Source organism: Streptomyces sp. NPDC052236, from assembly GCF_044548015.1.
GTDB lineage: Bacteria > Actinomycetota > Actinomycetes > Streptomycetales > Streptomycetaceae > Streptomyces.
In genome coordinates this window covers 1-57,233 of the sequence record NZ_JBIUBL010000041.1, presented here as the reverse complement: position 1 = coordinate 57,233, position 57,233 = coordinate 1, and the positions used below count along the sequence as shown (strand labels likewise).

Annotated in this window: 48 protein-coding genes and 3 pseudogenes (1 of these 51 running past the window's edge); 41 read left to right on the top strand and 10 right to left on the bottom strand. The window is 70.6% G+C overall.

What is annotated here, in order from left to right:
• Both ACIHCQ_RS40925 and ACIHCQ_RS40920 read left to right on the top strand, forming a co-directional pair.
• Positions 1-962: the 3' portion of a FecCD family ABC transporter permease gene (locus ACIHCQ_RS40925; RefSeq protein WP_399674076.1), read on the top strand. 115 nt of this gene lie to the left of the window's left edge; only the last 962 of its 1,077 coding nucleotides appear in the window; the start codon falls outside the window, past its left edge; it ends in the stop codon at positions 960-962.
• A gap of 59 nt (positions 963-1,021) precedes the next feature.
• A complete protein-coding gene (locus ACIHCQ_RS40920) occupies positions 1,022-1,870 on the top strand; it encodes an ABC transporter ATP-binding protein (protein ID WP_399674088.1) in 849 nt (282 codons plus the stop codon).
• On the opposite strand, the gene ACIHCQ_RS40915 is transcribed toward ACIHCQ_RS40920, so the two are convergent.
• On the bottom strand, positions 1,854-2,201 hold the full coding sequence (locus ACIHCQ_RS40915) for an SCP2 sterol-binding domain-containing protein (protein WP_399674075.1): 348 nt from the start codon (positions 2,199-2,201) through the stop codon (positions 1,854-1,856). The genes ACIHCQ_RS40920 and ACIHCQ_RS40915 overlap by 17 nt on opposite strands.
• A gap of 42 nt (positions 2,202-2,243) precedes the next feature.
• On the opposite strand from ACIHCQ_RS40915, the gene ACIHCQ_RS40910 reads away from it, so the two are divergent.
• The 5 genes from ACIHCQ_RS40910 (at position 2,244) to ACIHCQ_RS40890 (ending at position 7,444) form a co-directional block, all read left to right on the top strand.
• Entirely contained in the window at positions 2,244-2,573 is a 330-nt protein-coding gene (locus ACIHCQ_RS40910) for a hypothetical protein (protein WP_399674074.1), read from the top strand.
• A 7-nt stretch (positions 2,574-2,580) separates the two neighbouring features.
• Positions 2,581-3,396, top strand: coding sequence for a TlyA family RNA methyltransferase (locus tag ACIHCQ_RS40905; RefSeq protein ID WP_399674073.1), 816 nt, complete (start codon positions 2,581-2,583; stop codon positions 3,394-3,396).
• Entirely contained in the window at positions 3,393-4,310 is a 918-nt protein-coding gene (locus ACIHCQ_RS40900) for an NAD kinase (RefSeq protein WP_399674072.1), read from the top strand. The genes ACIHCQ_RS40905 and ACIHCQ_RS40900 overlap by 4 nt, the downstream gene beginning before the upstream one ends.
• Positions 4,311-4,426: 116 nt before the next feature.
• On the top strand, positions 4,427-6,169 hold the full coding sequence (gene recN / locus ACIHCQ_RS40895) for a DNA repair protein RecN (RefSeq protein ID WP_399674071.1): 1,743 nt from the start codon (positions 4,427-4,429) through the stop codon (positions 6,167-6,169).
• A 153-nt stretch (positions 6,170-6,322) separates the two neighbouring features.
• Positions 6,323-7,444 carry a glycosyltransferase family 4 protein gene (locus tag ACIHCQ_RS40890; protein ID WP_399674070.1) on the top strand — a complete coding sequence of 374 codons (1,122 nt, stop codon included), beginning with the start codon at positions 6,323-6,325 and terminating at the stop codon, positions 7,442-7,444.
• 1,049 nt (positions 7,445-8,493) lie between these two features.
• Here the strand turns inward: ACIHCQ_RS40890 and ACIHCQ_RS40885 are convergent.
• Entirely contained in the window at positions 8,494-10,296 is a 1,803-nt protein-coding gene (locus tag ACIHCQ_RS40885; protein ID WP_399674087.1) for a glycoside hydrolase family 15 protein, read from the bottom strand.
• Positions 10,297-10,826: 530 nt separating this feature from the next.
• Here ACIHCQ_RS40885 and ACIHCQ_RS40880 point away from each other — a divergent pair.
• From ACIHCQ_RS40880 to ACIHCQ_RS40815, 14 genes and pseudogenes are all read left to right on the top strand, one after another.
• A complete protein-coding gene (locus tag ACIHCQ_RS40880; protein ID WP_399674069.1) occupies positions 10,827-12,521 on the top strand; it encodes a CTP synthase in 1,695 nt (564 codons plus the stop codon).
• Between the two features lie 10 nt (positions 12,522-12,531).
• Entirely contained in the window at positions 12,532-13,182 is a 651-nt protein-coding gene (locus ACIHCQ_RS40875; protein ID WP_399674068.1) for an NUDIX domain-containing protein, read from the top strand.
• 375 nt (positions 13,183-13,557) lie between these two features.
• A complete protein-coding gene (locus ACIHCQ_RS40870) occupies positions 13,558-15,615 on the top strand; it encodes a tetratricopeptide repeat protein (protein ID WP_399674067.1) in 2,058 nt (685 codons plus the stop codon).
• A 162-nt stretch (positions 15,616-15,777) separates the two neighbouring features.
• On the top strand, positions 15,778-16,893 hold the full coding sequence (gene ald / locus ACIHCQ_RS40865) for an alanine dehydrogenase (RefSeq protein WP_399674086.1): 1,116 nt from the start codon (positions 15,778-15,780) through the stop codon (positions 16,891-16,893).
• Between the two features lie 381 nt (positions 16,894-17,274).
• A complete protein-coding gene (locus tag ACIHCQ_RS40860; protein ID WP_399674085.1) occupies positions 17,275-18,420 on the top strand; it encodes a ParA family protein in 1,146 nt (381 codons plus the stop codon).
• Complete coding sequence (locus ACIHCQ_RS40855) at positions 18,417-18,995, top strand: hypothetical protein (RefSeq protein WP_399674084.1); 579 nt, start codon at positions 18,417-18,419, stop codon at positions 18,993-18,995. Before ACIHCQ_RS40860 ends, ACIHCQ_RS40855 begins: the two co-directional genes overlap by 4 nt.
• 662 nt (positions 18,996-19,657) lie before the next feature.
• Complete coding sequence (locus ACIHCQ_RS40850) at positions 19,658-20,737, top strand: segregation and condensation protein A (protein WP_399674083.1); 1,080 nt, start codon at positions 19,658-19,660, stop codon at positions 20,735-20,737.
• Positions 20,738-20,769: 32 nt separating this feature from the next.
• A complete protein-coding gene (gene scpB / locus ACIHCQ_RS40845) occupies positions 20,770-21,345 on the top strand; it encodes an SMC-Scp complex subunit ScpB (RefSeq protein WP_399674082.1) in 576 nt (191 codons plus the stop codon).
• Positions 21,345-22,499 (top strand): pseudouridine synthase, encoded by a 1,155-nt coding sequence (locus tag ACIHCQ_RS40840; protein ID WP_399674066.1) that lies wholly within the window; start codon positions 21,345-21,347, stop codon positions 22,497-22,499. The genes scpB and ACIHCQ_RS40840 overlap by 1 nt, the downstream gene beginning before the upstream one ends.
• A 121-nt stretch (positions 22,500-22,620) precedes the next feature.
• Positions 22,621-22,993: pseudogene (locus tag ACIHCQ_RS40835) on the top strand (nicotinamide mononucleotide transporter); the annotation flags it as partial.
• 70 nt (positions 22,994-23,063) lie between these two features.
• A pseudogene (locus ACIHCQ_RS40830) lies at positions 23,064-23,339 on the top strand (transcriptional regulator); the annotation flags it as partial.
• Between the two features lie 131 nt (positions 23,340-23,470).
• Positions 23,471-24,220 carry an NUDIX hydrolase gene (locus tag ACIHCQ_RS40825; RefSeq protein ID WP_399674065.1) on the top strand — a complete coding sequence of 250 codons (750 nt, stop codon included), beginning with the start codon at positions 23,471-23,473 and terminating at the stop codon, positions 24,218-24,220.
• The gene (locus ACIHCQ_RS40820) at positions 24,217-25,266 is read left to right on the top strand and encodes an ADP-ribosylglycohydrolase family protein (protein ID WP_399674064.1); all 1,050 of its coding nucleotides are present in this window, start codon (positions 24,217-24,219) and stop codon (positions 25,264-25,266) included. The genes ACIHCQ_RS40825 and ACIHCQ_RS40820 overlap by 4 nt, the downstream gene beginning before the upstream one ends.
• A gap of 3 nt (positions 25,267-25,269) precedes the next feature.
• Complete coding sequence (locus tag ACIHCQ_RS40815; protein WP_399674063.1) at positions 25,270-26,055, top strand: DNA polymerase beta superfamily protein; 786 nt, start codon at positions 25,270-25,272, stop codon at positions 26,053-26,055.
• On the opposite strand, the gene ACIHCQ_RS40810 is transcribed toward ACIHCQ_RS40815, so the two are convergent.
• Entirely contained in the window at positions 25,981-26,742 is a 762-nt protein-coding gene (locus ACIHCQ_RS40810; RefSeq protein ID WP_399674062.1) for a DNA polymerase beta superfamily protein, read from the bottom strand. The genes ACIHCQ_RS40815 and ACIHCQ_RS40810 overlap by 75 nt on opposite strands.
• A 96-nt stretch (positions 26,743-26,838) precedes the next feature.
• Between ACIHCQ_RS40810 and aroH the strand changes: the two genes are divergently transcribed.
• From aroH to der, 5 genes are all read left to right on the top strand, one after another.
• Positions 26,839-27,201: a chorismate mutase gene (aroH, locus tag ACIHCQ_RS40805; protein WP_399674061.1), complete on the top strand. Its 363-nt coding sequence runs from the start codon at positions 26,839-26,841 to the stop codon at positions 27,199-27,201.
• The gene (locus tag ACIHCQ_RS40800) at positions 27,198-28,283 is read left to right on the top strand and encodes a prephenate dehydrogenase (RefSeq protein WP_399674060.1); all 1,086 of its coding nucleotides are present in this window, start codon (positions 27,198-27,200) and stop codon (positions 28,281-28,283) included. The genes aroH and ACIHCQ_RS40800 overlap by 4 nt, the downstream gene beginning before the upstream one ends.
• Before the next feature lie 148 nt (positions 28,284-28,431).
• Positions 28,432-29,115: a (d)CMP kinase gene (gene cmk / locus ACIHCQ_RS40795; RefSeq protein ID WP_399674059.1), complete on the top strand. Its 684-nt coding sequence runs from the start codon at positions 28,432-28,434 to the stop codon at positions 29,113-29,115.
• Complete coding sequence (locus ACIHCQ_RS40790) at positions 29,073-29,792, top strand: lysophospholipid acyltransferase family protein (protein WP_399674057.1); 720 nt, start codon at positions 29,073-29,075, stop codon at positions 29,790-29,792. The genes cmk and ACIHCQ_RS40790 overlap by 43 nt, the downstream gene beginning before the upstream one ends.
• 106 nt (positions 29,793-29,898) lie before the next feature.
• A complete protein-coding gene (der, locus tag ACIHCQ_RS40785) occupies positions 29,899-31,359 on the top strand; it encodes a ribosome biogenesis GTPase Der (protein ID WP_399674055.1) in 1,461 nt (486 codons plus the stop codon).
• Positions 31,360-31,386: 27 nt separating this feature from the next.
• Here the strand turns inward: der and ACIHCQ_RS40780 are convergent, their stop codons facing one another.
• Both ACIHCQ_RS40780 and ACIHCQ_RS40775 read right to left on the bottom strand, forming a co-directional pair.
• Complete coding sequence (locus ACIHCQ_RS40780; protein ID WP_399674053.1) at positions 31,387-31,689, bottom strand: hypothetical protein; 303 nt, start codon at positions 31,687-31,689, stop codon at positions 31,387-31,389.
• Positions 31,690-31,811: 122 nt separating this feature from the next.
• On the bottom strand, positions 31,812-32,627 hold the full coding sequence (locus ACIHCQ_RS40775) for a hypothetical protein (RefSeq protein WP_399674051.1): 816 nt from the start codon (positions 32,625-32,627) through the stop codon (positions 31,812-31,814).
• A 353-nt stretch (positions 32,628-32,980) separates the two neighbouring features.
• Between ACIHCQ_RS40775 and ACIHCQ_RS40770 the strand changes: the two genes are divergently transcribed.
• Positions 32,981-33,598, top strand: coding sequence for a transglycosylase family protein (locus tag ACIHCQ_RS40770; RefSeq protein ID WP_399674049.1), 618 nt, complete (start codon positions 32,981-32,983; stop codon positions 33,596-33,598).
• Positions 33,599-33,672: 74 nt separating this feature from the next.
• Here the strand turns inward: ACIHCQ_RS40770 and ACIHCQ_RS40765 are convergent.
• Positions 33,673-33,860: pseudogene (locus ACIHCQ_RS40765) on the bottom strand (ATP-binding cassette domain-containing protein); the annotation flags it as partial.
• Positions 33,861-33,982: 122 nt separating this feature from the next.
• Between ACIHCQ_RS40765 and ACIHCQ_RS40760 the strand changes: the two are divergent.
• The 3 genes from ACIHCQ_RS40760 to ACIHCQ_RS40750 are packed head-to-tail and all read left to right on the top strand — an operon-like array spanning position 33,983 to position 37,125.
• Positions 33,983-35,281, top strand: a complete 1,299-nt coding sequence (locus tag ACIHCQ_RS40760; protein ID WP_399674047.1) for a glycosyltransferase family 4 protein — start codon at positions 33,983-33,985, stop codon at positions 35,279-35,281.
• A complete protein-coding gene (locus ACIHCQ_RS40755; protein ID WP_399674045.1) occupies positions 35,278-36,102 on the top strand; it encodes a hypothetical protein in 825 nt (274 codons plus the stop codon). The genes ACIHCQ_RS40760 and ACIHCQ_RS40755 overlap by 4 nt, the downstream gene beginning before the upstream one ends.
• Before the next feature lie 48 nt (positions 36,103-36,150).
• A complete protein-coding gene (locus tag ACIHCQ_RS40750; RefSeq protein WP_399674043.1) occupies positions 36,151-37,125 on the top strand; it encodes a helix-turn-helix transcriptional regulator in 975 nt (324 codons plus the stop codon).
• On the opposite strand, the gene ctaD is transcribed toward ACIHCQ_RS40750, so the two are convergent.
• Positions 37,070-38,794, bottom strand: coding sequence for a cytochrome c oxidase subunit I (gene ctaD, locus ACIHCQ_RS40745; RefSeq protein WP_399674040.1), 1,725 nt, complete (start codon positions 38,792-38,794; stop codon positions 37,070-37,072). The two genes, ACIHCQ_RS40750 and ctaD, sit on opposite strands and share 56 nt — an antisense overlap.
• Before the next feature lie 439 nt (positions 38,795-39,233).
• Between ctaD and ACIHCQ_RS40740 the strand changes: the two genes are divergently transcribed.
• The gene (locus tag ACIHCQ_RS40740) at positions 39,234-39,449 is read left to right on the top strand and encodes an I78 family peptidase inhibitor (protein WP_399674038.1); all 216 of its coding nucleotides are present in this window, start codon (positions 39,234-39,236) and stop codon (positions 39,447-39,449) included.
• Between the two features lie 88 nt (positions 39,450-39,537).
• Here ACIHCQ_RS40740 and ACIHCQ_RS40735 read toward each other — a convergent pair whose 3' ends face one another.
• Positions 39,538-40,554: a phosphatase PAP2 family protein gene (locus ACIHCQ_RS40735; protein ID WP_399674036.1), complete on the bottom strand. Its 1,017-nt coding sequence runs from the start codon at positions 40,552-40,554 to the stop codon at positions 39,538-39,540.
• Between the two features lie 413 nt (positions 40,555-40,967).
• Here ACIHCQ_RS40735 and ACIHCQ_RS40730 point away from each other — a divergent pair, with 413 nt between their 5' ends.
• Together ACIHCQ_RS40730 and ACIHCQ_RS40725 are read left to right on the top strand one after the other, a co-directional pair.
• Positions 40,968-42,677, top strand: coding sequence for an MFS transporter (locus tag ACIHCQ_RS40730; protein ID WP_399674034.1), 1,710 nt, complete (start codon positions 40,968-40,970; stop codon positions 42,675-42,677).
• 70 nt (positions 42,678-42,747) lie between these two features.
• On the top strand, positions 42,748-43,944 hold the full coding sequence (locus ACIHCQ_RS40725; RefSeq protein WP_399674032.1) for an acyl-CoA dehydrogenase family protein: 1,197 nt from the start codon (positions 42,748-42,750) through the stop codon (positions 43,942-43,944).
• A 35-nt stretch (positions 43,945-43,979) separates the two neighbouring features.
• Here ACIHCQ_RS40725 and ACIHCQ_RS40720 read toward each other — a convergent pair whose 3' ends face one another.
• Complete coding sequence (locus ACIHCQ_RS40720) at positions 43,980-44,417, bottom strand: cell division protein SepF (RefSeq protein WP_399674030.1); 438 nt, start codon at positions 44,415-44,417, stop codon at positions 43,980-43,982.
• 370 nt (positions 44,418-44,787) lie between these two features.
• Between ACIHCQ_RS40720 and ACIHCQ_RS40715 the strand changes: the two genes are divergently transcribed.
• The 3 genes from ACIHCQ_RS40715 (at position 44,788) to ACIHCQ_RS40705 (ending at position 47,477) form a co-directional block, all read left to right on the top strand.
• Positions 44,788-45,657, top strand: coding sequence for a DUF1684 domain-containing protein (locus ACIHCQ_RS40715; RefSeq protein WP_399674028.1), 870 nt, complete (start codon positions 44,788-44,790; stop codon positions 45,655-45,657).
• Positions 45,658-45,902: 245 nt separating this feature from the next.
• Positions 45,903-46,805 carry a S1 family peptidase gene (locus ACIHCQ_RS40710; protein ID WP_399674026.1) on the top strand — a complete coding sequence of 301 codons (903 nt, stop codon included), beginning with the start codon at positions 45,903-45,905 and terminating at the stop codon, positions 46,803-46,805.
• Positions 46,806-46,994: 189 nt separating this feature from the next.
• Positions 46,995-47,477, top strand: a complete 483-nt coding sequence (locus tag ACIHCQ_RS40705; RefSeq protein ID WP_399674024.1) for a hypothetical protein — start codon at positions 46,995-46,997, stop codon at positions 47,475-47,477.
• 21 nt (positions 47,478-47,498) lie between these two features.
• Here ACIHCQ_RS40705 and ACIHCQ_RS40700 read toward each other — a convergent pair whose 3' ends face one another.
• Positions 47,499-48,401, bottom strand: coding sequence for a DUF4231 domain-containing protein (locus tag ACIHCQ_RS40700; RefSeq protein ID WP_399674081.1), 903 nt, complete (start codon positions 48,399-48,401; stop codon positions 47,499-47,501).
• A gap of 244 nt (positions 48,402-48,645) precedes the next feature.
• Between ACIHCQ_RS40700 and fxsA the strand changes: the two genes are divergently transcribed.
• The 5 genes from fxsA to ACIHCQ_RS40675 all read left to right on the top strand — a co-directional run.
• A complete protein-coding gene (gene fxsA / locus ACIHCQ_RS40695) occupies positions 48,646-48,810 on the top strand; it encodes an FxSxx-COOH cyclophane-containing RiPP peptide (protein WP_399674022.1) in 165 nt (54 codons plus the stop codon).
• A gap of 20 nt (positions 48,811-48,830) precedes the next feature.
• Complete coding sequence (gene fxsBH / locus ACIHCQ_RS40690) at positions 48,831-51,107, top strand: radical SAM/SPASM protein FxsBH, inactivated beta-hydroxylase extension form (protein WP_399674020.1); 2,277 nt, start codon at positions 48,831-48,833, stop codon at positions 51,105-51,107.
• A gap of 209 nt (positions 51,108-51,316) precedes the next feature.
• Positions 51,317-52,681, top strand: coding sequence for a TIR-like protein FxsC (locus ACIHCQ_RS40685; protein WP_399674018.1), 1,365 nt, complete (start codon positions 51,317-51,319; stop codon positions 52,679-52,681).
• On the top strand, positions 52,665-56,609 hold the full coding sequence (fxsT, locus tag ACIHCQ_RS40680) for an FxSxx-COOH system tetratricopeptide repeat protein (RefSeq protein WP_399674016.1): 3,945 nt from the start codon (positions 52,665-52,667) through the stop codon (positions 56,607-56,609). Before ACIHCQ_RS40685 ends, fxsT begins: the two co-directional genes overlap by 17 nt.
• A gap of 310 nt (positions 56,610-56,919) precedes the next feature.
• A partial coding sequence (locus ACIHCQ_RS40675; RefSeq protein WP_399674014.1) for a transposase occupies positions 56,920-57,233 on the top strand: 314 nt, incomplete at its 3' end.

The following is a 57,233-nucleotide window of genomic DNA, read 5'->3' as shown; positions in this document are numbered from 1 at the left end:
TGCTGCTCACCGCCGTCACCCTGGCCGCCGGAGTCGTACTGATCGGCAGCGGCGACTTCCCGATCCCGCCCGGCGAAGTGATCGCCACGCTCCTCGGGAACGGCACCCCGGCACAGGAGTTCATCGTCCAGGACCTGCGGCTGCCGCGGGTGCTGGTGGGACTGCTCGTCGGCTCCGCGCTCGCCCTCAGCGGCGCGATCTTCCAGTCCATCTCCCGCAATCCCCTGGGCAGTCCGGACGTCATCGGCTTCGGCCAAGGGGCCACCGTCGGCGCCCTCTGTGTGATCGTGCTCTTCCACGGCGGGTCGTTCGCGGTGTCGGGCGGCGGGATCGTCGGCGGACTGGTGACCGGCATCGCGGTCTATCTGCTCGCCTGGAAGCGCGGCGTCCACGGCTACCGGCTGGTCCTCATCGGCATCGGCATCGCCGCCATGCTCACCGCCGCCAACCACTACCTGATCACCAAGGCCAGCCTGATCGACGCCACCCGCGCCACGCTGTGGATGACCGGCTCGCTCGAAGGCCGCGACTGGGCGCAGGTCCGGCCGCTGTTCGCCGTGTGCGCCGTCCTCTTCCCGCTGGTGCTGGGGTACGGACGGCCGCTGCGGATGCTGGAGATGGGCGACGACGCGGCGTACGCGCTGGGGGTCCGCGTCGAGCGCACCCGCAGCGTGCTGATGGGCTCCGGCATCCTGCTCATCTCGGTCGCCACCGCGGCGGCGGGCCCGATCGCCTTCGTCGCGCTGAGCGCGCCCCAGCTCGCCCGCAGGCTGACCCGCTCGCCCGGACCGAACCTCGCCGCCTCCGCCGTGATGGGCGCGGCCCTGCTGCTGATCGCCGACTGGCTCGCCACCAACGCCTTCGGTGAGCGGCAGTTGCCGGTGGGCGTGGTGACGGGGGTGCTCGGCGGCTGCTATCTGCTGTGGCTGCTGGTCACCGAACGCAAGGCGGGACGCATATGAGCGCATCTGACGCAGACGAATCATCGGAAAGATCCAGGAGCACGACCACCATGCAGCGTATGCAGCGCCTCACCGCGGAGTCGGTCACCCTTGGCTACGACCAGCGCGTCATCGCCGAGAACCTCTCGGTGGAGATACCCGACCACTCCTTCACGGTGATCGTCGGCCCGAACGCCTGCGGCAAGTCGACACTGCTGCGCGCCCTGTCCCGGATGCTGAAGCCGTCCCAGGGCCGCGTCCTGCTGGACGGGCAGGTCATCCACTCACTGCCCGCGAAGAAGGTCGCCAAGACACTGGGCCTGCTGCCCCAGTCCTCAATCGCGCCGGACGGCATCACGGTCGCCGACCTCGTCGCGCGGGGCCGCTACCCGCACCAGGGGCTGCTGCGCCAGTGGTCGCCCGAGGACGAGCGGATTGTCGAGGAGTCGATGGCAGCGACCCGCGTCGGCGAACTCGCGGAGCGCTATGTCGACGAATTGTCCGGCGGGCAGCGGCAGCGTGTCTGGATCGCGATGGCGCTGGCCCAGCAGACCCCGCTGCTGCTGCTCGACGAGCCCACGACGTTCCTCGACATCCAGCACCAGCTCGATGTCCTCGACCTGTGCGCGGAGCTGCACGAGACGCAGGGGCGGACGCTCGTCGCCGTACTGCACGACCTCAACCACGCCGCCCGTTACGCCACCCACCTCATCGCGCTGCGCGACGGGAAGGTCGTCGCCGAGGGCGCGCCCTCGGACGTCGTCACCGCCGAGCTGGTCGAGCATGTCTTCGGGGTGAAGAGCCAGATCATCGAGGACCCGGAGTCCGGGACGCCGCTGGTGGTCCCGGCGGCCCGCAGGCGCGGCGCCGTATCCAAAGCGTCCGCGACAGAGACAGAGACAGCGACAGCCTCTACAACAGCGACCTGAGGCGCAGCAGATCGCGGAAGCCCGCTTCGAGCTTGATCCGGCCCGAGGACCAGGCCCGCGCGAAGTTCAGTTCGCCGTTCACCATCGCCACCAGATCGTCACCGGTCATCGCCAGGCGGATCTGTGCCTTTTCGCGCGGCGGACCCGGATGGGTGTCCGCCACCCGAATCCGGCCCTCCGCGAGACGGCCGGTGAAGGTGATGTCCAGGTCCTTGATGTGGCAGCTGAGGGAACGGTCGAGCGCGGCCGCGCTGCGCACATCGCCGTCCGCCTGTGCCAGGTTGTCCGAGAGTCTGCCGAGCGCGCTGCGGCACTGTTCCGTCGTTGCCATCGTGATCGACGGTACCGCAGGGCTACGCGGTAGCGTCTTGGCATGAGCGACTTGATTCCGGGCCCGGTTCCCCCGGTACCAGAGGCAGGCCCAGAAGCAGGCCCCGAGGCGGCCGGCGTTCTTCAGGCGTACGACCCCGCCGCGCCCGCGCCGCTCGGCGTACAGCGCGTGGAAACCGGCAACGCGGACATCGATGCCCAGCTGGAGCGGCTGGCTGACGCCGACCACCTCCCGGCGGACGGGCACCGTGAGGTGTACGAGGATGTACACAGCGGGCTGCGCGACACGCTCACCGCGCTCGACGCCCGCCCCGCACCCGTCCCCGCACCGCACGGCAACTCGTACCCCCCTTCGTACAACAACAGGAGCTGAACCCACCGTGGCAGGAGTGGCCCGCCAACGTCTGGACGCCGAACTCGTACGCCGCAGTCTCGCCCGCTCGCGCGAGCACGCGAGCCAGCTGATCGCCGCGGGGCGGGTGACTGTCGGCGGCACCACCGCGACCAAACCCGCCACCCAGGTCGAGACCAGCGCCGCCGTCGTCGTCACCGCCGACGTCACAGACCCCGGCTATGTCTCGCGCGGCGGACACAAGCTCGCCGGAGCGCTGGCCGCCTTCATGCCGAACGGGCTGAAGGTCGAGGGCCGGCGGGCGCTGGACGCGGGCGCGTCGACCGGCGGGTTCACGGACGTACTGCTACGGGCCGGCGCCGCGCACGTCGTGGCCGTCGACGTCGGATACGGACAGCTCGCCTGGTCTCTTCAGAGTGATGAACGCGTGACCGTCAAGGACCGTACCAATGTCCGCGAGCTGACACTGGAGACGATCAACGGCGAGGCGGTGGACCTGGTGGTGGGGGACCTTTCCTTCATTCCGCTCGGGCTCGTCCTGCCCGCGCTCGTCCGGTGCGCGGCTCCCGAAGGCGACCTGGTGCTGATGGTCAAACCACAGTTCGAGGTGGGCAAGGAGCGTCTCGGCAGCGGTGGGGTCGTACGCAGCACAGAGCTGCGCGCGGAAGCCGTACGGAACGTGGCACGCAGGGCGGGGGAACTCGGGCTGGGTGTACTGGGCGTCACCGCCAGTCCACTGCCCGGACCCTCTGGAAATGTCGAGTACTTTCTGTGGCTCCGGGCCGGAGCTCCCGAGCTCGATCCCGCGGAAGTCGACCGTGCAGTGGCGGAGGGACCTCGTTGACAACAAGATCAGAAGCGACGGCGGAGCGCACCGTTTTTCTGCTCGCGCACACGGGCAGGCCGGCGGCCATCCGGAGTGCCGAACTCGTCGTACAGGGGCTGGTGCGCAGCGGCCTGGGCGTACGCGTACTGGAGTCCGAGGCGGCGGACCTGCCGCTGCCCGAGTGCGTCGAGACGGTCCCCGAGGCGACTCCCGGCGTACTCGACGGCTGTGAGCTGCTGATCGTGCTCGGCGGGGACGGGACGCTGCTGCGCGGCGCCGAGTTCTCCCGCGCCTCCGGCGTGCCGATGCTCGGCGTCAACCTGGGGCGGGTGGGTTTCCTCGCGGAGGCCGAGCGCGACGACCTCGACAAGGTGGTCGACCGGGTGGTCACGCGCGCGTACGAGGTCGAGGAGCGGATGACCATCGATGTCGTCGTACGCAGCAACGGCGACATAGTGCACCGTAACTGGGCGCTGAATGAGGCGGCCGTGCAGAAGGTCTCGCCGGAGCGGATGCTGGAGGTCGTCCTGGAGATCGACGGCCGGCCGGTGACCGGGTTCGGCTGTGACGGCATCGTCTGCGCGACGCCGACCGGCTCGACGGCGTACGCCTTCTCGGCGGGCGGTCCGGTGGTGTGGCCGGAGGTGGAGGCGCTGCTGATGGTGCCGATCGGCGCGCACGCGCTGTTCGCCAAGCCACTGGTGACCTCGCCGACGTCGGTGCTGGCGGTGGAGGTGCAGGCGCACACGCCGCAGGGGGTGCTGTGGTGCGACGGCCGCAGGACCATAGAACTGCCGCGGGGGGCACGGGTGGAGGTACGGCGCGGGGCCGTTCCGGTACGGCTGGCGCGGCTGCACCACGCGTCGTTCACGGACCGGCTGGTGGCCAAGTTCGCGCTGCCGGTTTCGGGTTGGCGGGGGGCGCCGCACTAGGCGGAGTGCCGTACGAGCGCCGTATGAGCGCTGTATGAGCGCCGTGAGGATGCCTTACGGACGCCTTACGGATGCCTCAAGGGGGCCGATGTCGCGTCGGACGGGAGAAACCTCGTATGGTCGGGTCCGTGCTGGAGGAGATGCGGATACGGTCGCTGGGTGTCATCGACGACGCGGTCGTGGAGTTGTCGCCCGGTTTTACCGCGGTGACGGGCGAGACGGGCGCGGGCAAGACCATGGTCGTCACCAGCCTTGGGCTGCTGCTCGGCGGGCGGGCCGACGCCGCGCTGGTGCGGATCGGCGCCAAGGCGGCGGTGGTGGAGGGGCGGATCAGCGTGTCCGCCGGAGCCCCCGCCGCCGTACGGGCCGAGGAGGCGGGCGCCGAGCTTGAGGACGGCACGCTGCTGATCAGCCGTACCGTTTCCGCCGAGGGGCGCTCACGCGCCCACATCGGCGGGCGGTCCGTGCCGGTGGGTGTGCTGGCCGAGCTGGCCGATGAGCTGGTCGCCGTGCACGGCCAGACCGACCAGCAGGGGCTACTGCGGCCCGCGCGGCAGCGGGCGGCGCTCGACCGGTACGCGGGCGGCGCGGTCACCGGGCCGCACGCCAAGTACGCGGCGGCCTACCGGCGGCTGCGGGCCGTGTCCACAGAGCTCGACACCCTGATCACGCGCGCCCGTGAGCGTGCCCAGGAAGCGGATCTGCTGCGTTTCGGGCTGAATGAGATCGCGGCCGTGGAGCCGCGCCCCGGCGAGGACGCGGAGCTCTCGGCGGAGGCGGAGCGGCTGGGCCACGCCGAGGCGCTCGCGTCCGCCGCGTCGCTCGCGTACGGCGCGCTGGCGGGCAACATCGAGGACCCGGAGGGCATCGACGCGACGACGCTGGTCGCGGGCGCGGGACGGGCGCTGGACGCCGTACGCTCCCACGATCCGGCGCTGGCGGGGCTCGCCGATCGGATGGGCGAGATCTCGATCCTGCTCGGCGATGTGGCGGGCGAACTCGCCGGGTACGCGGACAATCTGGACGCCGATCCGCTGCGGCTGGCCGCGGTGGAGGAACGGCGGGCCGCGCTGACCCAGCTCACGCGCAAGTACGGCGCGGATGTCACGGCTGTGCTGGCGTGGGCCGAGGAGGGCGCTCAGCGCCTCACCGAGCTGGAGGGTGACGACGACCGGATCGGCGAGCTGACGGCGGAGCGGGACGCGCTGCGTGACGAGCTGTCCGGGCTGGCGCAGGCACTGACCGATACGCGTACGGAGGCGGCGGCACGGTTCGCCGACGCGGTCACCGCGGAGCTGGCCTCGCTCGCGATGCCGCACGCGCGCGTGTCGTTCGACATCCGGCAGACCGAGGATCCGGACGGCGTCGAGGTCGACGGGCGCCTGGTGGCGTACGGGCCGTCCGGCGTGGACGAGGTCGAGCTGCTGCTCGCACCGCATCCCGGCGCGCCGCCGCGGCCGATCGCCAAGGGCGCGTCGGGCGGTGAGCTGTCGCGGGTGATGCTCGCGGTCGAGGTCGTCTTCGCGGGGACCGACCCCGTACCGACGTATCTCTTCGACGAGGTGGACGCGGGCGTGGGCGGCAAGGCGGCGGTCGAGATCGGGCGGCGGCTGGCGAAGCTGGCGAAATCGGCGCAGGTGGTGGTCGTGACGCATCTGCCGCAGGTGGCGGCGTTCGCGGACCGGCAGCTGCTGGTCGAGAAGACGAACGACGGCACGGTAACGCGGAGTGGGGTCACGGTCCTGGAGGGCGAGGACCGGGTGCGGGAGCTGTCGCGGATGCTGGCGGGCCAGGAGGACTCGCAGACGGCGCGGGCGCATGCGGAGGAGCTGCTGGCGACGGCGAGGGCGGACGGCTAGCGAGGGCGGACGGCTAGGCGGACGGCGAGAGCGGACGGCTGGCCGGAGCCCTGTGAGACGGATCTCCGTGCGAGGGATCACCTATGTGAGTGGTACGACGGATCGACGCGTCGGCGGTGCCGGAACGCGCGTACGGACTGGCATCCTTGGCGAGTGACACAGCTTCGTACGGTCCAAGTGCTGGGCGGCGGCAGTGCGGGCAGCAGCGCGCACGTCAGATCGCTGGCGGCGGGGCTGGTGGCGCGGGGCGTGCGGGTGACGGTGTGCGCCCCCGCCGAACTGGACCGCCTCTACGATTTCGTCGGCGTCGGGGCGGAGTTCGCGCCCGTGCCGCGGCGCGGCGACCCGGCGACGGTGGCGGCGTTGCGTGCGGTGTGCGTGGGAGCGGACGTGGTGCACGCGCACGGCTTGCACGCCGCCGTACGCACAACGCTGGCGCTGAGCGGCCAGCGCATGCCGCGCGTCCCCTTGGTCGTCACCTGGCACACGCGGGCGCACGACGAGGGCGCGCGGGGCCGGGTGCTGCGCCTGCTGGAGCGAAGGGCGGCGCGGGCGGCGGCGGTTGTGCTCGGCACCTGCTCGGAGCTGGTCGACCGGGCCCGCTCCCAGGGCGCGCGGGACGCTCGCCTCGCACCGGTGGCGGTGCCTGTGCCTGTGCCGGCGCCGCGGGTCGGCGAGGATGGCGAGGACGTCGAGGATGAGGGCCAGGAGGGCAAGGCGCGTGCCGAACTGGGTGCTGTCGACCGCCCGTTGCTGATGGCCGTGGGAAGCCTGGTGCCGCACCGGGGCTACGAAACACTGCTGGACGCGGCCGGGCAGTGGCGCGAGCTGGACCCGGTGCCGCTGCTGGTGATCGCGGGGGAGGGCCGGCAGCGGGGCGCGCTCCAGCGCCGCATCGAGGCGGAGGCCCTCCCGGTGCGGCTGGTGGGCCGCCGCGACGACATCGCCGACCTCCTGGCGGCGGCGGACCTGGCGATCCTCCCGAGCCGCTGGGAGGCCCGCTCGCTGCTGGCCCAGGAGGCTCTGCACCTGGGCGTCCCGCTGGTGGCGACGTCGGTGGGTGGGGTCCCGGAGCTGGTGGGCGACGCGGCGGAGCTGGTTCCGTACGGGGACGCGGGCGCGCTCGGCGAGGCGGTGGCGCGGCTGCTGGGCGACGCGGGGCGGCGGGACGAGCTGGTGCGGGCGGGACGGGCGCAGGCGGGGACGTGGCCGACGGAGGACGAGACGGTGGCCCAGGTCTTGAGCGTGTACGACGAGGTGGTGGCGCGAGGCTGAGGTGCGGGGGCGGGGGTTTCCCCTGCCCTGCGCGAGGCGGGCGGCCTGTGGGGCTGGAGCCCCCGGATACGTCATCGGTCCGGGAGGCGGGCCCTCTGGGGGACCCCTATTCCGTAACGGGAGGCGGGCCACCGGGCCTCGGTGCGTCGGCTTCGCGGCGTGGGGGAGGCGATGTGTGGGACCTGGGGGCGGGTTTGCCCTCGGCGCGTGGGCCCCGGCCTCTGAGTACGTCATGGGTCCGGGTGCTTGCATCCGGACTCGGCGGAGGGCTCCCCGCCCGCCCGCGCGTTCCCGTTCACCGGGCGAGGTGGAGGCGGGGGCGGGGGCAAAGGCCCCCTGCGTCGGCTTCGCGGCGCGGGAAGACGGTGCGTGGGGGTGGTTCGCCCCGCACCGTGATGCGTCATGGGCCCCGCCGTCTGTGTCCCGTTCCCGGTGGCGGGGCTCCCCCTAACTGCTCGTTGCCTGCCGGGGAGGTGGGTGCGGGGGCCGAGCCCCGCACCCCGGTGCGCCGACTGCACGGCGCGGGGAAGGCGGTGTGTGGGGATCCCGGGGAGAAGCCAGGCAATGTCGAGCCTCCCGCACGGCCCGACCGGGGTGGCAGGCACGGGCCCCGGGGAAGGCCGAGCGGGGTCGACGCCCCGCACACCCGTGTGCCGGCTTCGTGGCGGGCACGGCACAGCGGTGTACCCGTCCCGCGCCGGGTGCGGGTTTGCCCTCGGCATCCGGCGCGGGCCCCGGCAGCCCCCTGGGTGTGCCCCGGGCGCGCCCAGGGCCGGGCCACGCACCCGGGCGCCCCTGTAGGTTCCGCGTTGGGCTGTCCACTGGAATCGCTCTGACCAGCGGGTTTCGTGGTCGTCCCGCTCGGTGTCCGCTGGTGGTCGTCCCGTGGACGTGTCCACTTCCTCTGCCGCGGCCGCCGCTCCTGGCTCGGCAGGGGGCGCTTTACCTGCGGATTCCCATCCCCGTATCCTGTTGGCCACGCGGTGGACATCGTCGGTGGGAAAAGGACACGGGATCTGGGATCCCACAGCCCCCTACGCCCCTACCCCTTACCCCCCGTACGCCCCCGACGCCGTCAGCCGCAGTGCCGTGTCGATCAGCGGCACGTGGCTGAACGCCTGCGGGAAGTTCCCCACCTGCCGCTGCAGCTTCGAGTCCCACTCCTCCGCCAGCAGCCCCAAGTCGTTCCGCAGCCCCAGCAGCTTCTCGAACAGGCGCCGGGCCTCGTCCACCCTGCCGATCATCGCCAGGTCGTCCGCCAGCCAGAACGAGCACGCCAGGAACGCGCCCTCGTCGCCCTCCAGGCCGTCGACGCCCGCTTCCTCGCCCGCCGTCGGGTAGCGCATGACGAAGCCGTCCTCCGTCGACAGCTCCCGCTGGATCGCCTCGATCGTGCCGATGACCCGCTTGTCGTCCGGCGGCAGGAAGCCCATCTGCGGGATCAGCAGCAACGACGCGTCCAGCTCCTTCGAGCCGTACGACTGCGTGAAGGTGTTGCGCTCCTGGTCGTAACCCTTCTCGCACACATCGCGGTGGATGTCGTCCCGCATCTCCCGCCACCGCTCCAACGGCCCGTCCGCGTCCCCCGACTCGATCAGCTTGATCGTGCGGTCCACCGCGACCCACGCCATCACCTTCGAGTGCACGAAGTGCCGTCGCGGCCCGCGCACCTCCCAGATGCCCTCGTCCGGCTGGTCCCAGTGCTTCTCCAGATAGCGGATCAGCTTGAGCTGCAGCAGCGACGCGTAGTCGTTGCGCGCCAGACCCGTCATATGCGCCAGGTGCAGCGCCTCGGTGACCTCGCCGTACACATCCAGCTGAAGCTGGTGCGCCGCGCCGTTGCCCACCCGTACCGGGCCGGAGTTCTCATACCCCGGCAGCCAGTCCAACTCGGCCTCGCCCAGCTCCCGTTCGCCCGCGATCCCGTACATGATCTGCAGGTTCTCCGGGTCGCCCGCGACCGCCCGCAGCAGCCATTCGCGCCACGCCCGCGCTTCCTCGCGGTAGCCGGTGCGCAGCAGCGACGACAGGGTGATCGCGGCGTCCCGCAGCCAGGTGTAGCGGTAGTCCCAGTTCCGTACGCCGCCGATCTCCTCCGGCAGCGACGTCGTCGGCGCCGCGACGATCCCGCCCGTCGGCGCGTACGTCAGCGCCTTCAGCGTGATCAGCGAGCGGACCACGGCCTCCCGGTAGGGCCCGTGGTACGTGCACTGCTCGACCCACTCCCGCCAGAACTCCGCCGTCGCGTCCAGCGCCCCTTCGGGGTCGGGCAGCGCGGGCGGCTGATGGTGCGAGGGCTGCCAGCTGATCGTGAAGGCGATCCGGTCGCCCGGAGCGACTGTGAAGTCGGAGTACGTCGTGAGGTTCTTGCCGTACGTCTCCGTGGACGTGTCCAGCCACACCGAGTCGGGCCCGGCGACGGCGACCGTACGCCCGTCGACCTTGTGAACCCACGGCACCACCCGCCCGTAGCTGAAGCGCATGCGCAGCGCCGAGCGCATCGGCACCCGTCCGCTCACGCCCTCCACGATCCGGACCACCTGCGGTGCGCCGTCGCGCGGCGGCATGAAATCCGTCACACGGACCGTGCCGCGCGGCGTGTCCCACTCCGATTCGAGGATCAGCGAGTCCCCGCGGTAGCGGCGGCGATTGGCCGCCGGAGGCTTCGCTTCCGCGGCATACGCCGGGCCAAGCCTCCAGAAACCGTGTTCGTCCGTGCCGAGCAGTCCGGCGAAGACGGCATGCGAGTCGAAGCGGGGCAGGCACAGCCAGTCCACCGTGCCGTCCCGGCAGACCAGGGCTGCGGTCTGCATGTCTCCGATTAGTGCGTAATCCTCGATGCGCCCGGCCACGTGCATCTCCAGTCGAACGGCCACGTTCGCCCCGCGGGGCGCTTACTGCGGTCAAGTCAGGGGGGTCGTTGACGAGCACGGATATTCCGGCTGACGAACGGGGAAGGTGCCGTTTGCCGACTCGGCTCGGCAGCGAGTGTCCGAGCAGGATACGACGCGTCCTGACTATCTGCGCGCCCCTCTCGGCAACGCAGGTGCGCCGAACGGGTGAGCTACAGGTGAGCAAGCGTAGGGCAGCGGTGACCCGCAGGTAAGGGGTCAGTGAGTGACGAGTGTTTCGCAGGTGAAACGGGCTGCCAACGTGACCGCGCAGGTGACACCGGGCGACCGGCCGCGGCCCAAGGGCCGGCAGGGCCGGAAGCGGGCTCCCGTCGTCGCTGATACCCTGGTACCCCGTGGACCGGTGGCCGTCCCGCACAGTTTCTGCGCGGTACGCAGGCCCCGAAACCGCAGCTACGGCGCCCCCCGACCCCCTGGGAGGGCCGCCGGTACGCACCTCACCTCGCGACCACGGGAGCCCCCTCTTGGCGATGCCGACTCGATCCTCGACATCCGCGACGACCAAGCACATCTTCGTCACCGGCGGCGTCGCCTCCTCCCTCGGCAAGGGCCTCACGGCGTCCAGCCTGGGCGCGCTGCTCAAGGCACGCGGGCTGCGGGTCACCATGCAGAAGCTCGACCCGTACCTGAACGTCGACCCGGGCACGATGAATCCGTTCCAGCACGGCGAGGTATTCGTCACCAACGACGGCGCCGAGACCGACCTGGACATCGGCCACTACGAGCGCTTCCTCGACGTCGACCTCGACGGCTCGGCCAACGTCACCACCGGCCAGGTCTACTCCACGGTCATCGCCAAAGAGCGCCGCGGCGAGTACCTGGGCGACACCGTGCAGGTCATCCCGCACATCACCAACGAGATCAAGCACCGCATCCGGCGTATGGCCTCCGAAGACGTCGATGTCGTGATCACGGAGGTCGGCGGCACGGTCGGCGACATCGAGTCGCTGCCGTTCCTGGAGACCGTCCGCCAGGTCCGCCACGAGGTCGGCCGGGACAACGTGTTTGTGGTGCACATCTCACTGCTTCCGTACATCGGCCCGTCCGGTGAGCTGAAGACCAAGCCGACCCAGCACTCGGTCGCGGCGCTGCGCAACATCGGTATCCAGCCGGACGCGATCGTGCTGCGAGCCGACCGCGAGGTGCCGACCGCCATCAAGCGCAAGATCTCGCTGATGTGCGACGTGGACGAGGCCGCCGTGGTCGCCTGTATCGACGCCAAGTCGATCTACGACATCCCCAAGGTGCTGCACACCGAGGGTCTGGACGCGTACGTCGTACGCAAGCTGGACCTGGCGTTCCGCGATGTCGACTGGACGACGTGGGACGACCTGCTGGACCGCGTCCACAACCCCGACCACGAGGTCACGGTCGCGCTCGTCGGCAAGTACATCGACCTCCCCGACGCGTATCTCTCGGTGATCGAGGCGCTGCGCGCCGGCGGCTTCGCCAATAAGGCCCGCGTCACGATCAAGTGGGTCACCTCCGACGACTGCAAGACCCAGGCCGACGCGCGGCGCCAGCTCGCCGACGTCGACGGGATCTGCATTCCGGGCGGGTTCGGCGACCGCGGCGTGAGCGGCAAGGTCGGCGCGATCCAGTTCGCCCGCGAGAACAAGATCCCGCTGCTGGGCCTCTGCCTGGGCCTGCAGTGCATCGTCATCGAGGCCGCGCGGAACCTCGCCGAGATCCCCGACGCCAACTCCACAGAGTTCGACGCCGCCACCGCCCACCCGGTGATCTCCACGATGGAGGAGCAGCTGGCGTACGTCGAGGGCGCGGGCGACCTGGGTGGCACCATGCGCCTGGGCCTCTATCCGGCCAAGCTCGCCGAGGGCTCGGTCGTGCGGGAGGCGTACGGCGATCAGCCGTACGTCGAGGAGCGCCACCGCCACCGCTACGAGGTGAACAACGCCTACCGCACGGAGCTGGAAAAGAAGGCGGGCATCGTCTTCTCGGGCACCTCGCCGGACAACAAGCTGGTCGAGTACGTCGAGTACCCGCGCCAGACGCACCCCTACCTGGTCGCCACGCAGGCGCACCCGGAGCTGCGCTCCCGCCCGACGCGTCCGCACCCGCTCTTCGCCGGACTGGTCAAGGCCGCGGTGGAGCGCAAGACCGGTCAGACGCGTCCTACGGGTAAGACCAACACGACGGGCAAGTGAGGCAGGACCCATGGCCACCATCAAGGACACGCCCGAAGAGTGGCGGGTCACCGCGACCAGGACCCCCTTCCAGGGCAACAAGACCAGCGTCCGCACGGACGATGTGGTCATGCCCGACGGCACCGTCGTGACCCGTGACTACCAGGTGCACCCCGGTTCCGTGGCGATCGTCGCGCTCGATGACCTGGGCCGGGTCCTGGTGCTGCGCCAGTACCGGCACCCCGTGCGCCAGAAGCTCTGGGAGATCCCGGCAGGGCTGCTGGACGTGGAGGGGGAGAACCCGCTGCACGCGGCGCAGCGCGAGCTGTACGAGGAGGCCCACGTCAAGGCGGAGGACTGGCGGGTGCTGACGGATGTCTACACGACGCCGGGCGGCTGCGACGAGGCCGTACGGATCTTCCTCGCTCGCGATCTGTCGGAGGCGGAGGGGGAGCGTTTCGAGGTCTCCGAGGAGGAGGCCGACATGGAACTGGCTCGGGTTCCGCTCGCCGAGCTCGTACGGGGTGTGCTCGCCGGGGAGCTGCACAACACCTGCCTGGCGGTGGGCGTCCTGGCGGTGACGGCTGTTCTGCACGCCGGGCCCGAGGGCGAGGCGGCGGGCGGCATGGACGTGCTGCGCCCGGCGGAGGCACCGTGGCCGGCCCGCCCGTTCGAGGCGTGAGAGGCGTGAGAGGCGTGAGAGGCATGATCGCCCCGCGCCGAGCGGACTGAGCGGGCCCCGAACGCGCCGCCGAGCGGGCCGAACAGCTTCCCGGCCGGGCCGGACCGGGCCCCGGGCCGGGGACTGAACCGGCCTGGGCCCCGCCTTGACCGGCCGAGCGGCGCCGAGGCGCGACGCACCCCTGAGGGCGTCGAGCAGGCCGCCCGACCGCGCCCACCCGACACATAACGCGGTCATCCGACCATCTGCTGATCCGATCGGGCGAAGCCCCGCCGTGCTCCGCACGGATCGTCGCAGAGCGTGAACTACGCTCGGAACGCCCGCGCGGATTCCCTGCGGGCTCGGCTCGTGCGCGGACGGACGGGAGCGTGGCCCGTGGCGGATCAGGCGGTGGACCCGGACGGCCCTGCCAGGGCGGCGTCTTCGGGGCGGTTCTACGGCCGACAGCGGGAGTTGAAGGCCCTGCGGGCCGACATCGAGCGCGCCGGACTGGACACCATCGCAGGCCGCAAATCCCCGCGCGCCCGGGTGCTGCTGATCGCCGGGCGGCCCGGCTCCGGGCGTACCGCCCTCGCCGAGGAGCTGGTCCGCCGGCTTGCCGGTGACTATCCGGACGGGTTGCTGCGTACCCGGCTGACCGAGCCGGGCGGACGCCGGGTGCCCGTCGCGCAGGCGGCCCGCGGACTCCTCGACTCGCTCGGTATCGTCTCGCCGCCCGGCGCGGGCGAGGACGAGCTCACCGAGATGGTGCGCGAAGCCCTCGCCGTACGCCGTACGCTGCTGCTCCTCGACGACGCGGCCGACGCCGAGCAGGTCGATCCGCTGCTGCCCGACAACCCCGACTGCCTGGCCGTCGCCGTGGCCGAGGGTCCGCTCACCGGCATCCCCGACGTACGGCCGTGCACGCTCGGCGGCATGGACGCGAAGACCGCCATGGTGCTGCTCGCTGCCTTCGCCGGATCGGTCCGGATCACCGTGGACCCGCAGGCCGCCGAATCCATCGCGGAGGAGTGCGGCGGGCAGCCCGCCGCACTCGCCCTGGTCGGCGGCTGGCTCGCGGGCAGGAACATGACATCGGTCGCCGATGTGGTCAGACGGCTGCGCGGGCTGCCGGACGACGGCGAGCTGCCCCAGAGCGCCCGGCCGCTGGCCCGCGCCTTCCGGCTGGTCTACGAGTCCCTGCCGGTGTCCGCCGCCGGGATGCTGCGCCTGTTGGCCATCGCGCCCGCCGGGATCGCCGACGCCCACACCGCCTCCGCGCTGGCGGGCTGCTCGCTCTCCACCGCGCAGTCGACGCTGGACGACTTCGTCGCCCTGGCTCTGCTGCGCCGCGTCGGCGACCGGTACGAGGTACCGGGCTGTCTCGCGCCCCTGCTGCGTGCCCTGATGGAGGAGCACGACCGCCCGGCCGAGGTGCAGCTCGCCCGGGCCCGGATGCTGGAGCGGACCGTACGGCAGTTGCACTCCTGCCGGGCGGTCGCCGAGCCGCCCGGCTCCGCGGCCAGGCGGCAGCTGGCCGGACTGCCCCGCTCCCTGCGCTTCGCCGACGCGTCCGCCGCCGCCGAGTGGCTGCACACCCGGCAGCCCGCCCTGCTGGCCGCCGCCCGCCTCGCCGTGGAGGACGGCGAGCTGGACACCCTGGCGCGCCGCCTCGTCGCGGCCCTGGTCCGGGCACTGGCCGCACACCGCGGCACCGATGCCGCGGCCCCCGACCTCTACGGCCTGCACCAACTGGTGCTCGGCGTCGCGGAACGCCGCGGGCTGCACCGGGAGCAGGCCGCCGCCCTGCTCAACCTCGCCGACCTCGACGCGCGGACCGGCCGAGGCCGGGACGCGCTGGTCCGCTACCGGGCCGCGCTCGACGCCGGACAGGCAGCGAACGACCCGTACGCGACCGGCCGCGCGATGGAATCCCTCGGCGGCGCCCACCAGGACCTGGAGGACTGGCAGCGGGCCGCCGACTGGTACGGCCGGGCGCTGTCCCAGCGGCAGGCGCGCGGCGAGTCGGCCGACGAGGCCCGGCTGTACGGCCGTCTCGCCGCCGTGCACACCTACGCGGGCCGGTACGGCGAGGCCCTGCGCTCCTGGCGGGCCGCGGTCGCGGGCTACCGCAGGCTCGGCGACCTCCCCGCCCAGGCGAGGGCCTTGAGCGAGGCCGCCCGCGTACAGGAATACGCCGGCCGCCCCGAGGAGTCGCTGCGCACCTGCCACGAGGCGGTGGACTGGGCGCGGCGGGCCGGGGACGTACGGCTGCAGGCGGCTCTGCAGCTCAGGCTGGCCGACACCCTCGACCGGCTCGGCGACCCGGCGGCGGCCCGGCTGCACCGGACGACGGCGGAGAGACTGCTGAGCGATGAGGCCGGCCATGAGCTCCGGCAGGAGACATCTGGGGGACCTGAGGGCTCGGAGGAGCTCGACCTACGAAATCCGTAGCACTTCGACTAAAGATTATTGCTTTGTAAGGCTAGACAGAGAGAAGTCCTTCATTAGACTGGCTCAGCCATGTGTTGCCATGGCGTTCCCTGGTACGCCACGTGTATCCGGGTATGTATGGCAATGCCCGCTGTATCCCCTGAGTCAAGGACCGTGAGCGACGTGAAGGTCGGCATCCCCCGCGAGGTCAAGAACAACGAGTTCCGGGTGGCGATCACCCCCGCCGGTGTGCACGAGCTGGTGCGCCACGGCCACCAGGTTTTCATCGAGCGGGACGCCGGCCTCGGCTCCTCGATCACGGACGACGAGTACATCGCCGCCGGCGGGCGGATGCTGCCCACCGCCGACGAGGTCTGGGCCACCGCCGACCTGCTGCTGAAGGTCAAGGAGCCCATCGCCGAGGAGTACCACCGCCTCCGCAAGGACCAGACGCTCTTCACCTATCTGCACCTGGCCGCCTCCCGTGAGTGCACGGACGCCCTGCTGGAGTCGGGTACGACCGCCATCGCGTACGAGACGGTGGAAACCGCGAACCGCGCGCTGCCGCTGCTCGCCCCGATGTCCGAGGTCGCGGGCCGCCTCGCCCCGCAGGTCGGCGCGTACCACCTGATGCGCTCGGCCGGCGGCCGTGGCGTACTGCCCGGCGGCGTCCCCGGCACCGCGGCCGGCCGTGCCGTCGTCATCGGCGGCGGCGTCTCCGGCTGGAGCGCCACGCAGATCGCCGTCGGCATGGGCTTCCATGTCACGCTGCTCGACCGGGACATCAACAAGCTGCGCGAGGCCGACAAGGTCTTCGGGACCAAGGTGCAGACCATCGTCTCCAACGCGTACGAACTGGAGCGCGCCGTCGTCGACGCGGACCTCGTCATCGGGGCCGTTCTCATCCCGGGCGCCAAGGCTCCGAAACTGGTCACCAACGAGCTTGTCGCCAAGATGAAGCCCGGAAGTGTACTTGTCGACATTGCAATCGACCAAGGTGGTTGCTTCGAGGATTCGCGTCCGACGACGCACGCCGAGCCGACCTTCCCGGTCCACGGCTCGGTCTTCTACTGCGTCGCGAATATGCCGGGCGCGGTGCCCCGTACTTCCACCTACGCCCTCACAAACGCGACGCTTCCCTACATCGTGGAGCTCGCGAACCGCGGCTGGGTCGAGGCGCTGCGCCGCGACGAAGCGCTCGCCAAGGGCCTCAACACCCATGACGGCCAGGTTGTTTACGGCCCGGTGGCCGAGGCGCACGGCCTGTCGAGCGTCGAACTGGCCGCCCTTCTCGGCTGAGCCGTCAACGCGCGCCGTCAATCTCAGGCCCGCTGCCGGACCTTGCTGTGCGAGGTCCGGCATGGTGGGTATAGGACCACTTTGCGACACTCGTTCAACTCGCCTGGAACATAACGCTTCAACCGTTTCGCACCCCTGCGGAACGTGTGGGCCGTGTCACGTCGAGACTCCTGAGCGCCCTTGACAGAAGGGTGTTCGGTTGCCGACACATCGGGCCGGGTCCGGTGGATTGTGTTGCTGCGGAGCGGTGACACGCCATAGAGTCGCCAACCGTCGGCATGGTGCCACGCTGACCTATCGATAAGTTTCCTGGTTGCGTCCAAGGAGGTAAGACGACTTGTGAATGAGTCGACATTTACTCCCGGGGGTGGTCAACCAGGAATTCCCGCACGGGGCCGGGTTCCATCAGCAGAGCAGCCCGGGCTCGCGGCTGTCGGCTCCGTCGCTGTCCGTACCTTCGCGACACACCGGCACACGACGCACATGACGACAGCCCACACGATGAAGACGATGGACGGCCAACACGTGAACGCCATGGCCGGCAACGAGAGTGGCCGAGAGTCCACCCACTTCGCCGCCTACGAGGAAGTCCCCGAGGGGCACTTCTACGACCCCGATGCCGAGTACGAGCCCGACCCCGAGTACGCGGCCACCCTCGCGCCCGACGCGGCCCGTCAGCGCCGCGAGCGGATCGGCCCCACCGGGCGGCCCCTGCCGTACTTCCCGATCCCGGGCCCGCTGACCGACCACGGTCCCGCGACGATCATCGCGATGTGCAACCAGAAGGGCGGCGTCGGCAAGACGACGTCGACCATCAACCTGGGTGCGGCGCTCGCGGAGTACGGACGGCGTGTGCTGCTCGTCGACTTCGACCCGCAGGGAGCGCTGTCGGTCGGCCTCGGCGTCAACCCGATGGAGCTCGACCTCACGGTCTACAACCTGCTCATGGAGCGGGGCATGCAGGCGGACGAGGTACTGCTGAAGACCGCGGTGCCGAACATGGACCTGCTGCCCAGCAATATCGACCTGTCGGCCGCGGAAGTGCAGTTGGTCAGCGAGGTCGCGCGCGAGTCCACGCTGCAGCGCGCGCTGAAGCCGCTGCTGGCGGACTACGACTACATCGTGATCGACTGTCAGCCCTCGCTCGGGCTGCTCACGGTGAACGCGCTGACGGCGGCGCACAAGGTGATAGTGCCGCTCGAGTGCGAGTTCTTCGCTCTGCGTGGGGTGGCGCTGCTGACGGAGACGATCGAGAAGGTCCAGGAGCGGCTCAACCCCGACCTGGAACTCGACGGGATCCTGGCCACCATGTACGACTCGCGCACGGTGCACAGCCGCGAGGTGCTGGCGCGGGTGGTCGAGGCGTTCGACGATCACGTCTACCACACGGTGATCGGGCGGACCGTGCGCTTCCCGGAGACCACGGTCGCCGGTGAGCCGATCACGACATACGCCTCCAACTCGGTCGGCGCCGCCGCGTACCGTCAGCTCGCCAGGGAGGTGCTCGCCCGGTGTCACGCCGAGTGAGTCTGCCCGGGGCCGACGAACTGTTCCGTACGACGGGGGGCATGGCCCTGCAGGCTTCCTCGCCCGCGTCGCAGCGCCGGAAGGCGAACGGCGAGGCGCGGGTGCCGGCGCCGGCGGGAGAGAGCGATCCGGCGGAGTCGTCCGCCCCGTCTTCTGAGGAGCGCTCGGCGGAGCACTCGGCCGCGGGCGCGGATTCCTCCGGGGAGGGCCGCAGCCGGGCCGCGGAGGGTGGCCAGGCGTCGTCGTCGGCGGACGGGTCCAAGGGGCGCCGCACGCAGGACACGTCGGCGGCCACGGGAGCCGCCGCGGTGTCGCCGACGGGTCAGACGCGCCGTCGGCAGCGCGGTGCGAACCGCAGGCCCAGCGGCCGTGAGCGCCACGACGAGAAGATCACGGTCTACGTCTCGGCCGAGGAACTGATGGACCTCGAGCACGCGCGGCTGGTGCTGCGCGGTGAGCACGGGCTGGCCGTCGACCGCGGGCGGATCGTCCGCGAGGCGGTGGCGGTGGTGCTGGCGGATCTTGAGCAGCGGGGCGAAGCGAGCATTCTCGTACGCCGCCTGCGCGGACGCTGAGGAGCGTGGAGGCGAGCCGGGGCGCACGGGGAGTAGCCTCGCGCTGCACGGCCTGATCCTCCCGCCCCTGGACGACGATGCCCCCCACGGACGACCACATCCCCACCTCGCCCCGCCCCGCGCGCCGCAACCTGGGCGGCGGCCCGGGCGCGTCGTCGCCTCGGGCCGAGCCCGAGCCCGATGCCCCCGCGGAGCCTGGTCACGGTGCGCGGGAGGCGTCGGAAGCCTTGGCTGCGCGGCCCGCCCGAGGCGAAGCCGACGGTCCCGCAGAGGACGGTCCGCAGGACGGCATGCGCCCGCTGGGGGAGGCCGCGGAGCCGGAGGCGGGCGGAGACTCGGTCCCAGTCACCGTTGGCGGTGAGCCGGGCGAGCGCCCGCTGCGCGGCTCCGCCGCGCGAGAGGCGGCGGGGCATCAGTCTCCAGGCCCCACTGAGGCGGAGCCGGAGGCGGGCGGGGACTCGGCCTCAGGAGCGGGCTTCGCCGAGGACGAGGCGTCGGTCCCGCGTGAAGCCGGTCCGCAGGGCGACGCGCCCCCGCTGGGCACCGCGAGGGGGGAGGCGTCGGCCCCGGCGCTTGCCGAAGGTGAAGCCGGTGGTCCCGCGCGGGAGGCGCGTGAGGAGCAGTCCCCGGGCACGGCTGGGTCTGAGCCCGGCGAGCGCCCGCTGCGCGGCAGAGCCGCGCAAGGGGCTCGCTCGGCGGAGGCGGACGAGGCGTCGGCTCCGGAGTCTGCCCGTGGAGCCGGTCGTCCCGTGGCGGGCGACCCGCAGAGGGACGCGCCCTCGTTGCGCGGCTCCGCCACGCGGAAGGGCGCCCCGGGCGCCGCTGCGGCGGGCGGGCCGCGAGAGCGTGTGCGGGCGCCGGGCGGGGCCGGGCAGGGCGTAGTGTCCCCGGACCCGGAAGCGGGCGAGGCGGACGCCTCAGGGGCCGACGGCGGGCGCTTCACCGTGCGGCTCGACAACTTCGAAGGGCCCTTTGACCTTCTCCTTCAGCTCATCTCCAAGCACAAGCTCGATGTGACCGAGGTCGCCCTCTCCAAGGTCACCGACGAGTTCATCGTGCATATCCGGGCCATGGGGCCCGACTGGGATCTCGACCAGACCACCGAGTTCCTCGTCGTCGCCGCGACACTGCTCGACCTCAAGGCCGCCCGGCTGCTGCCCGCCGCCCAGGTGGAGGACGAAGCCGATCTCGCCCTGCTCGAAGCGCGTGACCTGCTCTTCGCGCGCCTGCTTCAGTACCGCGCGTACAAGCGGATCGCCGAGATCTTCAGCGCGCGGCTGGAGGAAGAGGGCAGGCGCTATCCGCGGACCGTCGGGCTTGAGCCGGACCACGCAGAGCTGCTGCCCGAGGTTGTCATCAGCATCGGTGCCGAGGGCTTCGCCAAGCTCGCCGTGAAAGCCATGCAGCCCAGGCCCAGGCCGCAGGTCTACACCGACCACATCCACGCACCCCTCGTGTCCGTACGCGAACAGGGCGAAGTGGTCGTCGCGCGCCTGCGGGAGGCCGGGGAGCTGAGCTTCCGGGAGCTTGCCGCCGACGCCCCCGACACGCTCACCGTCGTCGCCCGGTTCCTCGCGCTGCTGGAGCTCTACCGCGAGAAAGTCGTCGTCCTGGAGCAGGAGGACGCCCTCGGCGAGCTGATGGTCCGCTGGACCGGCGGCGACGGTGACGAGCGCCTCGTCCTCACCGATGAGTTCGATCAAGAGGTTCGTCCGAAACAGGAGCAGGAGCAGAACGAGTGAGTGCGCTCAAGCCCGCCCTCGAAGCCGTCCTCATGGTCGTCGACGAGCCGGCCACCGAGGAACACCTCGCCAAGGTCCTGGAGCAGCCCCGCCGGGCCGTCGCCGACGCCCTGCGCGAGCTCGCCGACGAGTACACCGTCCAGGGCCGCGGGTTCGAGCTGCGGCTCGTCGCAGGCGGCTGGCGCTTCTACTCGCGGGCCGAGCACGCCGACTCCGTCGAGCGCTTCGTCCTGGACGGGCAGCACGCCCGGCTCACCCAGGCCGCCCTGGAGACCCTCGCGGTCGTCGCGTACCGCCAGCCGGTCAGCCGATCGCGCGTCTCGGCCGTGCGCGGAGTGAACTGCGACGGCGTCATGCGGACCCTCCTCCAGCGCGGTCTGGTCGAGGAGGCGGGCACGGAACCCGAAACAGGTGCGATCCTGTACAGGACGACGAACTACTTTCTGGAGCGGATGGGCCTGCGAGGCCTGGACGAGCTCCCGGAGCTCGCGCCCTTCCTCCCGGAGGCGGAGGCGATCGAGGCCGAGACACAAGAGGGTGTGCCGTCGTTCGATCCGGACGCACCGGACACCCCGGAAACACACGCAGACGACAAGACGGAACTTTGATGCGAAGCAGCGGCAGGAACAGCGGAAGCGGCAACCGGGACCCTCGGGGTGCCGGTGGCAAGGGGCGCGACGACAAGCAGAAGCGCGCGGGCCGGCCCCGTCCCGAGGAGCGCCGTTACGACGTCGGCGGCAGCCAGGGTTCCGAGGGCGGCAAGCAGGGCGGCGGCGGCAAGCCGGGCGGTGGCAGGCCGGGCGGCGGCAAGCCGGGCGCTGCCGGTGCCAAGCCGGCCGGCGCACGCGGCGCGGCAGCACGCGGCGGCGCCAAGGGCGGCCCGAAGACCCCGCAGGCGGGCCCCGTGCGCCGTGGCCCGCACGGCCAGCGCGAGCCCGCCCGCTCCCGTGAGCTCGACGCCAAGATCGAGCAGCGCAACCGGGACAGGTACGCCGACGAGCCGCAGGTCAAGACCCCCAGGACCACGTCCGACGCGGACCAGGAAGGCGAGCGCCTGCAGAAGGTGCTGGCCCGCGCGGGCATGGGCTCCCGCCGTGCTTGCGAGGAGCTGATCGAGCGCCACCGCGTCGAGGTCAACGGCGAGATCGTCACCGAGCAGGGGAAGCGCGTCGACCCCCAGCACGACGAGATCAAGGTCGACGGACTGACCGTCGCCACCCAGTCGCATCTCTTCTTCGCGCTGAACAAGCCCGCCGGCGTCGTGTCCACCATGGAGGACCCGGACGGCCGCCAGTGCCTCGGTGACTACGTCACCAACCGCGAGACCCGCCTGTTCCACGTCGGCCGGCTCGACACCGAGACCGAGGGCATCATCCTGCTCACCAACCACGGCGAGCTGTCCCACCGGCTGACCCACCCCAAGTACGGCGTGAAGAAGACCTACCTCGCCGCCATCCAGGGCCCGCTCCCGCGCGACCTCGGCAAGCGGCTCAAGGACGGCATCCAGCTGGAGGACGGCTACGCCCGCGCCGACCACTTCCGCGTCGTGGAGAACACCGGCAAGAACTACCTGGTCGAGGTGACCCTCCACGAGGGCCGCAAGCACATCGTCCGCCGGATGCTGGCCGAGGCCGGTTTCCCGGCCGACCGGCTCGTACGGACGTCCTTCGGGCCGATCCCGCTGGGCGACCAGAAGTCCGGCTGGCTGCGCCGCCTGACCAACACCGAGGTCGGCATGCTGATGAAGGAAGTCGGTCTCTAGAGACCCGCTGTACGAGAGTTCACACGGGAAGCCCGCGGCCGTCCGAGCCGCGGGCTTCCCGCGCCTTGTGGGACCGGCCCGCGCACCTTTATAGTCAAACTGACTATTAAGGAGTACGGGTGTGAGTCTCGCGGACATCGTCGAACCCCTGCAACAGCCGCTGTTCACCGTTCTCGACACTCCGGTGAACTGGACCGAGGTCCTCGGCTTCGGCAGCGGCGCGCTCTGCGTCTGGCTCGTCGCCCGCCGGCACCTCTTCTTCATCCTGCTCTTCACCCAGGCAGGCCTGTACGCGGACGCGGGCCTCCAGATCGTCTTCATCACCCTCGCCGCGTACGGCTGGTGGACCTGGACCCACGGGGGTGGACCAGGTCTCGACGGGCTGCCGGTGCGTCGTACCACGCGCACCGAGTGGACCTGGCTGCTCGCGGCGGGGGTGGTGGGGATCATCCGCGCGCACCACCGCTCTGTCGCTGCAGGCGACGTACGGGCAGATCGCCGCCGACTGGTCACGCGATCCGCCGCATGGCAGCGGGACCGGCGGGACCTGGCGGAGGCGACGGCATGAAGGTCTACCGGCACGGCCTGGTGCTCGGGAAGTTCTATCCACCCCACGCGGGCCACCACCACCTCGTACGGACCGCCGCCGTGGAATCGATCGGCCTTGAGCCGGTCGACGCCGAGTCCGTCTGCGTCGACCGCGACCGCACCGTCTGCCCGGTCTCCGGTACGGCGGCGCGCAAGGACCCCGTCGGCTGCTGGGACTTCCTGGAACCGCCGGTGCGCGCCGCGCTCGCCCGCCGCGTGGTCGTCCGCGGCGCCGAGTCGACGGGCACCACCCTGGACGAGGTCGCGCGGACCGTCGTCCTCACGGGACCGCACGAGCAGCGGCTCGCCGCCGCAGTCACCGCCGTGGACGCCCTCCTCAACCAGGGCTGGGACCTCGCCGACCCTCTGCCGGAGCGCCGCTGATGTCGCCGATGCAGGGCTACGACCCGGGCTCCTTCCCGGCCTTCGCCGTCACCGTCGACCTCGCCGTCTTCACGGTCCGCGAGGGACGGCTGCACGTCCTGCTCGTGGAGCGCGGCGAGGAGCCGTACAAGGGCGCCTGGGCGCTGCCGGGCGGTTTCATACGACCCCGGGAGTCCGCCGAGCTGGCCGCCCGCCGCGAGCTGGCCGAGGAGACCGGTCTGTCCAGGGAGACCGTCGCCGATCTCCACCTGGAGCAGCTGCGCACCTACAGCGCCCCGGACCGCGACCCCCGCATGCGCGTCGTCTCCATCGCGTACACCGCGCTCCTGCCGGATCTGCCGGAGCCGCGCGGCGGCGGGGACGCGGCCCGCGCCCGGTGGGCGCCGCTCGCCTCCGCGGGCCGGCTCCTCGCCGCCGGCCGGCTCGCCTTCGATCACGACACGATCCTCAGCGACGCGCACCACCGAATCGGCGCCAAGCTCGAGTACACCTGCCTGGCCACCTCCTTCTGTCCGCCCGAGTTCACGCTCGGCGAGCTCCAGCAGGTCTACGAGACGGTCTGGGGCGTCGAACTCGACCGCCCCAACTTCCGGCGCAAGGTCCTCGCCACACCCGGCTTCGTCGAAGCCGTCGAGGGCCCGCCGCGCCGCACCGGCGGCCGGGGCAAACCGGCCGCGCTCTACCGGGCGGGCGCCGCATCGGCCCTGCACCCTCCACTCATGAGACCGGAAGGACGGCAGACACCATGAAGACCACGACCACATGGTCCACGAGGACCATCACCAAGCAAGCGGCCACCGGCTCGCTGATCGGGCTCGCGCTCGGGGACGCGCTGGGCTTCCCGACCGAGTTCAACGACGTGCCGCAGATCCTCTCCAAGTGCGGTCCCTGGCGGGAGATGGAACTCCCCAGGCCCGCGATCGTCACGGACGACACCCAGATGACGCTGGCCCTCGGGCGCGGCATACGCACCGCGATGGACCACGGGCTGCTGACCGCCGCCGGGCTGACCGGCCCGGTGCGCGACGAGTTCGTCGCCTGGAACCGCTCCCCGGAGAACAACCGGGCACCCGGCCGCACCTGCATGGTCGCCTGCGAACAGATCGAAACCGGCATCCGTGGCGGCCGGCCCTGGCAGGAGGCGAGCCAGATCGGTTCCAAGGGCTGCGGCGCCAATATGCGGGTCGCGCCCATCGGACTCGTACCGGGCCTGAGCGAGGAACAGCGCGCGGGCGCCGCGCAGTTGCAGTCCGCGCTCACCCACGGCCACCCCACCGCGCTGGCGGCGAGCGACCTCACGGCCCGCGCGGTGTTCCTGCTGGCGCAGGGCGCGGAGCCGCTGGGCCTGGTGGGGCAGCTGCGCTCGTACGCGTACGAGAACCGCAGCCGCTACTACGAGCGCTGGCTCGGCAATCTGTGGACCTACTCCCACGACCCGACGCCCGGGGCCTTCATCGCGCGCGGCTGGGACGAGTGCCTGCGGGTCCTTGAACGGCTCGTGACGGCCCTGCGCGCGGCCAACCCGGAGACCGACCCGTGCCTGGCCACCGGAGACGGCTGGATCGCCGAAGAGGCGCTCGCCACGGCGCTGCTGTGCTTCCTGCTCTTCCCCGAGGAGCCGGTCCTGGCGCTGCGCCGGGCAGCCTGCACCAAGGGCGACTCGGACTCGATCGCCTGCCTCACGGGCGCGTTCGCGGGAGCGCACCTGGGAGCGGGCGCCTGGCCCAAGGAGTGGTCCGAGCGGATTGAGTACCGCAGCGATCTGATGTCGCTCGGCGCGCTCTGGGACGCTTGATCCATGACTGATCCACTGACTCGTCCGCCGACCGATACGACCGATCCGCTGGACATGGAGCTCGGTCCCGTCGTCGCCGAACAGCCCGACCCGCTGCTCTTCGCCACCGTCTCCGGGGCGCATCTGTACGGGTTTCCGTCGCGGGACTCGGACGTGGACCTGCGGGGGGTCCATCTGCTGCCCGTCGAAGAGCTGTTGGGCCTGCATGAACCGGAGGAGACCCGGTCCCGGATGTGGGACCGGGACGGCGTCGAGATGGATCTCGTCACGCACGACGTGCGCAAGTTCGTACGGCTGATGCTGCGGCGCAACGGATACGTACTGGAACAGCTGCTGTCGCCGCTGGTGGTGCACACCTCGGAAGCGCACGCGGAGCTGGTGGCGCTCGCCCCCGGCGTGCTGACCAGCCATCACGCCCACCACTACCGGGGGTTCGCGAACACCCAGTGGCGGCTCTTCGAGAAGACCGGCGAGATCAAACCGCTCCTGTACACCTTCCGCGCGCTGCTCACCGGCATCCATCTGATGCGCAGCGGCGAGGTGCAGGCGCATCTGCCCACCCTCCTCGGGGAGGTCGCCGCCCCGGGCGGGCTCCCCGGACTGATCGCGGCCAAGGCGGAGGCCGAGCACGGCGCCGCCTCCGGGGTCGACCGCAGGCGCGCGAGCGCCGACGCCCAGGTGCTGCACGCCGTACTCGAAGAGGCGCGGCTGGCCTCACGGCTGCCCGACGAGCCCACCGCCTACGAGGCCCTGCGCGACTTCGTGGTCCGCGTACGCCTGGAGAGCTGACGCCCGGCGCGTACGGAAGAGGAAGTCCGCCACCCGCGCCCGGTCGGGCTCGGGTGGCAGCGGGGAGCCGGGCGCCGCCGCATCGGCCTCCTCGGCGAGGCGCGCCATCCACGCTTCGACCCGCGGCCAGGGCACCTCGCCCCGCTTGACCTGGAGCAGCCGCTCGCGGTCCGCGCCGACGTCGATGACGAGCTCGCCGGTACGGAGCAGATCGCGGCAGGCGATGAGGAGGCGCAGCAGATGCATGGCGTGCTTCCAGCGCGGGGCGCCGTGGTGACGGACGTCCGCCTCCAGCTTCTTGCGCTGGCCGACGGCGTAGAGCACGAACGTCTGGTGGGCGGCGCGGGAGAGGAACGCGTCGCGCAGGGCGAGCAGTTCGCGGCCGGTGGCGTCGGCGTACTCGACGAGAGGGGAGTGCAGGCACTCCAGGACGTTGGGGTTGGCGCGCAGGGCCAGCTTCAGGAAGCGCTCCAGCTCCCAGCTGAACTGCTCCTCGGCCGGGCCCTCGACATGGGTGGGGGGCTTGTCGAAGCGCCAGAAGAGCGAGGCGGGCGCGACGAAGACCCCGCGGCGGTCCGTGTCGCTGCCGTCCGTGGCCAGTCCGAAGGCGCGCGAGCCCATCACACAGGAGTAGACCGTGTGGTCACGGACGAATGAGGCCGCGTCGGGGCTCGCGTCGGGGGTCATGCGCCAGAGCGTAGGTGAGGCGACCCCGATCGTACGGACCCCGACCCATGACTACGCTGAACTGAGCATTCGCATCACAGTCAGAAGGAGCACGACGTGGCGGTACGAGCGGTCCGCGGAGCCGTCCAGCTGGAACGGGACGAAGCCGGGCACATGCACGAGCAGGTCAGCGAGCTCGTCACCGCCATCCTGCAACGGAACGGGCTCGTCGTGGACGACCTGATCAGCGTCTGGTTCACCGCCACACCCGATCTGCACAGCGACTTCCCCGCGGCCGCGGCCCGCAAGCTCGGCATCGTCGACGTACCCCTGATCTGCGCGCAGGAGCTGGACATCGCAGGCGCCATGCCACGCGTCGTACGGATCCTCGCGCACGTGGAGTCCGAGCTGCCCAGATCAGAGATCGCGCATGTGTACCTCGGTGCCGCGGCCGCCCTCCGCAAGGACATCGCCCAGTGAGAACCGCCGTCGTCATCGGAACCGGTCTGATCGGTACGTCCGCGGCCCTGGCCCTGGCCGGCCGCGGGGTCGCCGTCCACCTCGCCGACCACGATCCGGAGCGCGCCCGTACCGCCGCCGCCCTCGGCGCGGGCACCGACGAGCCGCCGCCAGGACCCGTCGACCTGGCGATCATCGCCGTACCGCCGGCGCATGTGGCCGTCACGCTCGCCGCCGCGATGCGCGCCGGGACCGCCCGCGGCTATCTGGACGTGGCCAGCGTCAAAGGCGGCCCGCGCCGCGAGCTGGAGGCACTGGGCGCCGATCTGAGCGGCTACATCGGTACGCATCCGATGGCGGGCAAGGAGAGCTCGGGCCCCCTCGCCGCCACCGCCGACCTCTTCGAGGGCCGCCCCTGGGTCCTCACACCCACCCGCGACACGGACACCGAGGTCCTCAACCTCGCCCTGGAACTGGTCGCGCTCTGCCGGGCCGTCCCCGTGGTCATGGACGCCGACGCCCACGACCGGGCGGTCGCCCTCGTCTCCCACACCCCGCAGCTGATCTCCTCGATGGTCGCCGCGCGCCTGGAGGAGGCGGACGAGACGGCGGTACGCCTCTGTGGCCAGGGCATCCGCGATGTGACGCGGATCGCGGCGTCCGACCCCGGCATGTGGATCGAGATCCTCACCGCGAACCCGGGCCCGGTGGCGGACGTGCTGGCCGGGGTGGCGGCGGACCTGGACGAGACGGTCCAGGCGCTGCGCTCCCTGCAGTCCTCGGACGAGGTCAAGCGCCGGGGCGGCGCGCAGGGCATCGAGGACGTGCTGCGCCGGGGCAACGCCGGGCGGATCCGGGTCCCGGGCAAGCACGGGCAGGCGCCGACGTCGTACGAGATCGTGGCCGTGCTGATCAGCGACCAGCCGGGGGAACTGGCACGTATCTTCGCGGACGCGGGCCGGGCGGGCGTGAACATCGAGGACGTACGGATCGAGCATGCGACAGGCCAGCAGTCGGGCCTGGTGCAGCTGATGGTGGAACCGGTGGCGGCCCCCCGGCTGAGCGCCGCGCTGAGCGAGCGGGGCTGGTCGATCCGGCAGTAGGCGCCGGGCGGCCGTGCCCCCCTCAGACCAGCGCGGGACCAGCGCGGGACCAGCGCAGGACCAGTGCGTGCCGGGCGCGGCCGAATCATCGGTAACCTTGGGGTGGCCCCAGCTCCACTCCGGCCACCCCTCTTCGCGTACCAGGAAGGTGTCCGACACCGTGGAACCCGTGATTGTCGCCATCGATGGCCCCTCCGGCACGGGCAAGTCGAGCACCTCCAAAGCTGTGGCCGCCACCCTGGGGCTGAGCTACCTGGACACCGGCGCCCAGTACCGGGCGATCACCTGGTGGATGATCAGCAACGGCGTCGACGTCAACGACCGCGCCGCGGTCGCCACCGCCGCCGCCAAGCCCGTCATCGTCTCCGGCACCGACCCCGCCGCCCCGACCATCACCGTCGACGGCGCGGACGCGTCGGGCCCCATCCGTACGCCCGAGGTCACCGCCAAGGTGTCCGCGGTCAGCGCGGTCCCCGAGGTGCGTACCCGGGTCACCGAGCTGCAGCGCTCCATCGCCGCCGCCGCCGACAAGGGCATAGTGGTCGAGGGCCGCGACATCGGCACGACCGTCCTGCCGGACGCGGACCTCAAGATCTTCCTGACCGCCTCGCCCGAGGCCCGCGCGGCCCGCCGCTCCGGCGAGCTCAAGGGCTCCGATGTCACGGCCACCAGGGCAGCGCTGCTCAAGCGGGACACGGCCGACTCCAGCCGTACGACGTCCCCGCTGGCCAAGGCGGCCGACGCGGTCGAGGTGGACACCACCGACCTGACCTTGCAGCAGGTCATAGAATGTGTCGTCACCCTGGTCGAGGAACGGCGGGCCGGGCGGTGACCGTACTGACCACACTGATCGGACGGTCTTCGGAAGGCACGCCCTCCGCGAAGGGCGCCGCGGTCGGCCGGGGCATCGGCATCGCGCTGATGTACGGGCTGTGGAAGCCGCGGGTGCTGGGCGCCTGGCGGGTTCCGGCCGCCGGTCCTGTGATCCTCGCCGTGAACCACACGCACAACATCGACGGGCCGATGGTGATCGGCACCACCCCCCGTCCCGCACACTTCCTGGTCAAGTCGGAGGCGTTCGTCGGCCCCCTTGCCGCGTTCATCCACCGGACCGGCCAGGTGAGGGTGGACCGTTCGATCGCCGATCGCTCCGCCATCACCCGCGCGCTGAGCGTGCTGGAGAACGGCGGGGTCCTCGGGATCTTCCCCGAGGGCAGGCGGGGTGAGGGCGACTTCGCCTCGCTCCGCGCCGGACTCGCGTATTTCGCGGTGCGCAGCGGGGCGCAGATTGTTCCGGTGGCCGTTTTGGGAAGCACTGAGCGCCGCGGACGGTTGATACGAGGGCTGCCGCCGCTGCGCGGCAAGGTGGACATCGTCTACGGCGATGCCTTCGTGGCGGGCGACGGCTCCGGCCGTCGTACGCGCACAGCGCTGGACGACGCCACCGTACGTATCCAGGAGCGGCTGAGCGCCCACCTGGAAAACGCCAAGCGTCTCACCGGGCGCTAGGCGAAACTTGCTGCCTGGCGGGATTTGCCGCTCGGCGAGACAGCGAGACTTGAGTAGTGGGCCGCGGACCGTGGTCCATCGATGAACCGAACGAGGTAAGCACTTCATGAACGACCAGATCCACTCCGGCGACCAGCACGGGGAGCTTGGCGACGCCGAGTACGCGGAGTTCATGGAGATCGCCGCACAGGAGGGCTTCGAGCCCGAGGAGGTCGAGGGCGCGATCGGTGAGGCCAGTCACGGCCCGCTGCCCGTCCTCGCCGTCGTCGGCCGCCCCAATGTCGGCAAGTCGACCCTCGTGAACCGCATCATCGGCCGCCGTGAGGCCGTCGTCGAGGACAAGCCCGGCGTCACCCGCGACCGCGTCACCTACGAGGCCGAGTGGTCGGGCCGCCGCTTCAAGCTGGTCGACACCGGCGGCTGGGAGCAGGACGTCCTCGGCCTGGACGCCTCCGTCGCCGCTCAGGCCGAGTACGCGATCGAGACCGCCGACGCGGTGGTCTTCGTCGTGGACTCCACGGTCGGCGCCACTGACACCGACGAGGCCGTCGTCAGGCTGCTGCGCAAGGCCGGCAAGCCCGTCGTGCTCTGCGCCAACAAGGTCGACGGGCAGAGCGGCGAGGCGGACGCCACCGCCCTGTGGTCGCTCGGCCTCGGCATGCCGCACCCCGTCTCGTCGCTGCACGGCCGCGGTACGGGCGACATGCTGGACGCCGTCCTGGAGGCGCTGCCCGACGCCCCGGCCCAGACCTTCGGCGAGGCCATCGGCGGACCGCGCCGTATCGCCCTGATCGGCCGCCCGAACGTCGGCAAGTCGTCGCTGCTCAACAAGGTCGCGAACGAGGACCGCGTCGTCGTCAACGAGGTCGCGGGCACCACCCGCGACCCGGTCGACGAGCTGATCGAGCTCGGTGGCGTCACCTGGAAGTTCATCGACACGGCCGGCATCCGCCGCCGGGTCCACCTTCAGGAGGGCGCGGACTACTACGCCTCGCTGCGTACCGCCGCCGCCGTGGAGAAGGCGGAGGTCGCGGTCATCCTGATCGACGCGACCGAGTCCATCAGTGTCCAGGACCAGCGGATCATCACGATGGCCGTCGAGGCGGGGCGCGCCCTGGTCGTCGCGTTCAACAAGTGGGACAACCTCGACGAGGAGCGCCGCTACTACCTGGAGCGCGAGATCGAGACGGAGCTCGCGCAGATCGCCTGGGCCCCGCGGGTCAATGTCTCGGCCCGTACCGGCCGCCACATGGAGAAGCTGGTCCCGGCGATCGAGACGGCGCTGGAGGGCTGGGAGACCCGGATCCCGACCGGTCGGCTCAACGCGTTCCTGGGCGAGATCGTGGCCTCGCACCCGCACCCGATCCGGGGCGGCAAGCAGCCTCGTATCCTCTTCGGCACGCAGGCGGGGACGAAGCCGCCGCGGTTCGTGCTCTTCACTTCCGGCTTCCTGGAGCACGGCTACCGCCGCTTCGTGGAGCGCAGGCTGCGGGAGGAGTTCGGCTTCGAGGGCACTCCGATCCACATCTCGGTGCGGGTGCGCGAGAAGCGGGGCCGTAACAAGTAACCCGCCGTAACGCCCGCGGTAACGGCGTCACAGACCCTTGCGTGGCGCCGGGGGCACCGCCACCAGGCGGTGCCTGCTGCTGCGTAGATCCAGGTCGCCCAGGTCGCCCAGGTCGCTCAGGTGGTCCATGTCGCCGAAGCGTTTGAAGCGGAGATCTTCCTCCCCGCTCCGGTCGCCCGGCAGCGCCCGGAAAGACCTGCGGTACTCGGAGTACAGCGCGTCGTAGATGGGTGTGGGGGAGCGGCCCGCCGTCGCGTCGGGCGCGAGACGCCTGGCGGGGACCGGACTGTGGTACGCCCTGCGGGTGGTGTCGACGTCATAGGAATGCACGTACGTGAAACGACCCGGTAGTCGGACGGATGCGGGCTGCGGGGAGCTGCATTCTTCCGGGGGATGCGCGCGGACGTGCGCCGTTGGTACGTCGTGGAGGTTCGCTTTCTCGTGCGCCTCGCTCATGTGCCCGTGAGCGGCATGGCCGCGGCCACCAGGCGGCCACCGGCCGCGGCCTTCTCCAGCGCCTCGCGCAGGAGGTCCTCGCGCGGCTGCTGCCCGATGGAGCCGACCGGCGCGGCGAACACCAGGACGGTGTGGGACTTGTTGGCGGCGGCGCGCCAGCCCTCGGTGACCTGGAGCGGCTGATGCGCCTGCCACCAGGCGACCGGGCTGCCGCTGCCGTCCGTGCCCGGCTGGAGCACGGCGTGCAGCTGGCCCATGGCCAGCAGGACGGACCAGCCGGACAGCACGCCGGGCCGCTGATTCACATCGTGGACCGGTGTGAAGCCCTGCTCGATGAGGAGCGGGAGAAAGTCGTCGCCGCCGTGGCCGGTGGTGCCGGGGCGGGCGATGGGCGCGGTCGGCTCGACCACGAGGGCGGGGAGTAGTTCGCCCGCGATCAGGACGAGACCGCTGGTGATGCCGAGGATGGCCTGCCCGGGGGCGGCGTCGGGGAGCTGCGTCCGGGGCGTCTGCGTCTGCATGTGTGTCTGCGGCTCCTCGCGGGTGATGGACCGTACAGCGCCCTGCAACTGGTCCTCGGCGACCCTGACGACCTGCGAGGGGATGCAGGTGGCGTGGGCGAAGGCGAGCACGGCGGTCTCCTCGCCGACGAACAGCACGGTGCTGGTCCGCTCCCGGTCGGTATCGCCGGGGGTGCGGCAGGAGGTGCAGTCGTAGCTGCCCGGGGCGTTCTCACCGGCGAGCAGCCGGTCGGCTTCTTCGTCGCCGATCTCGGCGCGTACGTCCTCGCTGACGTCGAGCATGCGCGGCACGGGTGGCTCCTCGGACTTGGGCGGACTGGACTAAAGAGCTCAACGGGTGATCTGCGGCGGAGTCACGCGCGAAGAGGAACGGAAACGAACCATCCGCGGCGCGCGGTGAGACGGGGCGCGGAGTCGGTCCCTGTGGGCCAACAGTGGCTGTTCCCAAGGGACTTGGGCCGGTGGGCCGGGGCGTGGCCCGTTCCCTGATAGGTAGACAAATGATGAAATCAGGGAATCAAGCGGTTGGCTGAAACTAGCCGATACCGCCAGTAACGGGTGCCGGGTCGGCCGAGCGGGTGGGGTCGGCCGCGCTGTGCGCGTGGCACCGGCCCGGACGCCGGTGTGCTGCCTAGCGTGGCCCGATGTCGATCTCGAAGCTCTGTATCCGACGGACGGCGTGGCCTGCTGTGCTGCTGGCGTCCGTGCTGCTGACACTCACTCCGCTGAGCGGTGCGTACGCCGCACCCGGTGCGTCCGCACCGCCGGGTTCGTACACGTCGACCGGTTTGTCCGGCTGCGCGGCCAAGGGTGGGCCCTGGAGCTGTCTCGCCCAGTGCGAGAGCAGCGGTCGCTGGCACGCCAACACCGGCAACGGCTACTACGGCGGCCTGCAGTTCCGGCAGTCGACCTGGAAGAAGTACGGCGGACTCGTGTACGCGCCGCGCGCGGACCTCGCCACCCGCAAGGAGCAGATCAAGGTCGCGCGGGAGGTCCTGCGTATGCAGGGGTGGGGGGCGTGGCCCGCCTGTGCCAAGCGGTACGGGCTCAGGGGCCGGGCTCACACGGTCGAGCCGGGCGACACGCTGTATTCGATCGCCAAGCGCTACCGGACACCGGGCGGCTGGCGGGCGTTCTACGCGGCCAACAAGAAGGTGATCGGCAGCTCTCCGAACCTGCTGACCGTAGGCACGATACTTGCCATCCCGAAGACAGCGGCGGCGACAGTGGGGGCGCCGGCAGCCCGGTTGCCTCTGCGCTGAAGACGACGGAGCCGCGCCGCGGTTCATGAACGACGACCGGCATTCAGCCGTTGTTCCGCGGTGAGGGTCCCCTACACCGCGCGCTGATCCGGTACGAGTACAAGCCCCCGGCGCGCCCGCTCGCGCGCGTGGAGACCGGTGACGTCGCTGCCGCGCCACACCACCCGCCCGCGGACAGCGGCACGGCCCCGGAGAGGGCGCCCGGCGCGGTGGTACGGCCCGAGCCGTTGCGCCCGACGAGCACGCTCAGCGCGGCGGCGGGCACGTCCCGGAGTGGGGAGACGACCCGGAACTGTTTCACCGTGCCCCAGCTCTCCTGCATGCCCTGGCCGACAAGTACAGTCCACTCCTGCACACACGAAGACCAGGGGGACGCGGCGGCGTATGCACATCTCTTTCCTGCTCCACAACGCGTACGGAATCGGCGGGACCATCCGGACGACGTTCAACCTCGCCCAGAACCTGGCCGAGCGCCACGACGTCGAGATCGTGTCCGTCTTCCGCCACCGCGACGAGCCGACCATGGGAGCCCCCGCGGGCGTCACCATGAAACACCTGGTCGACCTGCGCATGCAGAGCCCCACCTGCGACGTCCACGACCCGGAGTACAAGCGGCCCGCCAAGGTCTTCCCGCGCGCCGACGGCCGCCACAAGCAGTACAGCCGCCTCACCGACGCGCGGATCGCCGCCCACTTGGGGTCCCTGCGGGCCGATGTCGTCGTCGGCACCCGCCCCGGGCTGAACGTCCACATCGTCCGCCAGACCCGGCCCGGCCCGGTCCGCGTCGGACAGGAACACCTCACACTCGACGGCCACGGCTACCGGATGCGCCGCGAGATCGAGCTCCGTTACCCCCTTCTCGACGCGCTCACCACCGTCACCGAGGCGGACGCCCGCGCCTACCGCACCCGGCTGAAGCTGCCCGGCGTACGCATCGAGGGCATCCCCAACGCCGTGCCCGCGCCCGCCATCGCGCCCGCCGACTCCTCCGCCAAGTGGATCATCGCGGCCGGTCGCCTCACCAAGGTCAAGCGGTACGACCTGCTGGTCAAGGCATTCTCCAAGGTGGTCGCCGCCCGCCCCGACTGGCGGCTGCGGATCTACGGCACCGGCGACGCGACCGGCAACGAGAGGAACGCCCTGCGCGTCCTCATCGAGGAGCGCGGACTGAACAACCACGTCTTCCTGATGGGGAACGCCAACCCGCTGGAGCCCGAGTGGGTCAAGGGCTCGATCGCCGCCGTCACCTCCAGCCGTGAGTCGTTCGGCATGACGATCGTCGAGGCGATGCGGTGCGGCGTACCCGTCGTCTCCACCGACTGCCCGCACGGGCCCCGCGAGATCATCGAGGACGGCGTGGACGGCCGGCTGGTGCCGGTCGGCGACGTGGACGCCATCGCCGACGCGCTGCTCGCGCTGATCAACGACGACGATCTGCGGCGGCGCACGGGGCAGGCGGCGCTCGCCGCCTCCGCCCGTTTCGACCCGGCGCGGATCGCCGAGCGCCACGAGGCGCTGTTCACCGAGCTGGTCGGGCGTAACGAGTCCGGACGCTCGCGCAGCGCGGCGCGCGACGCGCTCCACCGCGGCCGGGGCGTGCTGTACGGCGGGATCTACTCGCTGCGCGACCAGGCCGTCACCGTGATTCGCGCAGGCATCCGGAAAGGGAAGAAGACCTCATGACCGCGTCCACATCCGTCTCCACCCCTGATTCCGCCGAGCGGCGGGCGCCGCGGGCCGACTGCATAGCCGACTCGGCCGGCGGCCTCACCTTCGACCTGGCGGGCGCGGGCGCGCCGGACGCCGTCCTGGTGTTGAAGCGGCGCGGCTCCACGGACCCGGCGGACGAGACGCGGCTGCCGCTGACCCCCTCCGGTGAGGGCACCTCGCGCGCCGTGCTGCCCAGCACGGTCGAGCTGGCCGAGGGCCACTGGGACGTGTACACCGATGACGAGCCCGTCGAGCCGGGCAGCCGGGATCTGCGGGCGCTCGTCGACCGTGCTCCCGACGCCGACCGGGTCGCCGCGCGCGTCCCGTATCCGACGGCGGGCGGCCACCTCACGGTCCGCAGCTGGCTCCGCGCGCCGCACGCGGAGGCGGGCGACATCGGCCTCGCGGCGGAGCGGGGCGCGATAACGGTGGAGGGCATGCTCTACGGGGCCGAGCTGGCCGAGGGCGCGGTGGCCGAGGCCCGGCTGCGTACGGGCGACCGCGACGCCGACCGGGTGCACGCGGTGCCGGTGCGGGGCGAGGGCCGGTCCTTCGGCTTCACCCTGACGTACGGGCCGATGGCCGAAAAGTCCGTGGCCAAGGAACAGCTGTGGGAGCTGTGGCTGCGCCCCGCGGCGGATGCGCCCGGGATACGGATCTCCCGCATCCTGGACGACATCTGGGACAAGAAGGGCATCTTCGTCTACCCGAGGCTGGTCGCGGGCAAGTGCCGGGCGGCCGCCTGCTACACCAGCGACAACGATCTCTGCGTACGCATCACCGTCGCCAACTGAGCCGGCTTGCGGACAGTCGCTGTCCGCAAGCGCTGACAGACTTACCTCATGTTGGAAACCTCGGCACGCCTGCTCCGACTGCTGTCCCTCCTCCAGGCCCACCGTGAATGGTCCGGCGCCGACCTCGCCGACCGGCTCGGGGTCACGCCGCGCACCGTACGCCGCGATGTCGACCGGCTGCGTGAACTCGGCTACCCGGTCAACGCCAGCCCCGGCACCGGCGGCGGCTATCAGCTCGGCGCGGGCGCCGAGCTCCCGCCGCTGCTGCTGGACGACGAGGAGGCGGTGGCCGTCGCGGTCGGCCTGCGCACCGCCGCCGGCCACGGCATCGAGGGCATCGGCGAAACCTCCGTACGCGCCCTGTCCAAACTGGAGCAGGTGCTGCCGAGCCGCCTGCGCCACCGGGTCGGCGCGCTCAACGCCTTCACCGTGCCGATGCTGCGCGGACAACAGCGCTCCACCGTCGACGCGAGTGTGCTGACCGAACTGGCCAACGCCTGCCGGGACAGCGAGCGGCTGCGCTTCGAATACCTCGACCACGGCGGCGCCGCGACCCGCCGCACCGTCGAACCGCACCGTCTGGTCTGCACCGAGCGGCGCTGGTATCTGGTCGCCTGGGACGTGGACCGCGCCGACTGGCGTACGTTCCGGGCCGACCGGATCACACCGAAGCCGCCGCACGGCCCGCGCTTCACGCCGCGCACCCCGCCGGCCGAGGATCTCGCCGCGTACGTCTCGCGGGGCGTCTCCACGCGCGCGTACGCGGCACACGCGGTCGTCCGGCTCCATACGTCCGCCGAGGAGGCGGGCCGGATCATCGGCCCCTCGGCCGGAACGCTGGAGGCGGTCGACGACAGCACCTGTGTGCTGCGCACGGGGGCCGCGAGCCTGGATGGGATGGTGGTCCATGTGATGCTCATGGGCGTGGACTTCGAGGTGATCGAGCCGCCGGAGCTGACCGAGTACATCAGAACGATCCGGGACCGTCTTTCCCGGGCCCTGGCTCTGGCTCCGGGAGACTGATCCCCTCCGGCCCTTCTCCCGACCGCTGCAGGGCCGCGTGCGCGGGGTGGTGCAGATCGAAGGCGGGCGACTCGGAGCGTACGCGGGGAATGGCCACGAAGTTGTGGCGTGGCGGCGGGCAGGACGTCGCCCACTCCAGCGAACGCCCATATCCCCACGGGTCGTCCACCTCCACCTTCTTGCCGTACTTGGCGGTCTTCCAGATGTTGTAGAGGAACGGCAGCGTGGAGAGGCCGAGCAGGAACGAGCCGATGGTCGAGATCGTGTTGAGCGCGGTGAAGCCGTCGGCCGCCAGATAGTCCGCGTACCGCCGTGGCATGCCCTCCGCGCCCAGCCAGTGATGGACCAGGAAGGTGGTGTGGAAACCGACGAACAGCGTCCAGAACTGGATCTTGCCGAGCCGTTCGTCGAGCATTTTGCCGGTGAACTTGGGCCACCAGAAAGAGAAGCCCGCGAAGGTCGCGAAGACGACGGTGCCGAAGACGACGTAGTGGAAGTGCGCGACCACGAAGTACGAGTCGGTGACATGGAAGTCCAGCGGCGGCGAGGCCAGGATGACGCCGGTCAACCCGCCGAACAGGAACGACACCAGGAAGCCGACGGCCCACAGCATCGGCGTCTCGAAGGACAGCGACCCCTTGAGCATCGTCCCCGTCCAGTTGAAGAACTTCACCCCGGTCGGGACCGCGATCAGGAAAGACATGAAGGAGAAGAACGGCAGCAGCACCGCGCCGGTCGCGAACATATGGTGCGCCCACACCACCACCGAAAGCCCGGTGATGGCCATGGTCGCGGCGACCAGCGTGAGATAACCGAAGATCGGCTTCCGGGAGAACACCGGGAGGATTTCGGTGACGATGCCGAAGAACGGCAGCGCGATGATGTAGACCTCGGGATGCCCGAAGAACCAGAACAGGTGCTGCCACAGCAGCGCCCCGCCGGACTCGGGCTGGAACACCACCGATCCGAACTGCCGGTCCGCCTCCAGCACCAGCAGCGCCGCCGCGAGTACCGGGAACGCGAACAGCACCAGGATCGAAGTGAAGAGCACATTCCAGGTGAAGATGGGCATCCGGAACATGGTCATGCCCGGCGCGCGCATCCCGATGATGGTGGTGATGAAGTTGACCGCGCCGAGGATCGTGCCGAAGCCGGAGAGCGCGAGCCCCATGATCCACATATCCGCGCCGATGCCCGGGGAGCGCTCCAGGGAGTTGAGCGGCGCGTACGCGAACCAGCCGAAGCTCGCCGATCCGCCCGGTGTCAGCAGCGAGCCGAGGACGATCAGGGCGCCGAAGAGGTAGAGCCAGTACGAGAGCATGTTCAGCCGGGGGAAGGCCACATCCGGCGAGCCGATCTGAAGCGGCATGATCTCGTTGGCGAAGCCCGCGAACGCCGGGGTCGCGAAGAGCAGCAGCATGATGGTGCCGTGCATCGTGAAGGCCTGGTTGAACTGATCGTTGTTCATCAGCTGGAGCCCCGGGCGGGCCAGCTCGGCCCGCATGATCAGGGCCATCAGACCGGCGATCAGGAAGAAACCGAACGACGTGATCAGGTAGAGATGCCCGATCTTCTTGTGGTCGGTGGTGGTCAGCCAGTCCACGAGCACCCGGCCCGGCTGCCGGACCCGGCCCGGACCGGCTGTGGCTTCGGCGGTCTGCGTCCTCATCGCTGCCCCCTTGGCTGTCCGCGGCTCGCGCTTCGGTCATTCGTATCGGGTCGTATCAGGTTCCAGACATGATGCTCGCCGTCGGCTCGCCTTCAACAGGGTGCGTAGGCCACGGGGTGGGACTCCAGCCAAGAGAGCGCACGCGGATACGGGGGGATTCTGTAAGGAACCCGTGAATTCTCTACGGCCCCGTCAATTCATACTCGATCGCCTGTCCGGGGCATTCTTGTCAGGAATTGGGCATGGTATCCAAGGGCAGCGGAATTACGGTGCAAGCCGCTCTGGACTGCTTGTTCGAGTGGCGGAGTTCGGGCCGAACGCACGTCCCGCTCCTGTGACAGAAGCGTGACGAGTGGCGTACGGGGGACGGACATGGGGGTGCGGTCGTAGCGTGGTCCCCGGCTTCCGTTGCCCTCCCCGGCCGCTTACGGTGGGTGGCATGGCACCCACACCGACCCCACCCGGACAGCCCGACGACACCCCCGCGTCGTACGTCGGCCTCGCCGCCGAGGGCGCCGAGGCGCTGGCGCGCAAGCGCGGCTGGACCACCGTCAGGTCGCTGCCGCCGGGCGCGATCATCACCATGGAGTACCTGGTGGGTCGGCTGAACTTCGAGGTCGAGGCGGGCAGGGTCATCCGCTGCTGGCCCGGCTGACCTTCCCGTACATCCACCGCGTACGACGATGGCCCCGACCGTGGAAACGGTCGGGGCCATCGTCGTCGTACGGATCGGATCGGCTCGGTCAGCCGCCCGTGACAGGCCGTGAGGTCGGCGGACGGCGGCTGCCGGACGGCGTGACGGGCATCCGGTCCGAGCGCACCGGGTGCGGCGGGCGCTGGGCGAGCTGCGTCGTCGTGGTCCTGCCGCTTCCGCTCCCGCCCCCGTTGGTGTTGGAGTTGGCGTTGGACGCGGCCCGGGCGGAGCCGCTGGCGGACACCGGCTGTTCGGCGACCTTGGGGGGGCCTGCCTGCGGGAATATCGTCGGCCGCGAACCGCCCGTGGCGACCGGCAGCGTCGGAACCAGCCGGCGACGCGCACGCCACTGCTCGCGCAGCGCGAAGACCCAGGCCTCCGCACGGCCGATCAGCGGCTCGCACCAGGGCAGCCCGAGCAGGATCAGCAGACCCGCCGCCCACCCCAGCAGCACATCGCTCAGCCAGTGCGTACCGAGATACACCGTCGTCAGGCCGACCCCGAGGGAGACCACGGCGGAGAAAGCCGACAGATAGCGTCTGGCCCGCGGAGTGGTGGCCAAATACGCCAGGATTCCCCAGGTCACGACGGCGTTCGCGGTGTGCCCGGAGGGAAATATATCGCCGCCGGCGAACAGTTCGGCGGATCCGATCTCGGTCGCGTAATGGGGGCCGAGGCGCCCGAGACCGATCTTGACCGCGCCGACGGTCACGTTCAGAAGCAGCAGCGAAGCGCCCAGGACGAGCAGCGGACGCAGGGTGTGCTGACGCCAGGAGCGCCAGCCGAGCCACGCCGCGACCATCACGGCCGTGGGGCCGCGCTGGCCGAGCACCACGAAGTAGTCGAGGAAGGCATGGAGCTCCGGCCACTGCTGGTAGGGCCGGAAAAGCATGATTTTCCAGTCGATGATCACCAGCCAGGACGACGCCAGCACGGCGACGACGATGGCGAAATAGAACGCCGATGTCCCGCCGAAGAGGGCGAGACGGATGCGGCTCATCCGCGGGATCTCTATCTTCGGCGGTTCCGGCTCCCGGTCCAGGCGGGCGAAGATGTCGGTACGCACGGAATCGACGTTACAGCGAGTGAGTGTCGGGCCAGGCACATCCGGGCTGTTCGTGATGACGATGTGATGTGGAGTATGTCTCAGCTCCACCTTTATCCCAGGTCAATACGGAAATCCTGGTGACCTTACGTCCTATTTATCGGACAGCCCACTCGGGAGTGTTCTTTCAGCGATACAGAAATACTTCTTCGGCCGACGGCGTGGAATTTTCGCAGCCGCGGCCCCTCCTGACGTGGCGTACGCCACACACCGCCGGGCTCAGTGGTGAGACATGGGCCACTCGCCACCCGCCCCGACTCGCGTACGCTGTCGGCTCACTCGCCCGTCGATGCCGGGCCGCCCTGGAGGACAACCACGCAGTAACGTCCCCGGCTGGCCCGCCGAGCGCGAGGGATTCATTGGGAGGTAGGTACATGTCCGGGACGACCATTGCCGGTGCACGGCCATGTGCCGCCGGCGGCGGTGGAACCCCCTGGGTCGCCAACCGCTGGGTCGTGCTTTTCGTCCTCTGTGTCAGCCTGCTGGTGGTCGCCCTGGACGCGACCGTGCTGCATGTCGCCGTCCCCGCCGTCACGGAGGATCTGCGCCCCAGCGGGGTCCAGCTGCTCTGGATCGTGGACACCTACCCACTCATCTGCGCCGCTCTGCTGATCCTCTTCGGCTCGCTCGGCGACCGGATCGGCCGCCGCCGCGTCCTGCTGATCGGCTACGGCATCTTCGGCGCCGCCTCCGCGTTCGCCGCGTTCGCCACCACCCCGGAAATCCTGATCGGGGCCCGCGCCCTGCTCGGCGTCGGCGGCGCGATGATCATGCCGGCGACGCTGTCGCTCCTCCGCGCCGTCTTCCCCGACCGGCGGGAACGGGCGACGGCCATAGGCATCTGGACCGCGGTCGCCGCGGTCGGCGCCGCCACCGGTCCTGTACTCGGCGGCTTCCTCGTCGAGCACTTCTGGTGGGGCTCCGTCTTCCTGATCAACATCCCGCTGATGGCGCTGATCCTGCCGGTCGGCCGCTGGCTGCTGCCCGAGTCCAAGGGCAGTTCCGACGGCCCCTGGGACGTACTGGGCGCGCTGCTCGCGGCGGCGGGCGTGCTCGGCGCGGTGCTCGGGGTGAAGCGGCTGGGCGCGGGCGTCAGCGTGCTCGACCTCAGGGCGTTCGTCCCGCTGCTGCTGGGCGGGGCGCTGCTCACCCTGTTCGTACGGCGGCAGAAGCACCGGGCGCAGCCGCTGATCGATGTGCGGATGTTCGCCAGGCCCACCTTCTCCACCTCCGTCGGCTGCATCGTCCTCGCCATGCTCGCCCTGGTCGGCCTCGAACTGATCGCGGTCCAGTACCTCCAGCTCGTTCTCGGTCTCACCCCGCTGGAGACCGGTCTGCGGCTGCTGCCGCTGACCTTCGCCGCGATGGCCGCCGGGGCCACCGGCTCGTACACCCTGCGCCGCGTCGGACCGCGCCGGATGGTCGGCTGGGGCTTCGTCCTCACCGCCGCCGCCGTGCTGCTGCTGACCTCGATGGGCCAGCACGACCGGCCGTGGCTGCTGACCACGGGGTTCGTCCTGCTCGGCTTCGGGCTGCAGACCACACTCTTCGCCGCGTACGAGTCGATGCTCAGCGAGGCGCCGCCGGAGCAGGCGGGCGGGGCCGCGGCGATCGGCGAGACCTCGTACCAGCTGGGCGCGGGCATGGGGATCGCCCTGCTCGGCAGCGTCATGAACGCGGCGTACGCGCCCGCGCTCACCTCCCTGGCCGGGGTTCCGGGGCACGCGAGCGCCGACGCGGCCAACTCGCTGGGCGAGGCTTACCAGGTGGCGGACCGGCTGGGCGGCGCGCCCGGGGAGCTGCTGCGCACCACGGCACGCGGTTCCTTTGTGACCGGCCTGCACATCACGCTCCTGGTCTCGGCGGGGCTGCTGCTGCTCGGCGCGCTCGCCGCGCTGCGGCTGCCGCGGGTCATGGAGTGCGCGACGGCGGAGCATGCGGCGGTGGAGCATGCGGCGGTGGAGCATGCGGCGGTGGAGCATGCGGCGGCGGAGGAGCACCCGAAGCCGCAGCGGCCCGAGGTCTCGATCCCGGCGAGCCGCGAACCGGCCGAGGCGACCGGGTCTGGACGCGCGGCACACTGAGCCGTAGCCTCTGCCCAGCCGTGACTAGCGCTGCTAGTTTTCTGAGCGGAACGCCACCGGAGGCCACGCCATGTCCGCACCCGTCACCCCCTCGAAGCCGTCGTTCGACCCCGGCGACCTCCTCGGCCTCGACGACCTGCTCGACCCCGAGGACCTCGCGATCCGCTCCACCGTCCGCGCCTGGGCCGCCGACCGCGTCCTGCCGCACATCGCCGACTGGTACGAGCGCGGCGAGCTCCCGGTCATCCGCGAACTGACCCGCGAACTCGGCGCGCTCGGCGCGCTCGGCATGTCGCTCAAGGGCTACGGCTGCGCGGGCGCCACCGCCGTCCAGTACGGACTGGCCTGCCTGGAGCTGGAGGCAGCCGATTCCGGCATTCGCTCGCTCGTGTCCGTACAGGGCTCGCTCGCCATGTACGCGATCCACCGCTTCGGCTCCGAGGAGCAGAAGCAGCGGTGGCTGCCCGCCATGGCGGCGGGCGAGCTCATCGGCTGCTTCGGCCTCACCGAGCCCGACCACGGCTCCGATCCGGCCGGTATGCGCACCCACGCCAAACGCGACGGCGGCGACTGGGTGCTGACGGGCCGCAAGATGTGGATCACCAATGGTTCGGTGGCCGATGTCGCCGTCGTCTGGGCGCAGACGGACGAAGGCATCCGTGGCTTCGTCGTACCGACCGACGCCCCCGGCTTCGCCGCCGTCGAGATCAAGCACAAGTGGTCCCTGCGGGCGAGCGTCACCAGCGAACTCGTCCTGGACGAGGTGCGGCTGCCCGCCGACGCGGTCCTGCCGGAGGTCACCGGACTGCGCGGCCCGCTCGGCTGTCTCAGCCACGCCCGCTACGGAATCGTGTGGGGCTCGATGGGCGCCGCCCGCTCCAGTTTCGAGGCGGCGGTCTCGTACGCGAAGACGCGCGAGCAGTTCGGCAGGCCGATCGGCGGCTTCCAGCTCACGCAGGCGAAGCTCGCGGACATGGCCGTCGAACTGCACAAGGGGATTCTGCTCGCCCATCATCTGGGCCGGCGTCTGGATGCGGGAAAACTCCGTCCCGAGCAGGTCAGCTTCGGGAAGCTCAACAATGTGCGGGAGGCGATCGAGATCTGCCGCACTTCGCGCACCATCCTCGGCGCGAACGGGATCTCGCTGGAGTACCCGGTGATGCGGCATGCGACGAACCTGGAGTCGGTGCTCACCTATGAGGGCACCGTCGAGATGCACCAGCTCGTGCTGGGCAAGGCGCTCACCGGTCTGGATGCCTTCCGGTAAGACAGATAGGACAAGAAGTCCAGCGAGCGCCTTGCTCAGCTCTGGTTGAAGAATCCATCCTTCGAGCGACCCACGACTTCCCCGCTGACGACCTGAGTGTCGGCGGGGCTCAGCAGGAAGACCCGGGTGGCGACCCGATCGATCGAGCCGCGCAGACCGAAGATCAGTCCCGCCGCGAAGTCCACCACGCGCTTGGCGTCGGCGGGCTCCATGGAGGTGAGATTGACGATGACCGGGACGCCGTCCCGGAAGAGCTCACCGATGGCGCGGGCGTCCCGGAAGCTGTCGGGGGAGACCGTGGCGATCCGGCGGCTCTCCTCCTGCGGGGCGGACTCGGAGACCACACGCACCCGCGGGTCGGTGACCCACGCGTCGCCTGTGTCCCCGCTCTCGGCGTACTCGTCGTCGTAGTAACGCTCGTCGCTGTCCTCGACGAGTCCCAGCCAGGCGCTCGCCTTGCGCACCGAACCCATGGACGCCTCCTTCCGCTCCAGTCCGCTCATTGCGGTCTTTTGTCGTGCCGCACCCCTATGGTCGTCCATAATGCGGATCGCGCGCCAAGGGGATAGCCGCCGCGCAGGGGATTCGTGACGGTACTGGTGCAGAAGTTGTGGTGATTGGTCAAGGTTCCTCCTGCGTACGGGCTGGGTGGCCGCCAAAATATGACAGTCGCGCCGGGCGCGGGCCAGACGGGTGATCACGCGGGCGTACGGGTGAACGGATCGGCCTGAGAGCCCCGGTATGCCCCCTCCTGACGACGATTTAGCGGCAGCGCGCCGACCGCAGACGGCTGCTGACCCTGCGTCAGCCGACCGCCGCGGGCGGATGTGGAAGGCTGACCGCATGAGCACGGACGCACAAGACGCGCACACCGAGGCACAAACAGCCGCACAATCAGACGAGAACCGGCACGACCGGCAAGCCCGGCTGAACTGGCAGAACTGGCGCGAACAGCGCACCGCCACCGTCTCGTCGCCGTACGGCCCCCTCTCGCTCACCGGCACCCACTGGCTCTCCAGTCACCCAGAGGGCCGAATTCCAGCCATCCCGGGTACGTGGTCCGCGGCCGGCGACGAAGTCGTCCTGACCGCCTCGGCCGAGGACGGTCTCACCCTCGACGACAGGCCCTTCACCGGCCGCGTCCACCTCGCCGGGGACCGCGGCCCGATCGCCACATCCCGTGTCGCACACGGCGAACGGCGGCTGTTCCTGCTGCGCCGCGAAGGCCAGTGGGCGGTACGGGATTTCGACCCCGCCTCGCCGGCGCGCCAGGCCTTCCAGGGCGTCCGGGCGACCCCGTACGACCCCCGCTGGGCGCTGCCTGGCCGGTTTCAGCCGTACGAGGAGTTCCGCAGCGTACGCGTCGAGAACGCGGACGGGCGCGAGCGCAGCCTCAGCCTCGACGGTGAGCTCGCCTTCGAGCTCGGCGGCGAGGAGCGCACCCTGCGGGTCGCGATCGAGCCGGACGGCTCGCTCTGGGCCGTCTTCGCCGACGCGACCAGCGAGAACGACAGCGCAGTCGGTGGCAGCTACCGCTTCCGCTTCCTGCGGCCCCCCGCGCCGGCGGCCGACGGCAGCGTGACCGTCGACTTCAACTACGCGCTGCTGCCGCCGTGCGCCTTCGCGGACCACTTCATCTGTCCCTTCCCGCCCCCTGGCAACACCCTGCCGGTCGGCATCCCGGCGGGGGAGCGGAACCTCCTGGGCCGCTGACCCGTCTCACAGCCCGATACGCCCCACCCAGCCCCGCGGCCATATAGCCACCGGGGCCACTTGTCGTGTCGGCCCGCGCGTCCGAAAGGCGCCCTTGCGCGGAAAGTTGACGCCCCGAATACTCCCGAACAGCGCTTGTCAGGGGCACGACTTGTCCGCAATCCGAACAGGCTGCTTCGCTGGCTGCGCCTCACGGGTCCCGAACCCCACAACGGACTCCCGATTCCCCCCAGGAGGAACGACAAGTGAGGATCAAGCGCACCACCCCCCGCAGCGGCACAGCCAGACGTACCCGTCTGCTTGCCGTCACCACTGGCCTGATAGCCGCCGTGGCGCTGGCCGTACCGGCCGCCGCCAACGCCGACTCCGCACAGACCTTCAGCGCCAGTGAACTCACCGCCGCGAGCGGTGCCGTACTCGAAGCCGACGTGGCAGGCACCGCCTGGTACACCGACAAGGCGACCAACACCCTGGTCGTCACGGCCGACTCCACCGTCTCCGCGGCCGAGATCGCCGAGATCAAGCGCGAGGCCGGGTCCACCGCGGGTGCGATCCGCATCGAGCGCACTCCGGGCACCCTGTCCAAGCTCATCTCCGGCGGCGACGCCATCTACGCGACGAGCTGGCGCTGCTCCGCGGGCTTCAACGTCGTCAGCGGCTCCACGTACTACATGCTGACCGCCGGTCACTGCACCGACGGCAACCCGCCCTGGTACACCAACTCCGCGCGTACCACGAGCATCGGACCCACGGCCGGATCCAGCTTCCCGACCAACGACTACGGCCTCGTGCGCTACTCCAACACCTCGGTCCCCCACCCCGGCACCGTCGGCAGCGTTGACATCACCAGCGCGGCCAACGCCACGGTCGGCATGTCCGTCACCCGCCGCGGTTCCACCACAGGCACCCACAGCGGCAGCGTCACCGGCCTCAACGCCACCGTGAACTACGGCGGCGGCGATGTCGTCTACGGCATGATCCGCACCAACGTCTGCGCCGAGCCGGGCGACAGCGGCGGCCCGCTCTACTCCGGCAGCCGGGCCATCGGCCTGACCTCCGGCGGCAGCGGCAACTGCTCCTCCGGCGGTACGACGTTCTTCCAGCCGGTCCCCGAGGCGCTGAGCGCCTACGGAGTCTCCATCCTCTGACAGCGCCACCGGGCGCGCGCACCTGATGCTCTGCTGACGCGCGCCTGATGTGCTGCCGATACGACCCGAGAAGCAGTCGAGCCCCCGTCCGTATGCCAGGACGGGGGCTCGACGTCTCTCTTCCTTTTGAGAGGATGGCAGGACGGGGTCGGGCGCACAGGCACTGACGGAGCGGGGGTCGGCGGTTCAGTGAAACGCATCGGAGTGACCGGCCACCGAGCCATTCCCCCTGAGGCCTATGCCCATGTCCTCGCCGGGATGCGGGCCGCGCTCTGCGGCTGCCACGGAGTGTCGATGGAAGCCCTCTCCAGCCTCGCGACGGGAGCGGACCAGCTCTTCGCGGACATCGCGCTGGCGTGCGGCGCGGAGTTGACCGCGGTCATTCCCAGCGGCGACTACGAGGACGGCTTCGCCACCCCCGGCGAGCTCGCCCGCTACCAGGAGCTCAAGGGCCGGGCCACCCGCGAGATCCAGCTGTCGTTCCCGTACTCCACGGACGAGGCGTATTACGCGGCCGGGGCGTATATCGCCGACAACTGCGACCGGCTGCTCGCGGTCTGGGACGGCCGCCCGGCCCGCGGTCTCGGGGGCACGGGCGACATCGTCCGCTACGCGCGCGACCTCGGCAGACCGGTGACCATCATCTGGCGCGAGGGCGTTCAGCGCTCCTGAGCCCCGGCTGGGCGGACCCAGTCAACTGCGGTGCCTGACGAGCCAGTCGGTGTGCTGCGGGGAGACGATCCGCTCGGTCTCGTAGACCGCGGACGGCCACTCCACCTCCGTGACCGTCGTTTCCATCGCCGTGTGCATCGCCGCCAGGTCCTCCTCCACCAGGGAGTGAGCGGCGATGAGTGGCTGATGGCGCCGGATCTCGCTCCACGCCAGGCACGCGGCAGCCGCCGCTGACAACACCCCCGCCAGATGGACGGATTCGGCGAGTGAGAAGGTCCGCAGCAGCGCGAAGAACAGCGCGAACAGGGTGAGCAGGCCGATCGAGACCGACCACAGCACGGTGGCACGGCGGGAGACCTCCGTGCGCCGGTGGTACCAGTTGCGCTGCTCGATCAGCCGGTCCCTGACGTAGGTCTCCTTGCGGACGTTGAACCCCTTGGCGCGCAGCCGCCGCATGGGTGTGGTGACCAGGTCCGCCGCCGCGACCGCCCCCTCGCTCGTACGCGGGTCCTGCCAGCCGACCTTGGCCAGTTCCCGTAGCCCTTCCTCCAGGCGCGAGGTGAACAACTCGTCCGCGTCGGCGGAGTGGGAGTCGAACGGCGCCCCGTGCACGGCGTACCGCCAGCACATCGACTTGATGAACTCGGCCGCCGACCGGTTCAGTTGCCACTGCGACTTTGCGCTACGGCGAGAGGCGCGGTAACTGAGCATCAGCACCGCCGCGTACGCCAGCGCGCTGAGCGCGCCGGCGGGCTGGAAGGAGTCGCTCAGCGTCAGTGACGACGGGAACGCGGCCAGTGCCGCGCCCGCCACCAGTAAGAGCAGTTGGTAACGGGTGGAGCCGACAGCCTCGCGCTGGTGCGCGATCGCGACGGTGTCCGTGCGATGGAAGAGCACCGGCAGATCGGTGTTGCGGAAGACCATGCTTTGCAGTGGGCCGGGAAACTCGGTCATGGGCACTCCCGTCTGCGGTTCTCTTCACTCTTTAGGTGGAATGGATCGTTCCGCTACCGCCCTGTAAGAATGCGCGGCAACTCTTTTGTTGCGACCTCATGTGCCGAGTTACTCCAAGTGGCCATGAGAGTAAAGTTGTGCCGCCGGTACCGCAACGGTGCATGATTATCTGTGCTGGACAGTTCCTCTGTAAACCACACAAGGACGGCCCCTCATGACGTTTCAGACCTCTGCCTCGTTTGCTGCCGCGAAGAAGAAGCGTATTCCCTTGGCCCAGATCGATGTACGGGGTACCGAAGTGAGCAGGAAATTGGCTCGCGTACTGCCCGCTCCAGCCCAGGGTTCTGTGCGTGCGTCAACCTTCAACTCCGCGCTCTGAGCCCGCTCTAGACTGGCGGAATGACAGGACCCCTGGTCCCCTTCCGCGAGATCGTCTTAAAGGTCCACAGCCGGTGCGATCTTGCATGTGACCACTGCTATATCTACGAACACGCTGATCAGAGCTGGCGCACCCGCCCCAGGGCAATCTCTGACGAAGCCATTTCCTGGACAGCTCTGCGACTGGCCGAGCATGCCAAGAGTCATGCCCTGCCCTCCGTGTCAGTGATCCTGCACGGAGGGGAGCCTCTTCTGGCAGGGCACGCACGACTGAGACGCGTCTGCGAGGAGCTCAGCCAGGCCCTCGACTCCATCGCCGAACTCGACCTTCGTATCCATACGAACGGTTTGCAGCTCAGCCCCCGCTACCTCGACCTTTTCAGCGAGTACAACGTCCGGGTCGGGATCTCCCTCGACGGCGACCGGCGCGCGAACGACCGCCACCGCCGCTTCGCGGACGGGCGCACCAGCCATCCCCTGGTCCTCAAGGCCGTCGACCTGCTGCGCGAGGAGCGTTACCGCCACCTCTACCTCGGTCTGCTCTGCACCATCGACGTGGCCAACGACCCGATCGCCGTGTACGACGCCCTCACCGAGCTGGCACCGCCGCGCATCGACTTCCTGCTCCCGCACGCCACGTGGGACACCCCGCCGGCCCGCCCCGACGGCTCGCCCACCGCGTACGCCGACTGGATCCTGAAGATCTTCGACCGCTGGGACAGGCAGGGCCGCACCATCCCCGTGCGGCTCTTCGAATCGGTCTTCTCCACCCTCGGCGGCGGCCCCAGCCTCACCGAATCGCTCGGGCTCGCCCCCACGGACCTCGTCGTCGTGGAGACCGACGGCACCCTGGAGCAGGTCGACTCGCTCAAAAGCGCCTACGAAGGCGCGGCCGCCACCGGATTCGACGTCTACGCCCACTCCTTCGACGAGGTGGCGGCCCACCCCGGCGTCATGGCGCGGCAGCAAGGAATCGCCGGGGTCAGTGATACCTGCCGCCAGTGCCCGGTCGTACGGTCCTGCGGCGGCGGGCTCTACACCCACCGCTACAGCTCCGCGAAGTCCCCCGGCGAATTCGACAACACCTCCGTGTACTGCGCCGACCTCGAAGCGCTGATCCGCGGCATCGAGCAGCGCGTCTCCGCCGGGGCGGTGTCCCCCGCGGTCACCGACTCCGGCGTGCTGATGGCCCACCACCAGGACGTGACCCGCACCCTGCTCGCCGATGTGCACCTGGAGCTCGACGGGCGCGGCGGCGAAGCTTGGCAGGAGGCCTGGGAGCTGGCCTGCGCGCTGGAGGCGCCGGGGGAGCGCGCCGACGCACTCGACGTTGTATACGGCCATCCCTACACCTACACCTGGCTGCAGGGCTGTCTGGCCGCCCTGCGCGAGGGGCGGCCGGAGGCGGCTGCCCGGCTCGCGCTGCGGCTGCCGGCGTATCTCGCGGCAGCGGTCGTACGGGGCGGTCTTGAGCTGCCCGTGCGGGTGCCGTACCGGGACGGCGTGCTCCGGCTCCCCACGCTCGGGGAACTGCGGATGACGGGCCCCTCAGAGCACGGCGAGGCCGAAGTGCGAGCGGCCGAGAAAGGATTCCTGGTCCGGCCGGCGGGCCGCGAACTCCGCTGCGTACGCACAGACACAGACGCGGCGGACACGGACGTGACGGACACGGACGTGACGGACACGGACGCGGGCGGTGACTGGCGGCCCGTACGCACGCTCAGCGCCCCCGGCGCGCCCGCCCTGCGCCTGGACGACCTTGACCCGTACCGCGACTGCTTCGGCGTACCCGTGCGCGGGCGGCTCAGCGCCGCCGAGGCGGCCGACTGGAGCGAACGGCTCGCCGGCGCATGGGCGCTGCTGCGGCGCGCCGTACCCGAACAGGCCACCGAAGCCGCCGACTGTCTGACCACCCTGACCCCACTGGTCGCCGGAGAACCCTCGCGCCGCAACCACGGCTACGGAACGCTCGGCATCGCCGTGCCCGGCACACCCGGCCGGCTCGCGCCCGCGCTGCTGCGCGGTTTCCGCCGCGCCAAACTGCAGGCCTTGGTCGAGGTCACCGACCTCTACGCGCAGGACGGCGCCTGGCACCACCCCGCGCCCTGGCAGGACGCGCCCGTACCCGTCTCCGAGCTGCTGGCAGGGGCGTACGAACGCGTGGGCCTCGCCGCCTTCGAACCGGCGGCGGCCGACCAGGCCAAGGGGGCGCTGGACACCCTGGAGCGCGCGGCCGAACTGACCGTCGGCGGCCGGCGGCTGCTGGAGGAGCTGTGGCGGGAGACGGACCGCGGCTGAGCCGGGCGCCCTCCCAAAAGGGACAACGATGGTTCAACCGGCAGGAAGAGCCGCGCGACTGTTCTCGATCGGGAACGTGGTCGGCCGGGCGGTGGACAGGATGACTGAAAAGCGGCGTTGATTGACTGAACCACGGGGGGATGCAGAGTGACCCATTCCGGAATGATGAATTCGCTCGCAGCTTTACTCGTTTGTGGATGTGGGTGTAGATGTGGGCGTTCACACAGGACGGGGGTCGTGTGACAGATTCATCTCAGCGAACGGCTGACCATCGGCCGTACTTCTTTCTCAGTTATGCGCATACGCCGCGGTACGGCGCGGGGGGCCCCGATCCCGACATGTGGGTCGAGCGGCTCTTCCGCGACTTGTGCGGCCATGTGATGGCCATGACCGATCTGCCGGCCGGCGCGCCCGCCGGGTTCATGGACCGGGAGATCCGTTCGGGGGAGGGCTGGTCGGAGCGGCTCGGTGAGGTGCTGGCCACCTGCCGCGTATTCGTCCCGCTCTTCTCGCCGCGGTACTTCGCCAGCGAGATGTGCGGCAAGGAGTGGTACGCCTTCGCCCAGCGGGCCATCTACCACCAGGCCAAGAGCAACCGCTCGGCCGAGGCGATCGTCCCCGCGCTGTGGGTGCCGATGCCGCTGGAGCAACTTCCGGGACCCGCCGAGCGGTTGCAGTTCAACCACCGGGCCTTCGGAGACCGCTACGTGACCGACGGGCTCTACGGGCTGATCAAACTCCGGATTTTCGCCGAGGAGTACGAGGCAGCCGTCTATGAACTCGCCAAACGCATCGTCCGTGTCGCCGAGACTACGCGCGTCGGCTCGGGCTCCCCGGTCGACTACCGGCAGGCGCCGAGCGCCTTCGGCAAGCCCACCGGCGGTCCCCGGCCGATGAATGTGACCGTCGCCGCGCCCACCCACCACGATCTGCCCTCGGGGCGCGCCCCCGACTACTACGGCAAGCAGGCGCAGGACTGGAACCCCTACCACCCCGACGCCGCACGGCCGCTGGCGTACGTGGCGCAGGATCTGGTCCGCTCCCTCAACTACCAGGCGACGATCTCCTCCTTCGACCACGAGACGCCGTCCGACCCGGGCCAGCCACCCACCCGCCCCGAAATACTGCTGGTCGACCGGTGGGCGCTGGAGGACGAGGACCGGCGTCGGCGGCTCGCCGCCTTCGACGCGGAGCCGCGCCCCTGGGTGAGCGTCGTCGTCCCCTGGAACCGCGACGACCCGCAGTGCCGGACCTCGGAAGCCGAGCTGGCCGAGAAGCTGGAACGGACCATGCCGCACCAGATGCGCCAGGGCCGCGCCGCCTGCCGCGCCGCCGCCAAGGGCGTGTTCTCCATGGAGGCGTTCGGCCAGCTGCTGCCCCAGGTGGTGGAATCGGCCGCCCAGGAGTATCTGCGGCACGCCGAGGTCTTCCCGCCCGCGCCGCCCGCGGGCGGCAGCCAGCGCGAACGGCCCCGGCTGCGCGGCCCGATGTCCGAGTACGGCACCACCCACTACGTACCGCACACGCATGACATCGCACCCGATGCGGAGGACACGGATGACAGCCAGTCGTGACGGGCGCATCGTCACCTTCTACTCCTACAAGGGAGGTACGGGCCGGACGATGGCCCTGGCCAATGTCGCCTGGATCCTGGCCGCCAACGGCAAGCGGGTCCTGGCGGTCGACTGGGATCTGGAGGCACCCGGCCTGCACCGTTTCTTCCACCCCTTCCTGGACCCCTCCACGCTCGGCGCCACCACCGGAGTGATCGACCTGATCACCGAGTACGCCTGGGCCGCGACCCGCCCCGAGCCGCGCCGGGAGGACTGGCATCTCGACTACGCGCGCATCCAGCCGCACGCGGTCTCCCTCACGCCCGAGAATCTGGGCTGGCAGTTCCCCAACGGCGGCACCCTCGACTTCGTCTCCGCGGGCAAACAGAACCGCGAATACTCCGCGACGGTCTCCACCTTCGACTGGGACAACTTCTACGACCGGCTCGGCGGCGGCCACTTTTTCGACGCCCTCCGTGACGACATGAAGGCCAATTACGACTACGTCCTCATCGACAGCCGTACCGGCCTCAGCGACATCGCCGACATCTGCACCGTCCATCTGCCCGACATCCTCGTGGACTGCTTCACGCTCAGCGACCAGTCCATCGACGGCGCCGCCGCGGTGGCCCGGCAGATCGACGAGCGGTACGGCGGTCGCGGCATCAAGATCTTCCCGGTGCCGATGCGGATCGACGAGGGCGAGAAGGAGAAGGCGGACGCCGGACGGGCACTGGCCCGGCTGAAGTTCGACCGCTTCCCCAGCGGGCTCGACGGCGAGGAGTCGACCGCCTACTGGGGCGCGGTGGAGATTCCCTACCGTCCCTACTACGCCTACGAGGAGACCCTTGCCACCTTCGGCGACGAAGCCGGTCTGACCAGCTCCCTGCTCTCCGCCTTCGAGCGGCTCACCGCCGTCGTCACCGACCAGCGGATCACCTCGATGCCGCAGGTCAGCGAGGAGATCAGGCTCCGCATCAGAGACGCCTTCACACGCCGCCGCCCCGCGATGCCCGCCGATCTCTTCCTCAGCTATGTGGCCGAGAACCGGATGTGGGCCGACTGGGCCGAGGCCGTGCTCACCCGCGCCGGTTTCCGGGTGGTGCCGCGCGACGTCTCGGTCGAGCGGGAGTCGTCCGACGCGGACGCCATCGCCGCCGAGAACGCCGCCCGTACGGTGGTGCTGCTGTCCAGCGCGTACCTCAAGTCCGCCCGCGCGGTGGAGGTCTGGTCGCGGGCCGCGGCCGAGGACCCCAGCGGCGGCCGGCGTCATCTGCTGCCGGTCCGGGTCGGCGACGTACGGCTCTCCACCCCGTACATCGACCGCAACCCGGTGGATCTCTTCCGGCTCGACGAAGTGCATGCCGCCACCGCGCTGCTGCGCGCGCTGGACCGTCCGGTGCAGCTGCCCGACAGCGCCGCCTCGCTCGGTCCGCGCTTCCCCGGCACCGTGCCGAAGATCTGGAACGCGCCGCCGCGCAACCCCGGCTTCACCGGCCGCTCGATGGTGCTGGAGCGGATGCGCGACCAGCTCGGCGGCGGGATGGCCGTGGCCGCCGTACTGCCCCAGCCGCAGACGCTGTACGGCCTCGGCGGCGTCGGCAAGACCCAGGTTGCGCTGGAGTATGTGCACCGCTTCATGGCCGATTACGACCTGGTGTGGTGGATCTCCTCCGAGCAGCCCGACGATGTGGTCGCCGGGCTCGCCGAACTCGCCGTCCGGCTCGGCGCGCAGGGCGGCGAAGACATGGCGGCGGCCTCGCAGGAAGCCATCGACCTGCTGCGGCGCGGCGTGCCGTCGCCGCGCTGGCTGCTGGTCTTCGACAACGCCGACGACCCCGAGCAGCTCAAGAAGTTCTTCCCGCCCCAGGGTCCCGGGCACATCATGGTCACCTCCCGGAACCAGACCTGGTCGCAGTACGGGGACGCGCTGCCCGTCGACGTATTCCTGCGCGCGGAGTCCATCGAGCACCTCCAGCGGCGCGCCCGCGGGCTGACCGCCGAGGACGCCGACCAGGTCGCCACCGCCGTCGGCGACCTGCCCCTCGCCGTCGAACAGGCGGCGGCCTGGATCGCGGAGACCGCGACCCCGGTCGCCTCCTATCTGGAACAGCTCAGCGAACAGACCGCGAGCGTCCTCGGGCTCAACCAGCCCCCCGGCTATCCCGAGCCGGTCGCCGCGACCTGGAACGTCTCCATCGAACGGCTCAAGGAGCGCTCACCCGCGGCGGTGCGCCTGCTCCAGCTCTGCGCCTTCTTCGCGCCCGAGCCGATCTCCGCGAACCTCCTCTACAGCAAGGAGATGATCGACGCGCTCAAGCCGTACGACTCCTCGCTCCAGGAGAAACTGGTGCTCGGCCGGGTCATCCGGGAGATCGGCCGGTTCGCCCTGGCCAAGGTCGACCAGGTCTCCAACAGCATTCAGGTGCACCGGCTGGTGCAGGCGGTCATCCGGGCCCAGCTCACCGAAGAGGAGCAGCGGGAGGCCCGCCACGCCGTCCACCGGGTCCTCTCGGGCGCCCGGCCCGACGACGACGAGCCGATCGACAACCCCGAGACCTGGCCGCGGTTCGCCACCATCTGGCCGCATCTGACCACCTCGGAGGCCAGGTACTGCAAGGAGCCCGAAACCCGCCGGCTGATGATCGACCGCGTGCGCTACCTGTGGAAGCGCGGCGACCTGAACGCCGCGTACGCGCTCGCCGAGGAACTGCGCGAGGCCTGGCGTCAGACGCTCGGCAACGACGATTTGCAGTACCTCTACCTGCGCTTCCACCTGTCGAACATTCTGCGCTCGCAAGGCCGTTACCCGGAGGCCAAGGAGCTGGACGAGGTGACGCTGGAACGCCAGCGGGAGGTGCTGGGGCTGTCCCATCCGCATACGTACATGACCACCAGCGGCCTCGCGATGGACCTGGGCACCCTCGGCCAGTACGGCAGGGCGATGGAGCTGGCGACCGAGGCGCACGAGGGCTTCAGCCAGATCTTCCACGAGGCCCATCCGCGTACGCTCGCCGCCGCCAACAACCTGGCGCTGAACCTGCGCATGGTCGGCCAGTACGCCAGGGCCCGCGAGATCGACCAGGAGGTCTTCGACCGGCGGACCGAAGTCCTCGGCCCGGAGCATCCGTACACCCTCTCCTCGGCCCTGAACCTGGCGCGTGACCTGCGCGAGGTCGGGCGGTACGAGGACTCCGTGGCGGTGCTCGCCCGTACGTACGACAGCTACAAGGCGCAGCTCGGCCGGACCTTCCCGGGCACGCTGGCGGCGGGCAAGAGCCTCGCCGTGTCGCTGCGCAGGGCGGGCCGTCTGGAGGACGCGCGGCGGCTGACCCTGGCCACGCGCAACCGCTACCGCGCCAAGTACACCCTGGCCAATCCGGACTCGCTCTCCTGCGATCTGAACATGGCGGCGGACCTGTTCGCGGGCGGGGAGCCGGTGGCGGCGCGCGATTTGGCGCAGGAGGTGGCCGACCAGTACACGAAGGTGCCGGGGGAGAAGCATCCGTACACGCTCGCCGCGCTCAACAACCTCGGCATCTTCCACTGGGGCTGCGGCGCTCCGGAAGCAGCGGAAGCGGTGCTGAGGAAGGTCTCCGCGACGATGCGGGAGGTCCTGGGCGAATTCCATCCGCACGCTCTGTACTGCACTATTAACCTCGCCAACGCCCTCGCGGACCTGGGCAGCCTGGAGGAGGCGCTGGCGATCGAGCAGCGGACGGTGGCCACGCTGCGCGAGGTGCTGGGGCCGCACCACCCCGAGGTGCTCGGCATCGCCTCCAACATGGCGGTGACGCTGGGCCTGCTGGGCCGCAAGGACGAGTCGGCGCAGCTCCGGGTGGAGATCGTGGAGGAGCTGCGGCAGCTGCTCGGCGAGGACCACGCGCTGACCCGGATCGCGCGGGACGAGCGCAGGGCGTACCGGGATCTGGAGCCGCTGGCGGTGTGAGCCGTACGGCTCGGGCTCGTACGAGTACGCCCCAGGGCGTGTTTGAGAAGTCCCTCCCCCTGGACTTCGTCCGGTGGGGGTCCCCTGGGGGCACCTCCCGTGCGAAGCCACGGGGGAGAAGCCAGGGGGAGGACCCCCAGCGCCGCGACGCCTGGCACGCGCACTCGCGGTGCACGCACCAGACGCCGCAGGGCCCGCCCTGCGGGCGGACGGCGCTACTTCTCAAACACGCCCTAGGGCCTGTGTGATGTCGTGATCAATCTTGCCGATCCGGATCCGTCTGGAGGGTGGATCCGGTAGGAAGACGATCGTGACGCGTAGGCAACTGAGCCAGGATCAGTGGAAGTTGATCGAGCCGTACCTGCCGATCGGCGAGTACGGCCCGTACCCCGAGCGGCTGCGGGATCAGGTCGAGGGGGTGATCTGGCGGTTCAGGACAGGCTCGCAGTGGCGTGAGATGCCGGGTGAGTTCGGGCCTTGGCCCACCGTCTACGGACGCTTTCGGGTCTGGCGGAATGCCGGTGTCTTTACCGCGCTGCTGGAGGGCCTGATCGCCGAAGCCGCTCGCCAAGGGAAGACGGACTTGTCCCTGGTCAGCGTGGACTCCACGACCTCCCGCGCCCA

Excerpts from the sequence above, each read along its gene's own strand:
- ACIHCQ_RS40920 (WP_399674088.1), top strand. The coding sequence starts at position 1,022 with ATGCAGCGCCTCACCGCGGAGTCGGTCACCCTTGGCTACGACCAGCGC.
- ACIHCQ_RS40915 (WP_399674075.1), bottom strand. The coding sequence starts at position 2,201 with ATGGCAACGACGGAACAGTGCCGCAGCGCGCTCGGCAGACTCTCGGAC.
- ACIHCQ_RS40910 (WP_399674074.1), top strand. The coding sequence starts at position 2,244 with ATGAGCGACTTGATTCCGGGCCCGGTTCCCCCGGTACCAGAGGCAGGC.
- recN (WP_399674071.1), top strand. The coding sequence starts at position 4,427 with ATGGTCGGGTCCGTGCTGGAGGAGATGCGGATACGGTCGCTGGGTGTC.
- ACIHCQ_RS40880 (WP_399674069.1), top strand. The coding sequence starts at position 10,827 with ATGCCGACTCGATCCTCGACATCCGCGACGACCAAGCACATCTTCGTC.
- ACIHCQ_RS40875 (WP_399674068.1), top strand. The coding sequence starts at position 12,532 with ATGGCCACCATCAAGGACACGCCCGAAGAGTGGCGGGTCACCGCGACC.
- scpB (WP_399674082.1), top strand. The coding sequence starts at position 20,770 with ATGGTCGTCGACGAGCCGGCCACCGAGGAACACCTCGCCAAGGTCCTG.
- ACIHCQ_RS40840 (WP_399674066.1), top strand. The coding sequence starts at position 21,345 with ATGCGAAGCAGCGGCAGGAACAGCGGAAGCGGCAACCGGGACCCTCGG.
- ACIHCQ_RS40825 (WP_399674065.1), top strand. The coding sequence starts at position 23,471 with ATGTCGCCGATGCAGGGCTACGACCCGGGCTCCTTCCCGGCCTTCGCC.
- ACIHCQ_RS40820 (WP_399674064.1), top strand. The coding sequence starts at position 24,217 with ATGAAGACCACGACCACATGGTCCACGAGGACCATCACCAAGCAAGCG.
- ACIHCQ_RS40815 (WP_399674063.1), top strand. The coding sequence starts at position 25,270 with ATGACTGATCCACTGACTCGTCCGCCGACCGATACGACCGATCCGCTG.
- ACIHCQ_RS40810 (WP_399674062.1), bottom strand. The coding sequence starts at position 26,742 with ATGACCCCCGACGCGAGCCCCGACGCGGCCTCATTCGTCCGTGACCAC.
- ACIHCQ_RS40790 (WP_399674057.1), top strand. The coding sequence starts at position 29,073 with ATGTGTCGTCACCCTGGTCGAGGAACGGCGGGCCGGGCGGTGACCGTA.
- der (WP_399674055.1), top strand. The coding sequence starts at position 29,899 with ATGAACGACCAGATCCACTCCGGCGACCAGCACGGGGAGCTTGGCGAC.
- ACIHCQ_RS40770 (WP_399674049.1), top strand. The coding sequence starts at position 32,981 with ATGTCGATCTCGAAGCTCTGTATCCGACGGACGGCGTGGCCTGCTGTG.
- ACIHCQ_RS40760 (WP_399674047.1), top strand. The coding sequence starts at position 33,983 with ATGCACATCTCTTTCCTGCTCCACAACGCGTACGGAATCGGCGGGACC.
- ACIHCQ_RS40755 (WP_399674045.1), top strand. The coding sequence starts at position 35,278 with ATGACCGCGTCCACATCCGTCTCCACCCCTGATTCCGCCGAGCGGCGG.
- ACIHCQ_RS40750 (WP_399674043.1), top strand. The coding sequence starts at position 36,151 with ATGTTGGAAACCTCGGCACGCCTGCTCCGACTGCTGTCCCTCCTCCAG.
- ctaD (WP_399674040.1), bottom strand. The coding sequence starts at position 38,794 with ATGAGGACGCAGACCGCCGAAGCCACAGCCGGTCCGGGCCGGGTCCGG.
- ACIHCQ_RS40740 (WP_399674038.1), top strand. The coding sequence starts at position 39,234 with ATGGCACCCACACCGACCCCACCCGGACAGCCCGACGACACCCCCGCG.
- ACIHCQ_RS40730 (WP_399674034.1), top strand. The coding sequence starts at position 40,968 with ATGTCCGGGACGACCATTGCCGGTGCACGGCCATGTGCCGCCGGCGGC.
- ACIHCQ_RS40725 (WP_399674032.1), top strand. The coding sequence starts at position 42,748 with ATGTCCGCACCCGTCACCCCCTCGAAGCCGTCGTTCGACCCCGGCGAC.
- ACIHCQ_RS40720 (WP_399674030.1), bottom strand. The coding sequence starts at position 44,417 with ATGGGTTCGGTGCGCAAGGCGAGCGCCTGGCTGGGACTCGTCGAGGAC.
- ACIHCQ_RS40715 (WP_399674028.1), top strand. The coding sequence starts at position 44,788 with ATGAGCACGGACGCACAAGACGCGCACACCGAGGCACAAACAGCCGCA.
- ACIHCQ_RS40700 (WP_399674081.1), bottom strand. The coding sequence starts at position 48,401 with ATGGTCTTCCGCAACACCGATCTGCCGGTGCTCTTCCATCGCACGGAC.
- fxsA (WP_399674022.1), top strand. The coding sequence starts at position 48,646 with ATGACGTTTCAGACCTCTGCCTCGTTTGCTGCCGCGAAGAAGAAGCGT.
- fxsBH (WP_399674020.1), top strand. The coding sequence starts at position 48,831 with ATGACAGGACCCCTGGTCCCCTTCCGCGAGATCGTCTTAAAGGTCCAC.
- ACIHCQ_RS40685 (WP_399674018.1), top strand. The coding sequence starts at position 51,317 with ATGTGGGCGTTCACACAGGACGGGGGTCGTGTGACAGATTCATCTCAG.
- fxsT (WP_399674016.1), top strand. The coding sequence starts at position 52,665 with ATGACAGCCAGTCGTGACGGGCGCATCGTCACCTTCTACTCCTACAAG.